45 protein-coding genes, 2 pseudogenes and 1 riboswitch (2 of these 48 running past the window's edge) are annotated in these 57,671 nt (G+C 74.1%); of the genes and pseudogenes, 19 read left to right on the top strand and 28 right to left on the bottom strand.

The window, feature by feature from the left end; all coding sequences use genetic code 11:
- From J2S44_RS40280 to J2S44_RS40255, 6 genes are all read left to right on the top strand, one after another.
- Positions 1-906 carry the 3' portion of a cytochrome P450 gene (locus J2S44_RS40280; protein WP_310428477.1) on the top strand. It extends 438 nt beyond the left edge of the window, so only the last 906 of its 1,344 coding nucleotides appear in the window; its start codon lies off the left edge, out of view; the stop codon is at positions 904-906.
- Positions 903-2,174: a cation:proton antiporter gene (locus tag J2S44_RS40275; RefSeq protein ID WP_310428475.1), complete on the top strand. Its 1,272-nt coding sequence runs from the start codon at positions 903-905 to the stop codon at positions 2,172-2,174. Before J2S44_RS40280 ends, J2S44_RS40275 begins: the two co-directional genes overlap by 4 nt.
- 49 nt (positions 2,175-2,223) lie before the next feature.
- Complete coding sequence (locus J2S44_RS40270) at positions 2,224-2,883, top strand: response regulator transcription factor (protein ID WP_310428473.1); 660 nt, start codon at positions 2,224-2,226, stop codon at positions 2,881-2,883.
- The gene (locus J2S44_RS40265) at positions 2,880-4,103 is read left to right on the top strand and encodes a sensor histidine kinase (RefSeq protein WP_310428472.1); all 1,224 of its coding nucleotides are present in this window, start codon (positions 2,880-2,882) and stop codon (positions 4,101-4,103) included. Before J2S44_RS40270 ends, J2S44_RS40265 begins: the two co-directional genes overlap by 4 nt.
- Before the next feature lie 402 nt (positions 4,104-4,505).
- Positions 4,506-5,870 (top strand): FAD-dependent monooxygenase, encoded by a 1,365-nt coding sequence (locus J2S44_RS40260; RefSeq protein ID WP_310428470.1) that lies wholly within the window; start codon positions 4,506-4,508, stop codon positions 5,868-5,870.
- 58 nt (positions 5,871-5,928) lie between these two features.
- On the top strand, positions 5,929-7,299 hold the full coding sequence (locus tag J2S44_RS40255; protein WP_310428468.1) for a family 43 glycosylhydrolase: 1,371 nt from the start codon (positions 5,929-5,931) through the stop codon (positions 7,297-7,299).
- Here the strand turns inward: J2S44_RS40255 and J2S44_RS40250 are convergent.
- From J2S44_RS40250 to J2S44_RS40225, 6 genes are all read right to left on the bottom strand, one after another.
- Positions 7,266-8,834 (bottom strand): glycosyltransferase 87 family protein, encoded by a 1,569-nt coding sequence (locus J2S44_RS40250; protein WP_310428466.1) that lies wholly within the window; start codon positions 8,832-8,834, stop codon positions 7,266-7,268. The two genes, J2S44_RS40255 and J2S44_RS40250, sit on opposite strands and share 34 nt — an antisense overlap.
- Positions 8,835-9,606: 772 nt before the next feature.
- Positions 9,607-10,860: an MFS transporter gene (locus J2S44_RS40245; protein WP_310428464.1), complete on the bottom strand. Its 1,254-nt coding sequence runs from the start codon at positions 10,858-10,860 to the stop codon at positions 9,607-9,609.
- A gap of 1 nt (position 10,861) precedes the next feature.
- Positions 10,862-11,170, bottom strand: coding sequence for a CATRA system-associated protein (locus J2S44_RS40240; protein ID WP_310428462.1), 309 nt, complete (start codon positions 11,168-11,170; stop codon positions 10,862-10,864).
- 166 nt (positions 11,171-11,336) lie between these two features.
- The gene (locus J2S44_RS40235) at positions 11,337-11,768 is read right to left on the bottom strand and encodes a hypothetical protein (protein WP_310428460.1); all 432 of its coding nucleotides are present in this window, start codon (positions 11,766-11,768) and stop codon (positions 11,337-11,339) included.
- Positions 11,765-12,343 carry a DUF4865 family protein gene (locus tag J2S44_RS40230; RefSeq protein ID WP_310430130.1) on the bottom strand — a complete coding sequence of 193 codons (579 nt, stop codon included), beginning with the start codon at positions 12,341-12,343 and terminating at the stop codon, positions 11,765-11,767. Before J2S44_RS40230 ends, J2S44_RS40235 begins: the two co-directional genes overlap by 4 nt.
- Before the next feature lie 5 nt (positions 12,344-12,348).
- On the bottom strand, positions 12,349-12,927 hold the full coding sequence (locus J2S44_RS40225) for a TetR/AcrR family transcriptional regulator (protein WP_310428457.1): 579 nt from the start codon (positions 12,925-12,927) through the stop codon (positions 12,349-12,351).
- A 116-nt stretch (positions 12,928-13,043) separates the two neighbouring features.
- On the opposite strand from J2S44_RS40225, the pseudogene J2S44_RS40220 reads away from it, so the two are divergent.
- Positions 13,044-14,324, top strand: a pseudogene (locus tag J2S44_RS40220) (ThuA domain-containing protein); the annotation flags it as partial.
- Here the strand turns inward: J2S44_RS40220 and J2S44_RS43090 are convergent.
- Positions 14,305-14,523 (bottom strand): amidohydrolase family protein, encoded by a 219-nt coding sequence (locus J2S44_RS43090; protein ID WP_374728053.1) that lies wholly within the window; start codon positions 14,521-14,523, stop codon positions 14,305-14,307. The pseudogene J2S44_RS40220 and the gene J2S44_RS43090 overlap by 20 nt on opposite strands.
- Before the next feature lie 155 nt (positions 14,524-14,678).
- A pseudogene (locus J2S44_RS43085) lies at positions 14,679-15,266 on the bottom strand (amidohydrolase family protein); the annotation flags it as partial.
- Between the two features lie 232 nt (positions 15,267-15,498).
- Here J2S44_RS43085 and J2S44_RS40210 point away from each other — a divergent pair.
- Positions 15,499-15,933, top strand: coding sequence for a MarR family winged helix-turn-helix transcriptional regulator (locus J2S44_RS40210; protein WP_310428454.1), 435 nt, complete (start codon positions 15,499-15,501; stop codon positions 15,931-15,933).
- A 56-nt stretch (positions 15,934-15,989) separates the two neighbouring features.
- Here J2S44_RS40210 and J2S44_RS40205 read toward each other — a convergent pair whose 3' ends face one another.
- Together J2S44_RS40205 and J2S44_RS40200 are read right to left on the bottom strand one after the other, a co-directional pair.
- The gene (locus J2S44_RS40205; RefSeq protein WP_310428452.1) at positions 15,990-16,868 is read right to left on the bottom strand and encodes a hypothetical protein; all 879 of its coding nucleotides are present in this window, start codon (positions 16,866-16,868) and stop codon (positions 15,990-15,992) included.
- 52 nt (positions 16,869-16,920) lie between these two features.
- Positions 16,921-17,772 (bottom strand): AraC family transcriptional regulator, encoded by an 852-nt coding sequence (locus tag J2S44_RS40200; protein ID WP_310430128.1) that lies wholly within the window; start codon positions 17,770-17,772, stop codon positions 16,921-16,923.
- 89 nt (positions 17,773-17,861) lie between these two features.
- On the opposite strand from J2S44_RS40200, the gene J2S44_RS40195 reads away from it, so the two are divergent.
- On the top strand, positions 17,862-18,773 hold the full coding sequence (locus J2S44_RS40195) for an NAD(P)/FAD-dependent oxidoreductase (protein ID WP_310428450.1): 912 nt from the start codon (positions 17,862-17,864) through the stop codon (positions 18,771-18,773).
- A 13-nt stretch (positions 18,774-18,786) separates the two neighbouring features.
- Here the strand turns inward: J2S44_RS40195 and J2S44_RS40190 are convergent, their stop codons facing one another.
- From J2S44_RS40190 to J2S44_RS40160, 7 genes are all read right to left on the bottom strand, one after another.
- Entirely contained in the window at positions 18,787-21,705 is a 2,919-nt protein-coding gene (locus tag J2S44_RS40190; RefSeq protein WP_310428448.1) for an NACHT domain-containing protein, read from the bottom strand.
- A 13-nt stretch (positions 21,706-21,718) separates the two neighbouring features.
- On the bottom strand, positions 21,719-23,965 hold the full coding sequence (locus J2S44_RS40185) for an endo alpha-1,4 polygalactosaminidase (RefSeq protein WP_310428446.1): 2,247 nt from the start codon (positions 23,963-23,965) through the stop codon (positions 21,719-21,721).
- A complete protein-coding gene (locus tag J2S44_RS40180) occupies positions 23,962-26,097 on the bottom strand; it encodes a transglutaminaseTgpA domain-containing protein (protein WP_310428444.1) in 2,136 nt (711 codons plus the stop codon). Before J2S44_RS40180 ends, J2S44_RS40185 begins: the two co-directional genes overlap by 4 nt.
- Positions 26,094-27,239, bottom strand: a complete 1,146-nt coding sequence (locus tag J2S44_RS40175) for a DUF58 domain-containing protein (protein ID WP_310428442.1) — start codon at positions 27,237-27,239, stop codon at positions 26,094-26,096. The genes J2S44_RS40180 and J2S44_RS40175 overlap by 4 nt, the downstream gene beginning before the upstream one ends.
- A gap of 3 nt (positions 27,240-27,242) precedes the next feature.
- Positions 27,243-28,223: an AAA family ATPase gene (locus J2S44_RS40170; RefSeq protein ID WP_310428440.1), complete on the bottom strand. Its 981-nt coding sequence runs from the start codon at positions 28,221-28,223 to the stop codon at positions 27,243-27,245.
- Between the two features lie 149 nt (positions 28,224-28,372).
- Positions 28,373-29,956: a pectate lyase family protein gene (locus tag J2S44_RS40165; protein WP_310428438.1), complete on the bottom strand. Its 1,584-nt coding sequence runs from the start codon at positions 29,954-29,956 to the stop codon at positions 28,373-28,375.
- 224 nt (positions 29,957-30,180) lie between these two features.
- The gene (locus J2S44_RS40160; protein ID WP_310428436.1) at positions 30,181-30,438 is read right to left on the bottom strand and encodes a hypothetical protein; all 258 of its coding nucleotides are present in this window, start codon (positions 30,436-30,438) and stop codon (positions 30,181-30,183) included.
- A 96-nt stretch (positions 30,439-30,534) separates the two neighbouring features.
- On the opposite strand from J2S44_RS40160, the gene J2S44_RS40155 reads away from it, so the two are divergent.
- The 6 genes from J2S44_RS40155 (at position 30,535) to J2S44_RS40130 (ending at position 37,894) form a co-directional block, all read left to right on the top strand.
- Positions 30,535-32,160, top strand: coding sequence for a P-loop NTPase family protein (locus tag J2S44_RS40155; protein ID WP_310428434.1), 1,626 nt, complete (start codon positions 30,535-30,537; stop codon positions 32,158-32,160).
- Positions 32,161-32,976: 816 nt separating this feature from the next.
- The gene (locus tag J2S44_RS40150; protein ID WP_310428432.1) at positions 32,977-34,236 is read left to right on the top strand and encodes a GTP-binding protein; all 1,260 of its coding nucleotides are present in this window, start codon (positions 32,977-32,979) and stop codon (positions 34,234-34,236) included.
- Between the two features lie 25 nt (positions 34,237-34,261).
- The gene (locus J2S44_RS40145) at positions 34,262-34,516 is read left to right on the top strand and encodes a type B 50S ribosomal protein L31 (protein ID WP_310428430.1); all 255 of its coding nucleotides are present in this window, start codon (positions 34,262-34,264) and stop codon (positions 34,514-34,516) included.
- A 183-nt stretch (positions 34,517-34,699) separates the two neighbouring features.
- Positions 34,700-34,883: riboswitch (cobalamin riboswitch) on the top strand.
- 88 nt (positions 34,884-34,971) lie between these two features.
- Positions 34,972-35,973 (top strand): FecCD family ABC transporter permease, encoded by a 1,002-nt coding sequence (locus J2S44_RS40140; protein WP_310430126.1) that lies wholly within the window; start codon positions 34,972-34,974, stop codon positions 35,971-35,973.
- Entirely contained in the window at positions 35,970-36,800 is an 831-nt protein-coding gene (locus tag J2S44_RS40135; RefSeq protein ID WP_310428428.1) for an ABC transporter ATP-binding protein, read from the top strand. The genes J2S44_RS40140 and J2S44_RS40135 overlap by 4 nt, the downstream gene beginning before the upstream one ends.
- The gene (locus J2S44_RS40130; RefSeq protein ID WP_310428426.1) at positions 36,797-37,894 is read left to right on the top strand and encodes an ABC transporter substrate-binding protein; all 1,098 of its coding nucleotides are present in this window, start codon (positions 36,797-36,799) and stop codon (positions 37,892-37,894) included. Before J2S44_RS40135 ends, J2S44_RS40130 begins: the two co-directional genes overlap by 4 nt.
- 105 nt (positions 37,895-37,999) lie before the next feature.
- Here the strand turns inward: J2S44_RS40130 and J2S44_RS40125 are convergent, their stop codons facing one another.
- Together J2S44_RS40125 and J2S44_RS40120 are read right to left on the bottom strand one after the other, a co-directional pair.
- Positions 38,000-38,647: a response regulator gene (locus tag J2S44_RS40125; protein ID WP_310430124.1), complete on the bottom strand. Its 648-nt coding sequence runs from the start codon at positions 38,645-38,647 to the stop codon at positions 38,000-38,002.
- Positions 38,647-39,837, bottom strand: coding sequence for a sensor histidine kinase (locus J2S44_RS40120; protein WP_310428424.1), 1,191 nt, complete (start codon positions 39,835-39,837; stop codon positions 38,647-38,649). The genes J2S44_RS40125 and J2S44_RS40120 overlap by 1 nt, the downstream gene beginning before the upstream one ends.
- On the opposite strand from J2S44_RS40120, the gene J2S44_RS40115 reads away from it, so the two are divergent.
- On the top strand, positions 39,830-41,446 hold the full coding sequence (locus J2S44_RS40115; RefSeq protein WP_310428422.1) for a serine hydrolase domain-containing protein: 1,617 nt from the start codon (positions 39,830-39,832) through the stop codon (positions 41,444-41,446). The two genes, J2S44_RS40120 and J2S44_RS40115, sit on opposite strands and share 8 nt — an antisense overlap.
- 184 nt (positions 41,447-41,630) lie before the next feature.
- On the opposite strand, the gene J2S44_RS40110 is transcribed toward J2S44_RS40115, so the two are convergent.
- Positions 41,631-43,139: an MFS transporter gene (locus tag J2S44_RS40110; RefSeq protein WP_310428420.1), complete on the bottom strand. Its 1,509-nt coding sequence runs from the start codon at positions 43,137-43,139 to the stop codon at positions 41,631-41,633.
- Positions 43,140-43,264: 125 nt separating this feature from the next.
- On the opposite strand from J2S44_RS40110, the gene J2S44_RS40105 reads away from it, so the two are divergent.
- Positions 43,265-43,912 (top strand): TetR/AcrR family transcriptional regulator, encoded by a 648-nt coding sequence (locus J2S44_RS40105; RefSeq protein ID WP_310428418.1) that lies wholly within the window; start codon positions 43,265-43,267, stop codon positions 43,910-43,912.
- Positions 43,913-44,001: 89 nt separating this feature from the next.
- On the opposite strand, the gene J2S44_RS40100 is transcribed toward J2S44_RS40105, so the two are convergent.
- Together J2S44_RS40100 and J2S44_RS40095 are read right to left on the bottom strand one after the other, a co-directional pair.
- On the bottom strand, positions 44,002-45,369 hold the full coding sequence (locus J2S44_RS40100) for a glycoside hydrolase family 43 protein (RefSeq protein WP_310428416.1): 1,368 nt from the start codon (positions 45,367-45,369) through the stop codon (positions 44,002-44,004).
- Positions 45,366-47,000, bottom strand: coding sequence for a glycoside hydrolase family 27 protein (locus J2S44_RS40095; protein WP_310428414.1), 1,635 nt, complete (start codon positions 46,998-47,000; stop codon positions 45,366-45,368). Before J2S44_RS40095 ends, J2S44_RS40100 begins: the two co-directional genes overlap by 4 nt.
- 600 nt (positions 47,001-47,600) lie before the next feature.
- Between J2S44_RS40095 and xynC the strand changes: the two genes are divergently transcribed.
- Together xynC and J2S44_RS40085 are read left to right on the top strand one after the other, a co-directional pair.
- Positions 47,601-49,283, top strand: a complete 1,683-nt coding sequence (xynC, locus tag J2S44_RS40090; protein ID WP_310428412.1) for a glucuronoarabinoxylan endo-1,4-beta-xylanase XynC — start codon at positions 47,601-47,603, stop codon at positions 49,281-49,283.
- Positions 49,284-49,627: 344 nt separating this feature from the next.
- A complete protein-coding gene (locus J2S44_RS40085; RefSeq protein WP_374728052.1) occupies positions 49,628-51,655 on the top strand; it encodes an RICIN domain-containing protein in 2,028 nt (675 codons plus the stop codon).
- 59 nt (positions 51,656-51,714) lie between these two features.
- Here the strand turns inward: J2S44_RS40085 and J2S44_RS40080 are convergent, their stop codons facing one another.
- The 6 genes from J2S44_RS40080 to J2S44_RS40055 form a co-directional block, all read right to left on the bottom strand.
- Complete coding sequence (locus J2S44_RS40080; RefSeq protein ID WP_310428410.1) at positions 51,715-52,371, bottom strand: hypothetical protein; 657 nt, start codon at positions 52,369-52,371, stop codon at positions 51,715-51,717.
- A gap of 116 nt (positions 52,372-52,487) precedes the next feature.
- Positions 52,488-52,826, bottom strand: a complete 339-nt coding sequence (locus J2S44_RS40075) for a CU044_2847 family protein (RefSeq protein ID WP_310428408.1) — start codon at positions 52,824-52,826, stop codon at positions 52,488-52,490.
- A 9-nt stretch (positions 52,827-52,835) separates the two neighbouring features.
- A complete protein-coding gene (locus J2S44_RS40070; protein ID WP_310428406.1) occupies positions 52,836-54,206 on the bottom strand; it encodes an ABC transporter substrate-binding protein in 1,371 nt (456 codons plus the stop codon).
- Positions 54,203-55,321, bottom strand: coding sequence for a GlnX family signal transduction membrane protein (locus J2S44_RS40065; protein ID WP_310428404.1), 1,119 nt, complete (start codon positions 55,319-55,321; stop codon positions 54,203-54,205). Before J2S44_RS40065 ends, J2S44_RS40070 begins: the two co-directional genes overlap by 4 nt.
- Positions 55,318-56,754 carry a vWA domain-containing protein gene (locus J2S44_RS40060; protein WP_310428402.1) on the bottom strand — a complete coding sequence of 479 codons (1,437 nt, stop codon included), beginning with the start codon at positions 56,752-56,754 and terminating at the stop codon, positions 55,318-55,320. The genes J2S44_RS40065 and J2S44_RS40060 overlap by 4 nt, the downstream gene beginning before the upstream one ends.
- 15 nt (positions 56,755-56,769) lie before the next feature.
- Positions 56,770-57,671, bottom strand: the final stretch of a protein-coding gene (locus tag J2S44_RS40055) for a serine/threonine-protein kinase (RefSeq protein WP_310428400.1). The gene runs 1,357 nt beyond the window's last position; the window shows 902 of its 2,259 coding nt (coding positions 1,358-2,259); its start codon lies off the right edge, out of view — the gene reads right to left on this strand; it ends in the stop codon at positions 56,770-56,772.

Here is a 57,671-nt window from a genome sequence, read left to right as displayed (position 1 = left end):
GCGATGATGCCGGTCTGGGCCGAGGTCTACCACGAGCTGGTCTTCGGCGAGGACTGCCCGCCGGACGTGCGCGCCATGATCGTGGCGAACGCGGACGACGTGGTCACGGCGCTGAAGTGCTGCGGGCTGCGGCACCTGGACCGGCGGGACCGGCTCACCCGGTACCTACGCGGCCGGGTCGAGGACGGGACCGCGCCGGTCACGCTGCCGCCGCCGTTCACCGCGCAGGAGACCGCGTGGTACCTGCAGGGCGCGTTCTTCAACACCGCGGTCGTGCAGATGTCCGAGGCCGCCGCGCACGTGCTGCTCGCGATCGCCCGGCACCCCGGCGTGCTCGGCACCCGGGACGACGACGAGCTGGACCGGATCATCGACGAGACGCTGCGGGTGCACCCGCTCTTCGGCGTGGCGCACCGGATCACGTCCGCGCCGATCGAGGTCACCCCGGACGTCACGCTCCCGGCCGGTTCCGTGCTGCTGTTCAACTATCTCGCCTACCAGCGCACCGGCCCGGCCGCGGACGACGCGTTCGACCCGGACCGGTGGCGCGCGCTGCGGCGGCGGGACGCGCACTTCATCCCGTTCGGCGTGGTCGCGAACCGGGCCTGCCCGGCCCGCGGCTCCGCGCCGGTGATGCTGCGCGCCGCGGTCCGCGAGGTGCTGCGCCGGCACACGCTCGCCTCGTCCGTCGCGCACACCCGGTCGCTGCCGTCGCGCGGCCCGTGCTTCCTGACCCCGTCCGGCGCCCGCCCGCCGGGCCGGACCCGGCTGGCCGCGATGCGGTTCCGCGACCGGTGGGCGGACGTCGGCCGGAGTCTCACCCAGCTGGTGCTGGGCACCGTGATGGTGGTCGACGCGCGGCGGCAGCGGTTGTGCACCACCCACTTCGAAAGGGGAGGCCTGTGAGTCCCGTCGACCTGGCGCCGCGGTTCTTCGTCGCGGTCGCCGTCATCCTGCTCTTCTGCCGGGGAGTCTCGTGGCTGCTCGGCCGGGCCGGTCAGCCGGCCGTGGTCAGCGAGATGCTGGCCGGGGTGCTGCTCGGCCCGTCGCTGCTCGGCCTGTTCCTGCCGGACGTGCAGGCCGCGCTGTTCCCGCCCGACCTCTACCCGGTGCTGTACGTGATCGGGCAGGTCGGCCTGGTCATCTTCATGTTCCAGGCCGGGTACGCGTTCCGCTCGCACCGCATCCACGGGCTGGCCGGCACCGCGGGCGCGGTCTCCGCCGCCGGGGTGGCCGTGCCGCTCGCGCTCGGCGTGCTGTTGGTGCTGCTCACCGGCGACCGCGTCGCGGTGCTCGAGGACGGCGTCCCGATCGGCGTGTCCGCCGCGTTCGTGGGCGTGGCGCTGGCCATCACCGCGTTCCCGATGATGGCGCGGATCATCACGGAGAAGGGGCACGCCGGCACCCGGCACGGCGCGGTCTCGCTGGCCGCCGGCGCGATCGACGACGGGGTCGCCTGGCTGCTGCTCGCCTGCGTGCTCGCGGTCGCGTCCGGTGCCGTGCTGCCCGCGCTGGTCACGATCGGCGGCGCCGCGTTCTTCGGCGTCCTGATCCGGTACGGCGCCCGCCCGGCCGCCCGGCTGCTGATGACCGGCGACCGGATCGGCGACTCCGGGCGGCTGCTCGGCACGGTCGCGCTGCTGTTCCTGATCGCCTGGTACACGGACGAGATCGGCCTCTACGCGGTGTTCGGCGCGTTCTCGGTCGGCGCCGTCATGCCGCGCACCGAGCGGACCGAGAGCGTGGTGAACACGCTCAACCCGATCTGCCAGATCGTGTTCCTGCCGCTGTTCTTCACGTTCTCCGGGCTGCGCACCGAGTTCGCGCTGCTGTCCGACCCGGTCGTGCTGCTGTTCGCGCTGGCCTGCGTGGCGGTCGCGGTGGCCGGCAAGTTCGGCGGCTGCTGGGCCGCGGCCCGGCTGCGCGGCGAGCCGCAGCCGGTCGCGCTGCGCGTCGGCACGCTGATGAACGCGCGCGGCCTGATGCAGCTGATCGCGCTGAACGTGGGACTGGAGGCCGGGATCGTCGGCCCGGCGCTGTTCACCGCGCTGGTGCTGGTCGCGCTGGTGACCACGCTGATGACGACGCCGCTGCTGTCCTGGATCGAGCGGCGCGAGGCGGGACGGGCGATCCCGGTTTCGCCGGCACCCGTTGTTGGTTCCCTCCGAAGCTAGAGACATTTACCACTGTCATTGCCTGATTGAATTGTGCCATTCTCTTCGCATGCCGCACCGCCTGTTGCTGGTCGAGGATGACGCCGATCTCTCCGGCACCCTGACCGAGGCGCTGGCCGGCGAGGGATACCTCGTCGACCACGCCTCGGACGGGCATCGCGGCCTGCATCTCGGGCTCAGCCGGCCGTACGACGTGATGGTCATCGACCGCTGCCTGCCCGCGATCGACGGGCTGGACCTGCTCGTCCGGCTGCGGTCCCGGGCCGTGCCGGCCAGAGCCCTGATGCTCACGGCGCTCGGCGCGGTCGACGACCGGATCGCCGGGCTCGACTCCGGCGCCGACGACTACCTGCCGAAGCCGTTCGACCTGGACGAGCTGAGTGCCCGGCTGCGCGCGCTGTGCCGGCGCGCCGCGGACGCCACGGAGGCGCTGCGGATCGGCGGCGGCCTGCTCGACCTGGCGCTGCGCGACGCGGTGCTGCCCAGCGGCGACCGGGTGCCGCTGTCCGCGCGCGAGTTCGAACTGCTGCGCATCCTGGCGGCCCGGCCGTCCACCGTGCACTCCCGCGCGGAGCTGCGCCGCCGGGTCTTCGACGAGGCGCCCGCGCCGTCCATCGTGGACACGTACGTCTACTACCTGCGCCGCAAGCTCGGCCGGGCCGCGATCCGCACCGTGCACGGGCTCGGCTACCGGCTCGGTGAGCTGTGAGCGTCCCGGTCCGGCGGGACGGCTGGACCGTTGCCGAACGCCGGGCCGTCAGCCGGGCCCGCCGGCAGATCGGGCTGCTCGCCGGGCTCGTCGTCGCCGGCCTGGTCGCGCTGGTCGGCGGCGTCTCCTACGCGCTGCTCGTGCAGGGGCAGCACGTGCAGATCCGCCGCGAGCTGCACTGGAACGCGCAACACGGCGTGCCGAGCGGGCCACCCGGCTGCACCTGGCTGATCCTGCTCTCCGGCGGCGCGCTGGACACCGGCGCCGTACCGCCCCCGCCGGGGTTCCCGCTCCGCGACGCGCTCGACGCGGTCGCCGGGTCCGGCCGTGCGCAGGAGGTCACGGTCGCCCGCAACGGCACGGTCTACGTGGTGCTCACCGAACGCCGCGGCGCGGACACGGTCCAGGCCGTGTTCGACACCCGGTACCAGCTCGCGGACCGCCGCCTGCTGCTCCGCGCGCTCGGCGTCGCCGAGTCGATCGGCCTGGTCACCGCGGTGCTCACCGGCCTGTTCGTCGGCGGCCGGTCGGTGGCGCCGCTGGCCGACGCGCTCAGCCGGCAGCGCCGGTTCGTCGCGGACGCCAGCCACGAGCTGCGCACGCCGATCGCCCGGGTGCACACCCGCGCCCAGCTGATGGCCCGCCGGCCCGCGCTGCCGCCGGAGCACCGCACCGACCTGGACCGGTTGATCGGCAACACCCGGCTGCTCGGCGAGATCGTCGACGACCTGCTGCTGTCCGCCCGGCTCGGCGCGGACGACCGGCTGGCGACCGCGTCCCGGATCGACCTGGCCGCGCTCGCCCGCGACGCGGTCTCGCAGGACGCGGAACGCGCGGCCGCCCGCGGGATCACGCTGGTCGCGGACGGCGTGGCGGCGCCGCTGGCCGTGCCGGGCATCCCGTCCGCGCTGCGCCGGGTGGTGAGCGAACTGGTCGGCAACGCGCTAGCGCACACCCCGCCCGGGGGTACGGTCCTGGTGCGCGCCACCACGTCCGGCGGCACCGCGGTGCTGGAGGTGGCGGACACCGGGCAGGGCCTCGCACCGGCGGACACCGAGCGGCTCTTCCACCGCTTCCACCGCGGCACGTCCACCCGCCCCGGGTTCGGGATCGGGCTCGCGCTGGTCCGCGAGGTCGTCGAGAAGCACGGCGGCACGGTCCGGGCCGCCGGCCGACCGGGCGAGGGCGCCACGTTCACCGTCCGCCTGCCGCTCGCCTGACGCCACCCACCCGCACACCGTCACCGTCCGCCCACCCGCACACCGTCACCGTCCGCCCACCCGCGCACATCGGCGCCGCGGCCACGGCCCGCCGGGTTCGGGTGTCGAAGTCGGCCACGGCGGGACCGGCAGGGAGGAGCGCCAGCGACGACCGGTGCCCGCGGGAGCACTCGGAACGCGCCCACGCCGGAAGCGGGACGATCCGCTTCTCGGTCCTCGTCGGACGCGGGCCGGAGCGCATGTCGCTGGACGCGACGGTGCCGCGGACGATAGCGTGCGGACGATCGTGTCGCCGGCCGAGGAGGTGAGAACCCCGTGCGGAATCTGTCGATGTGGGGCCTCGCCGGGCGACTGACGTAGGTGTCGCCGGGAGCGCCCCCCGCCTCCCGAAAGGCACCACCCTTGTTTGACGTGATCATCGCAGGCTGCGGTCCGACCGGCGCCGTGCTCGCCGCCGAGCTGCGGCTGCACGACGTGCGCGTGCTCGTGCTGGAGCGGGACACCGAGCCCGCGTCCGCGGCCCGGATCGTCGGCCTGCACATCCGCACCCTCGAACTGATGGCGATGCGCGGGCTGCTGGACCGGCTCGTCGCCCACGGCCGGAAGCGCCCGGCCCGCGGCTTCTTCGCCGCCGTCGACGCGCCCGAACCGGACGGCCTGGACTCCCCGTACGCGTTCCTGCTCGGCATCCCGCAACCCGTCGTCGTCCGGCTGCTCGAGGAGCACGCGGTCGCGCTGGGGGCGCGGGTCCGGCACGGGTGCGCGGTGACCGGCCTGGCGCAGGACGACGCCGGGGTGACCGTGGAACTGGCCGGCGGGGAACGGCTGCGCACGCGTTACCTGGTCGGCTGCGACGGTGCCCGGAGCACGGTACGCAAGCTGCTCGGCGTCGGCTTCCCAGGCGAACCCGCGCGCCACCACACGCTGATGGGCGAGATGGAGCTGGGGGTGCCGCCGTCGGACGTCCCCGCCGGGCTGGACGTCCGGCCGGCCGGCGGCAACACCTGCCGCGTCGTCGTCGCGGCCGCCGGCGTCCCGGCGGACCCGCCCACGATCGAGGACGTCCGGGCCGGGCTGCGCGCGGTCGCCGGCACCGACCTCGGCGTGCACTCGCCGCGCTGGCTGTCCCGCTTCGGCGACGCCACCCGGCTGGCCGACCGGTACCGGGCCGGGCGGGTGCTGCTGGCCGGCGACGCGGCGCACATCCACCCGCCGATCGGCGGCCAGGGCCTCAACCTCGGCGTCCAGGACGCGGTCAACCTCGGCTGGAAACTGGCCGGGCAGGTCCGCGGCTGGGCACCCGCCACGCTGCTCGACACCTACCAGGCCGAACGCCGCCCGGTCGCCGCCGCGGTGCTGGACAACACCCGCGCCCAGACGGAACTGGACGCCGACGGGCCGGTCCGCCGGCTGCTCACCGAACTGATCGCACTGCCGTCGGTGAACCGCCACCTGATGGAGAAGATCACCGCGATCGGCGTCCGGTACGACCTCGGCCCCGGCCCGGACCTGCTCGGCCGCCGCATGCCGGACGTCGACGTGCGCGACGGCCGCCTCTACGACCACCTGCGCCGCGGCCGTGGCCTGCTGCTGGACCGCACCGGCGGCCTCGACACGGGCGGCCGGCCGGACCGGGTCGACCTGCTGACCGACCGCACCGCCGCGCTGGACGTGCCCGCCGTGCTGCTCCGCCCGGACGGCCACGTCGCCTGGATCGGCGACGACCAACGCGACCTGAACGACCATCTGGCCCGCTGGTTCTCTTGACAGAACGCCGGTATCGATCGAAGTTGAAACCCCACCGACCGACCCCTGTGGAGTGACTATGCGTGCTGATGCACCACGGCGACGCGCGATCGCGGCCGCCACCGCCCTGCTCATGACCGTGGGCCTGCTCACGGCCACGGCCGCCCCGGCGGTCGCGGTCGCGTCCGGGCCGGTCATCGACCAGAACTTCGCCGACCCGGACGTGATGAAGGTCGGCCGGACCTACTACGCCTACGCCACCAACAGCGACGGCCGGAACATCAAGTGGGCCACCTCCACCGACCTGGTGACCTGGACCGTGCAGGGCACCGACGCGCTCCCCACGCTCGGCGCCTGGGCGGACCCGGACTGGTCGTTCCCACCCGGCGGCTCCGGCGACCACGGCGTCTGGGCGCCGGAGGTGTTCGCCACCGGCCCGCGCAGCTTCGTCATGTGGTACACGGCGCACGACCGCGCCTCCGGCAAGCAGTGCATCGGTGCGGCCACCGCGACCGCGCCCGGCGGCCCGTTCGTCCCCCGGGACACCGCACTGGTCTGCACGCCGGAGATCGGCGGCGCGATCGACGCGTCGTCGTACACCGAGAACGGGCGCCGCTACATCCTGTGGAAGAACGACGGCAACTGCTGCGCGCAGGACACCTGGCTGCGCCTGCAGCAGGTCAGCGCGGACGGGCTGCGCCGCACCGGCACCGAGACCCAGCTGATCAAACAGAACAAGCCGTTCGAGGGTACGTTGGTGGAGGCGCCGACGCTGTGGAAGCGCGGCGGGACGTACGTGTTGTTCTACTCCGCGAACTTCTTCGGCAACGGCAGCTACGTGAGCAGCTACGCCACCTCGACGAGCCTGCGCGGGCCGTACACCAAGGCGGCCACGCCGCTGATGACCACGGACGCGTTCGCCGGGTCGGTGCGCGGACCGGGCGGCCAGGACGTGGTGACCGGCCCGGACGGCCGGGACCGGATCGTCTTCCACGGCTGGAACGCGGACTTCACCTACCGGGCCATGTACTCGCAGCGGCTCGACTGGCAGGGCAGCCGGCCGATCGTCGAGGGCGCCAAGATCAGGTACGAGGCCGAGGACGCGGACTTCGCGCGCGCCAACGCCCGGTACGCGGCAGGCGGCGCCAGCAACGGCGCGGTGGTCGGCGGCATCGACTTCGCGGACAGCCGGGTCACGTTCACCGTGCACGTGCCGCGGGCCGGCACGTACCGGCTGTACACCCGCTTCGCGAACGGTTCCGACGCCGGGGCGGCGAGTCACACGCTGACCGTCAACGGCGCGGCGGCCGGAACCGTGGACTACCCGGTCACCGGGTGGGACAACTGGCAGGTGACGGAGCGGGACGTGACGCTGCGGGCCGGCGACAACACCGTCTCGTACGGCAAGGGCGCGAACTACGCCGAGGTCGACGCGATCGACGTCGCCTGACCCGGCCGGGGCTCGCCGTGCTCCCGCGGTGAGCCCCGGCCGCTGTTGCTGTCTCGCTCCGCGTTTCGGTCCGCGTCTCGCTCCGCGTCTCGGTCTGCGTTTCGGTCCGCGTCTCGGTCTCCGTCTCGGAGGACGTTGCGCAGGCCGAGCATCAGCAGTGGGTAGACGAAGTAGCCGAACCGGGTCGACGGGGCGAGCGTGAAGATCAGGGACCAGATCACGGTCATCCGCAGGACGGCCGCGGGAAGGTCACGTGGGGGTCGGCGCCACAGGTGGGCGCAGACCCCGACCAGCGCCGCCGCCAACAGGCCGATCATCAGCAGCTTGCCGCCGGAGCCGTCCGTCGCCACCACCTGCCCGGGCATCGGGCTGGCCGCGGTGGTCTGCTGCGACGTCAGCCGCAGCGGGAACATGATCATGTTGTGCACCAGGTCGCGCACGCCGGCCAGCATCGCGGGAGCGGTGACGGCGGCCGCGCCGAGCGCCGCGAGCACGCCCGAGACGGCGAACCAGCGGACCGGGCGCCGGCCGCCCCGGGCCAACAGCATCGGCAGCAGCACGAGCAGGGCGGGCAGGGCGGTCGCCTTCATCGCGCACGCCACCCCCAGCGCCGCACCCGCGAGCACCACGCCCACCGGCCCGGCCCGCAGACCATCCACGTCACCGGCCCGCGAGCCGCTCATGCCGCCGAGGTGCGAGGCGTCCATCCCGGCCGCCCGGTCGGCGTGCGAAGCGCCGGGGTGCGGAGCACGGGCGTGCGAGCCGCCGGCCTGCGGAGCACGGGCGTGCGAAGCGCCGGCGTGCGGAGCACGGGCGTGCGAAGCGCCGGCGTGTGAGACGCCGGTCAGCAGCGCGACGCCGAGCACGAGCAGGCCGAGGACCGGCAGGTCGGTGCTGCCCAGGACGACCGGCAGCGCCAGCACGGGTGACGCGAACGCGGCCGCCAGCGTCCACATCGGGCGGACGGCCCGGACCAGGCGCAGCGCCGCGTAGCCGAGCAGGGCCGCGCTGAGCACGAACCAGGTGCGCGGGTTGCCCGCCCAGCCGTCCAGGCCCAGCGCGTGCGGCAGCCCGAAGACCGCGAGTGGCGGGCCGTACGGGTTCAGCGACTCCGGCCCGGTCAGCTCGGCCACCGGCAGGTACGGGCTGCCGGACTCGACCAGCAGCCGGCCGGCCCGCTTGACGACGGTCAGCGGGCCCATCCCGACGGTCGACTTGCCCCGGCCGCCGGTCACCATCCACACCAGCGGCGCCACGACCGCGCCGAGCAGCGCGGTCAGCGTGGCCGTGGACCGGGCCGCGGGGTGCCGCCACAGCAGCGTGACCAGCGTGGCCAGCACGTATCCGCCGGCGGCCCAGCGGCCCCAGGACGCCTGCACCTCCTGGCCGGCGAACGCGCCGACGCCACCGGCGAACCCGGCGGAGATCGCGTATCCGGCCGTCCGCCACGCGACCGGGCGGGCCCGCCGGAAACGGTCGAGCGCGCGCACCGGGCTCGGCATCGCCGTCGGGCGGACCGCCGCCGTCCGGGTCACGACCGGCACCGCCCGCCGGCCGGCGACAGCGCCGCACACCGCCGGCCGGACGACCGCCGCACGCGTGTTGACCGGCTCCGCGAAGACATCACGCGGCGATCATCGCGGCGCGGGCCGGTCCCGCACATCTATCCGCAGCCATATCCGCGCGCCGACCACCCTACGACTTTCGGCGGAGGCGACACCGCCCACAGTGGTCCGGCCGCGATCCCGCGCGGCTCCGAACGACCCGTGCGTGAGGCCACCGCCGTGCTGAGTCACCGGCTCCCCGAGACGCCGGCAACGGCACCACACCCGGCAGCCGGTCGCCCCCACCACCGCGACCTGCTGCCGCGACAGCCCTGCCCCGGTCACCCGCCGCGCCCCGGCATTTCATGGGCCGCCACGACGGGCGACACCGGCGCCGAACCGCGCCACCACCGCTACCGGCGTCCGGCGGGCATGCCCGCAGGGACGGCGACAGGACCGTGCACGGCGTCAGGCGCCCCACCACCGCTGTCCGCGTCCCGCGCAAGATGCCTGCGGAGACGGCGACCGGACGACGCACGACGCCACGCGCCCCCCGCCGGCCGCTGTCCGCGTCCGGCGGAAGTGCCGTGCGAACGGCAACCGGACGGCGCACGGCATCACGCCTCCCCCACCGCTATCGGCGTCCGGCGGGAATGCCCGCAGGAACGGCGACAGAGCCGCGCACGGCGTTCAGGCGCCCCCGCAACCGCCGTCGGCGGCCTGCGGCGCCGTTCGGGTGGGTGGTGCCGGTGGCGGGGCGGGGTCAGGCCGTTTCGACGACCGTGACCGGCATCTCGCGGGTTGCCCGCAATGGGGGCGACAGCAGCGCGGGGAGGAACGCGGCGGTCATTCCGGCCGCGCCGATCCACAGCACCGCGGGTGCGCCGAGCAGGCCGCCGAGTGCGCCGCCGAGCAGGCCCGCGACCGGCATGCTGCCCCACTGGACGAAGCGGACGGTGGCGTTCATCCGGCCGAGCAGCCGCTCCGGCGTGGTTGCCTGCTGCAGGCCCGTCTGGGCGATCAGCCGGACCACGCCGCCCGCCGAGACCAGCGCCAGCCCGGCCACCGCGATCCACAGTGGCCAGCCGGGCCGGGCCGCCGGCATCAGCGCGGCCGCCGGTGCCGTGCACAGCGGCGCGAGCCAGACGACCGGGCCCGGCCCGTACCGGACGATCAGCGGCCGGGCCAGCAGCGCGCCCGCGAGCCCGCCGCCCGCCATCACGGACAGCACCGGGCCGATGCCGCCCGGCCCCAGGCCCGCGTGCCGGGCCAGGAACACCAGCAGCATCGTCTGGTACGTGACCAGGAACAGGCTGAAGACGCCGTCGGTCAGCAGCATCGGGCGCAGCAGCGGATGGCGGAGGACGAACCGCAGCCCGTCCGCGACCTCCCGGAGCAGGTGCCGGCCGGCCGCCGGTGCCGGCACCGGCTCGGGGCGGCGGATCCGGAGCAGGCCGAGCGCGGACAGCAGCAGCCCGGCGGCGCTCACGATCAGCGTCAGCGGCGCGCCCAGCCAGGCGACCAGCGGGCCGGCCAGGCCGGGTCCGCCGACGCTGACCGCCGACCGTACCGCCGCGATCAGGGCATTGCCCTGCACCAGCCGGTCGCGGCCGGTGACGCTCGGCAGGTGGCTGGCGTAGCCGACGTCGAACAGCACGGTCAGCAGGCCGTGGCCGAGCGCCACCGCGAACAGCACCCAGATCGTCAGCAGGCCCGCCCACCAGGCCAGCGGCACGGCCAGCAGCAGCGCGGCGCGGAGCACGTCCGCGCCGATCATGACCGGCCGCCTCCGCCGCCGGTCCAGCCAGGCACCGGCCGGCAGCCCGATCAGCAGCGACCCGGCCGTGGTCATGGCCGTGAGCGCGCCGACCCGGAACTCGTCCGCGTCCAGCCAGACGATCGCCACCAGCGGCAGCACCAGGAACACGAACCGGTCGGCGAGCTGCCCGGCCACGGTCGCCGCGAAGAACCGGCGGAAGTCCGGTTCGCGGAGCGGACCGGAGCCGCGGCCGGTCATCTCAGCGGGCCTGGGCCGGTCTCAGCGTGTGCTTCAGGGTCCGCTTGCTGTGCGCGATCCGCTCCGGCTGCGGGCGTCCCCGGGCCGGGCCGGCGCCCCGCCGGCCGCCGACGATCTCCAGGTCCCGCACGGTCCACTCGAACGCCTCGACGTCACCGATCAGCGCGGACACGCGGGCCCGCTCGATGATCTCCTCGACCCGCGCCCACGTGTCGTCACCGGCCGTCCACCCGTCGGTGCCGTCGAGCGCGTCGACGAACCGGCCGACGAGTTCCGCCGGGAGAGCACCTGGGCCGAACGCTTCGGACATGCGGCGATCCTAGCCGCACCGGTGCCTCGTGTGTCCCCCGGCGCGAGGCGCCTCTTCGGACGAGCGCGATCGCGTCCGCGGTGACCTCGTAGTCGAGCAGCCGGGTCGCTCCCGCCGCTGGGCCGGCGGCCGGTTCGCGGCCGGTTCGGCGGGCGGCGGCCGCAGATCACCGGGGAGGTGCTGCCGCAGCGGCCGGACCGGTGAGCGTCGCCCGGAACGACGGCCAGGCGTCGCGCAGGTAGAGCGCGAACGGGATCCACCAGATCAGGTCGTTAGTGATGATCATGATGACCGTGGTGGGTGGCCAGACCCCGGTCACGATCAGCCACGCCAGTCCGGCCGGGCCGAGGAGCTTGCCGGTCAGGCCGACCGCGGCGATCGGCCAGCCCGCCTCCGGACGGCGCGCGACCTCGAGGTAGAGCAGGCCGTAGAGACCGAGCACCATGCCGAGGCAGGCGAAGATCTGCGGCGCGTTGGACAGCGGCAGCCCGGTGACCCGGAAGAACCACTGTGGATCCAGCACCGCGTAGCAGCCCCAGCCGATGTTGTACGCCCCCGCGGCCGCGAACACGGCCCGGTGCGTCCGTCGACGTCTCACCGCGGCCTCCCCACCGCGAGCTCGGGCTCGTGCGGCGCGCAGACGTACGGTGCCTGGTAGAGCTCGCCCCCGCGCGGGTCCGGCCGGCCGGCGTGCAGCGCGAACGTCATCGTCTCCCAGGTGCGCGGGTCGACGGCCCAGGCGATCGAGTGCAGGCCGTCCTCGCCGAGCCGGTCCCGCACGGCCGCGCCGACCTCGGCCGCGGTGCCGGCCGGGTCGGCGTCCACCGGGATCGGCGCGACCTGCCGTACCGCGTGGGTGATCGGCTCGTGGAACGCCGCCCCGCGGTGGTAGCCGCCGCCGATCCAGGTCTGCACGACCGGCCGGCCGAACGAGGCGACGACCCCGGCGAACCCGCCGCCCGCCCACAGGAACCGGGCGGCCGCGGCGCTGTCGGTCCACAGGTAGAACGGCGCGTACTGGTGCACCGGCGAGCCGTCGACGCCGCTCTCGCGCATCAGGAACGCCTTGAGGCCGAGTCCCGGTGTACCGTCGAAGCGCGGTCCGCCGGCCGCGATCCGGCGGCGGATGATGTCCATGTCGTAGTCGGCGGGCAACGACATCCGGTACTGCATGGCGATCACGCGTGCTCCTCCTCGGTGCGCAGTGCGGTCAGCAACGCGACCGCGCCCGCGATCGCGTCGTCGAACGGTTCGGCCGACTGTGCGGCCTTGGCCAGGACGTATCCGCCCTGGACGACGGCGACGACGGTCGCGGCGACCTGCCGGGGCGCGAAACCGGTGGTGAGCTCGCCGCTGGCCTGGCCCTCGGCGAGCAGGTCGGCCACCCGCTCGCGGTACCAGCCGAGCGTCTCCTCGACCGGGGCGCGCAACCGCGGGTCGGCCAGGACGTCCGGATCCTCGGACATCCGGCCGATCCGGCAGCCCCGGAGCGCCGGCCGGCGCCGCGTCAGGTAGGCGACCAGCCGGTCCAGCACGCCGGTGCCGTCCGCGAACACGGTCTCACCGGACGCGCGCATCTCGTCGGCGTTGCGCCGCAGCGCGGCCGCGGCCAGGTCGGCCTTGCCGCGGAAGTGGTGGTACATGCTGCCCTGCCCGACGCCGGCGCGGGCCAGGATGTCCCGCGGGCTGGTGCCCACGTATCCGCGGTCCCACAGCAGCTCCCGGGTCGCCTCGATCAGTCGGTCCCGCGCGTCCATGCGGCCGATCTTACGTACATACCAGTAGTTACAGAAGTCTCGAGATTGACCGCTTCCGGATCGGGCATGCTGGGACCGGACAACCCGCACATCGACGACGACAAGTGGGTGTTGCCATGATCGGTCGAATCCTCGCGGCCGCGCTGCTGCTGCCGGCACCGGCGCCGCTCCCCGACGACCCCTACGACGTACTGGTCTTCTCCAGGACGGCCGGGTTCCGGCACGACTCCATCCCGGCCGGCGTGCAGGCGATCCGCGACCTGGGCGAGGGCGGCGGGTTCACGGTGACCGCGACCGAGGACCCGGGCGTGTTCACCGCTGCGGAGCTCGACCGCTACGAGGCCGTGGTCTTCTTGAGCACCACCGGTGACGTGCTGGACGCCGGCCAGCAGACCGCGTTCGAGCAGTACGTCCGCGGCGGGCACGGCTACGTGGGCGTGCACGCGGCCGCGGACACCGAGTACGACTGGCCGTTCTACGGCGAGCTGGTCGGCGCGTACTTCGCGTCGCACCCGGCGGTCCAGCCCGCCGTGGTCCGCACCGAGGACCGCGCGCATCCCGCCACCGCGCACCTGCCGCAGGCCTGGACCCGCACCGACGAGTGGTACGACTACCGCACCAACCCGCGGGCCACGGCGCACGTGCTGTCCACACTGGACGAGTCCACGTACACCGGCGGCACGATGGGCGCGGACCACCCGATCGCCTGGTGCAAGACGCTCGACGGCGGCCGGTCGTTCTACACCGGCGGCGGCCACACCCCGGAGTCGTTCGCCGACCCGGCCTTCCGGCAGCACCTGCTCGGCGGCATCCGGTACGCGGCCGGCGCGGCGCGTGCCGACTGCCGGCCGGAGACCGGCTACACCGCGCTCTACGACGGTGCGGTCGCCGGCTGGTCGCAGGCCGGGCCGGGCTCGTTCACGAACACGGACGGCACGCTCACCTCGACCGGCGGCATGGGCCTGCTCTGGTACTCGGCGCGGCGGTTCACCCACTACTCGCTGAAGCTGGACTGGCGGATGTCCGGCGACGACAACAGCGGCGTGTTCATCGGGTTCCCGCCGTCGGACGATCCGTGGTCGGCCGTCGACAACGGCTACGAGATCCAGATCGACGCGACCGACGCCGCGGACCGGACCACCGGTTCCGTCTACACGTTCCGCGCCGCCGACCGGGCCGCCCGCGACGCCGCGCTGAACCCGCCCGGCGAGTGGAACACGTTCGAGCTGCTGGTCGAGGGCGATCGCCTGCGGATCCTGCTCAACGGCACGGAGATCAACGACTTCACCGACACCGACCCGGTACGGTCGCTGGCCGGCCACGTCGGCATCCAGAACCACGGCGACGGCGACACCGTGTCGTTCCGCCACATCCGGATCAGGGAGCTTCCGCCGCCGGCGGCCGGGTGCCGCTGATCCCGCCGTCCCGGACCACCCGGGAGCCGGCGATCCAGACGTGCCGGATGCGGGCCGTGGCGTGGATGTCGGTCGTCGGGTCGCCGTCGACGAGCACCAGGTCGGCGCGCCGCCCAGGACCGACCACGCCACGGTCGGCGAGGCCGAAGACCGCGGCCGGCGCGGCGGTGGCCGCGTGCAGTGCCTGGGCGGGGGTGAGGCCGGCCTCGGTGAGCAGGCCAGTTCCTCGTGCATCGAGGCGCCGAACCGCGGTGAGTACGGCGCGGTGGTGTCGCCGTTGGCGTCCGTGCCGGCCAGGATCGTCGCGCCCCGCCCGTGCATCAGCCGCACGGACGCCAGCGCGTGCGCGAACTCCATCCGGGGTGCGATCCGCAGCGCGCCGAGCAGGCGCAGCACGGGCGTGCGGCCGACGGTCGCGGCGATGCCGCGCATCATGCCGAGCGTGGGCGAGACGATCCGGGCGCCGTCCACGACGCCCTGGACCGGCACGTGTGTGATCACGTCCGCGCCGGCGGCCACGGCCGTGGCGTAGGTCGCCGGCGTGACCGCGTGCGCGATCGTCAGCAGGCCCCGGGCGCGGGCCGCGGCCACCAGCGCGGTCACCGTCCCCGGCGACAGCGCGGTGGTGCCAGGCCGGCGCCGGTCCTCCACGGCGATCTTGATGTAGTCGGCGCCGTCCGTCACCCGGGCCGCCACCCAGGCGTCCGCCTCCCCCGCGCCGGCGACCGCGGCACGCGCGGGGTAGCCCATCCGCCGGATCGCGCCCGAGCCCGGGGCGACCGCCGGATGCACCGCGCTGAACAGGTCGGCCGTCCCGGTCAGGTGCCGCAGCGGCAGCGTGTCGGCCGGGCGCGGCGTGCCCATGTCCAGCGCGGTGGTCACGCCCCAGCAGGCCAGTTCGGCGAGCTGGTCGCGGTGCTCCACGTGCACGTGGGTGTCGATCAGGCCGGGCAGCAGCACGCCGCCGCGGCCGTCGACCCGCTCGGCCGTGCCGCCCGGCTCCGGCGACGCGGTGATCAGCCCGCCGCCGAGGTGCACGGTGCGTGGCGCGGTCAGCCCGGTGCCGTCGAAGACACGTACGTTCACGATCTCGGTTTTTGGACCAGTCACTTGTCTATCGTAGGAAGTGGACCAGTGACTTGTCTATTCTCGGGTTGTGCCGACCCCGCTCCCGCTGCTGCTCGCCATGGCGTTCCGCCTGTTCACCGACCGGCTGCACGCCCGCCTCGCCGAGGAGGGCCACCCGGACGTCCGCCCCGCCCACGGCTACGCGCTCGGCCACCTGGTGCACACCGGCGGCGTCACCGCGGTCGACCTCGCCGCCCACCTCGGCGTCACCAAGCAGGGCGCCGCCCACCTCATCACCGAGCTCGAGACCTGGGGGTACGCGGAACGCACCCGGCACCCCACGGACGGCCGGGCGCAGCTCGTCGTCGCCACCGCCCGCGGCCACGACCTGGTCACCCGCGTCGCCGAGATCTGGTCCACCGAGGAACGGCACGTGCCGGACCTCGACACGGTCCGCGCCGCCCTCACCACCTACCTCGACGCCCACGCGAACGGCCGCACCCCCGTCCGGCCGGTCTGGTGACCTCGGCGGGTCCCCGGCCGCTCGCACTCACGACCCGGCCGGGGACCCGCGATGGATCAGGACTTCCCGGTCAGGTCGGCGCAGGCGTGCTCGTCGGGTAGGAGCGGGCGCAGGTGGACGGTCCACTTCTTGCCGGCGGAGGTCCACGGCGTGATGGCGGTGGCGTTCGCGGCGGCGGCGAGCACGTCGGCCGCGGCCTGGCCGGTCGCGGTCACGCAGCCGAGGTCGAGACCGTCGCCGAGGGAGGTACCGGGCAGCTCCGGCCCGGGCCAGGCGACCTCCGGCTGGCCCGGGACGGTGTCGTCGGGCCGCCACGGCGCGGCGACCGCGGCGATCTCGGTGGGCCGGTACGGGACGGCGTCACCGATCCGGTCCGCGCCGAGCGTGGCGGGCAGGTCCTGCAGCGCGGTGACCAGCTCGGTGAGCAGGCGGCGGTCGCGCACCTGATCGGCGGTCAGGCCCGCGTCGGCACCGGCCGCCTCGGACAGCGCGTACGCCTCGGTGACCTGCAGGCCCTCCTCGGTCAGCAGCGTGAAACGGGTGGTCGGCACGTCCGTGACGCCGGGGCGGCCCAGGTCGGCGCCGTTCTGCACACCGGCCGAGCGGGCCCGCTCGACGAGCTGCGTGACGTCCTCGGGCGTGATCTGCTGCAGCAGCACGTTCGGCAGCGCCTTGGCCGGGTACTGCATCGTGACCGGCCCCTCGGTGATGACCCGGCCGTCCGCGTACACGCTGATCATCGGCAGCCGGGTGGCGACCGTCTCCGGCGCGACGAAACCGCCGGTGTGGTCGACGCGCAGCACCAGCGCGCCGGGCAGCACCGCGGAGGGCGCGGCGGCCGCGGGTTCCGCGGCGTCGTCCGCGTTCGCACAGGCGGCGGTGAACAGGAGCGCGGCGGTCAGCAGCAGCGCGGCGGGACGGATGAGTGTCGGCATGCCGGTAGGACGGTGCGGGCCCGGCGCCGGTTCCCCCGCCGAAGATCTTCCGTCAGCCGGCGCGGCGGAACGCGCCCGGTGCCATGCCGTACTCCCGGCGGAACGCGCCGGCCAGCGCGGACTCGGTGGCGTACCCGGAGCGGCGGGCGATCGTGGCGAGCGGCGCGTCGGTCTCGCGGAGCAGCCGGGCCGCGTACCGCAGCCGGTGACCGCGCAGGTAGGCCGCGGGTGGGTGGCCGACCGCGGCCGTGAAGCGACGGGTGAACGTGGCCCGGGACATGCCCGCCGACCGGCTCAGGTCGCGGACCGTCCAGCGGTTCTCCGGGTCCGCGTCGATCGCGCGGACGGCCGCGGTGACCGCCGGATCCGGCGTCACCGGCCACGCCGTCGTCGCCAGCCACCGGCGCAGCGCGTCCGCGATCATCAGGTCCAGCAGCGCGTACCGCGCCGCGTCGACGATCGGCCCGGCGGCGTGCCGCGCGTCGAGCAACGCCACGACCGGGTCCGGCGGGCCGGCCGACCGCACCACGATCGGGTCCGGCAGCGCGGACAGGAACGGGTGCACGTGCTGGTGCGGCCGCAACCGGTAGGCGCCGCAGAGGAACTCGGCGTCGGCCGGCCCGGACGCCGGCTCGGCCGTGCCGAGCGCGACCGGCACCAGCCCGCGCAGCGGCCGGGCCGTGGCGGCGAGCCCGTGGTCGGCGCCGGAGGTGACGAGCACGACGTCGCCCGGCGCGAGCGCGACCGCCGGCCGGTCCGCGGACAGCAACCAGGCCGTGCCGTGCAGCAGCACGTGGAAGCCGGCGCCGGTCAGCCCGGCGTAGCTCAGGCCCCACTCCCCCGACTGCCGGAACCGGCGGACGGTGCCGCGGCCCACCCGCAGCGTGGCGATCGCCTGGCTCATCGCGTCCACCGGCGTCATGCTACCTACGCGCATGTCCGTGCGACGCCGCCGCATCGCGCCGGCGCACCGGACGCGGTTGGCTGACCGGCATGAACGACTGCATCGTCATCGGCGCGGGCGCGGCCGGGCTCAGCGCCGGCCTGACCCTCGCCCGCGCCCGGCGTACCACCCTGGTCATCGACGCCGGGCGGCAGAGCAACCTGGCCGCCGCCGGCATCGGCGGTCTGCTCGGGCACGACCGGCGCCGGCCCGCCGCGTACTACGCCGCCGCCCGCGCGGAGCTGGCCGCGTACCCGTCGGTCGAGGTGCGCGGCGGCGACGTCACCGGAGCGGAACGACACGGCGACGGTACGTTCGAGGTGTCGCTCGGCGACGGACGCCGCGAGCGGGCGCGCGCGCTCGTGCTCGCGCCCGGCATGGACTACCGCTACCCGGCGCTGCCGGGCCTGGCCGAACGGTGGGGCGGCGACGTCTTCCACTGCCCGTTCTGCCACGGCTGGGAGACACGCGACCGGCCCACGGCCGTGCTGGCGTCCGGGCCGGTCGGCGTGCACGGCGCCCTGAACCTGCGCGCCTACACCGACGACATCACGCTGCTGACCGACGGCGCCGAGCTGTCCGGCGCCGACCGGGACCGGCTGACCGACGGCCGGGTCCGGTGGGACGAGCGCCCGGTCGCCGCGCTCACCGGCGACGGCCCCCGGCTGAGCGCGGTCACCTTCGCCGGCGGTGGCGAGCTCGCCGTGACCGCGCTGCTGGTCAAGTCCTTCCTGTACCAGCGATCGACGCTGGCCCGGGACCTCGGCGCCACGGTCACCATGTCGAACGAGCACCTGGGCGTGGAGGCGATCACCGTCGACGCGATGTGCCGGACCGGCGTGCCCGGCCTGTTCGCCGCCGGCGACGCGGCCACCACCGTGCCGCCGTCGATGGCCGCCGCGGTCGCGTCCGGCTACCTGGCCGGTGCCGGCGCCGCCGTGCACCTGACGGCCGGGTACTGACCCCGGTCCACGCTCAGGCGCGGGCCAGCAGGATCGTCTCCAGCCGGGTGTGGTCGTCCGCGCGCTCCTGCAGCAGCGTGAGGCCGGCGGCGAGCTGCCGGAAGCGGTCGCCGGCCGCCGGGAGACCGCGGTGCTCCGCCTCGGCCGCGAGCACGAGCGCCGGCAGCCGGAGCGCCGCCCAGCTGGTCCCGGCCACGGCGAACCGCCGGTCCAGCACCGGGGTCACGGCCTCGGCGAACCGCCGGGAGACCGGCGTCGGCAGCCGCGCGCACGCGTCCCGCGCGGTGGCCGACAGCGCGTCCAGGTCGATGACGAACCGGGCGGTCCCGGTGAGGCCGGCCCGCTCCAGCAGCGAGCGCGCGAAGTGGCCGGCCGCGCCCGCGCGGTCGCCGGGCGGGAACGCCGCCTCCACCAGCGGGCGCCACGGGTCCGGGCGGTCCGCGTCGGCCGGCGCGTCGAGGCCGAGCGCGTGCCCGAGGGCGCGATCGTGGTCGTGCGCGGTCGCACCCGTACCGGCGCGGCGCAGGGCCGCGGCCAGGTCGAGTGCGAGGTTCGCGTCCAGGACGTGGACGTGCGGCAGGACCGGGTGCAGCGCGCGTTCCAGGTCCCGGACGTGGCCGGCGAGCAGGCCGCCGGCGGGTGCGAGGACCCGGAGGAGTTCCCGGGCGAGCGGAAGCGTCTCGGCGGTGGCCTGCGAGCGGGTCAGCGCGATCGCGGCGCCCCGGATCCGGAACCAGCGCAGCTGCGCCAGGACGTCCGTGTCCCGGGCGTCCGCCGCCACGGCGCGGCGCAGGTCGGCGCCGGTGACGGTGTGCACGTGAGGCCGGTCGTCGCGGTGCCAGACCGCGGGCGGCCGGTCCGGCTCCCGCATCGTCCACACGGCCCGCTGCGCGACCACGGACGCGGTCCGGCCGGACACGTAACGCGCCTCCTCCTCGGTGGGGAGCCGGTAGACGGCGGGTCCGGCGTGCAGCGAGTTGAGCCACGCGGTGAAGGCCCGGGCGTCGCCGGACCAGGCGCCGGTGACCATCTCGGCCCGGGCGGGCGGCGCCGTCAGCGGGCCTTCCAGCGGCGGGTTGCCGGTGTCCCGCAGGAACAGCGTGTACAGGTGGGAGGTGATCGGCTGCGGGCAGACATGGCTGCCGGCCGGGGTGGCGATCCACTGGGACAGCATCTCGGCGGCCAGCACGCCGGCGATCAGGCGCCGGTGGGCCGGGTCCGCGTCCGGGCGGAAGGCCAGCATGAGGGTGTCGTCGAGCCGCCGCCGCAGGTCGGGCGCGAGCGGGCGGCCGGCCGCGGCCGCGAAGGCGAGCGCGAGCGCGGTGAGGCTGCCGGCCCGCAGGCAGGCGCGGACGATCGGGTCCGCGTCGACGCCGGGCAGCGCCAGATACAGCAGCGTGGTCTCGCGCCACCAGGCGTCGTCGACGTTCCGGACGAGCGTGCGCGAGTGGTTGCCGGTGACGATGTGCCGGGCGGCCAGGTACTCGCCGAACGTGTGGTGGGCGAACGCGTAGACGTGGTGTTCGCGCTCGACGAGCAGCCCGTTGTTGGCGACGTCGGTGAGGAAGTCCTCGCCGGTGACGTCCCCGGGCAGCCGGGCCAGCTGGGTCCGCAGCACGGCCAGGAGCCCCTCGCGGGGCAGGTCCCGCACCCGGCGACACATCATCGTGTACGCCAGGCAGGCCAGCAGCGTCTCCTTGTCGGCACCCGGGATGTCCACCGTGGGCTGGAGCTTCTTCGCCTCCTGCCGGCGGTAGAGCATCACCTGGCAGATCTCGCCGTAGAGTTCGGCCCGGCTGCCCGGCAGCGCGCCCCGGTAGCGGTGCACGTTGGCGATCATGGTCAGCAGCAGCGGGTTGACCGTGAGGTCGTAGAGCGCCGGCGCGACCGCGAGGCGTTCCAGCAGGTCCGCCGCGTTCTGCTCGGCGCCCAGCGTGACGTGCGGTCCGGTGCTGCCGGTGGCGCGGCGTTCGGTGGCCAGGTACCAGTTGCGCAGGAACCGGGTGACCTGGCCGTCGTTGAACGGCCGCACCCACAGCACGTCCGCGCCGCTGATCCGGGCCGTCTCGTAGCCCAGCGGCCGGGAGGTCACCACGTAGTCGTTGCGCGGGTAGACGCTCATCTGCCGCTCGATCCAGGCGCCGACCGCGGTGCGGTCCTCGGCGCGGGCGATCTCGTCCAGGCCGTCGAGCAGGACCAGGCAGTCGCCGTCCCGGAGTCGCCGGGCCCACCAGCCCGGCGGCTCCGCGACCTCGGTGTCCGGCATCGCGGTACGCAGCAGAGCGGGCAGCGTCAGCGCCGGGTCCGCGACGATCGCCGGGGCGTGGTCGCGCAGCGCCAGCATCACCGGCGTGCCCCGGCGCCGGCCGCGCCGCTCGGTGACCGCCCGGTAGGCCATCCGCCGCAGGACCGTGGTCTTGCCCGAGCCCGGGCCGCCGAGCACGGCCAGCACGGCGGGCCGCTCCCGGTCGACGAAGTCGGAGAGCGCGCGCCGGGGCGGCAGCTGCGCCGGCTCCTCGGCGAGCGCGCCGGTGGGGACCTCGCCGGGTGCGCGCGGCGTGAGTGCCACGTCGACGTACACCTCGCCCAGTTCCGGGGAGAACGGGCCGATCGTCGCCAGGCCCTTGGAGTCGAGTTGCCGCAGCGACGCCCGCACGTACGCCCGGTACCGGCGGCGGTACCGGGCCGGCTGCCGGCTCAGCGCGACGTCGAAGGCGTCACCGAGCTGGTCGAGGCGCCGGTCGAGCGGCTTGCCGGCCGCCCGGATCAACAGCGCCACGACCACGAGCATCAGCTCGTACGCGACGACGAGCGCCACCGCGGCGGCCGGGTGGTGGGCGATGAGGTGTTTCAGCCCGGTCGCGACGGCCGCGGGGACGCCGACCGCGGCGAGCACGCCGGCCAGCGCCCGGCCCGGCGGCGGTAGTCCCATCCGTACCCCCCGATCAACAGGTTTCGTGGACATAGGTCCGGCTTCCCGGGACGCTCATGTCGATGTCGCGAAGGACGACGGAGAACCTGCCGCCCGAGACCCGGCAGGCGGCGGTCAGGCCGGCCGGCTGGTACTCGACGTCGATCAGATCGTCGCCGTAGACGGCCTGGTAGGTCGCGCAGTCGCCGTACCGGCCGCACTCCTCGACGATCGCGAAGTCGAGGCCGGCCCGCCGTCCCCGGTCGCCGAGGCCGGCGGCGTTCGTCTGCGCGGCCGCCAGCCCGGCCTCATGGGCCCGCCCGGCGAGAAGCTCGAGGTAGGCGACGACCGAGTCGGCGCTCAGCCGGCCACCGGACCGCTCGTACGAGTCGATGTTGTCGATCTCGACCGCGTCGAATCCGGCCCGGGCGCACTCCGTGATCCACGAGCCCACGATGTCGGCCAGGGCCCGGCGCTTCTCCTCCGTGGAGACGTCCAGCATGATCATGCCCCACGGCCGGTCGACCAGATGCCGGCCGCCGGGCCGTTCCCGGAGCAGCAGATCGTCATGGTTGCTCTGCCACCAGTCGGTCTCCAGCGGCCGGGTCTGGAAGGCGTCGAGGTAGCAGATGTTGAACAGCCCGGGAACGGGCGCGTCCGCGCGGTCCCGGCTGACCATCCGCACCCCGGGCTGCGGTTGGTAGGCGCCCGCGATCTGGTAGTCGAACCTCGCCCCGCGCTCCATGCCCGGGATCCGGGTGCCACCGGGGGCCGTGGCGCCGCCGGCCGACGTCGGCCCGGTCGTGCCCGCCGGCCGCCCGGGCGGCGCGGTGGCCGTCGCGGTCCCGGCCGGCGCCCGCGGTGACCCGCTCGGCGGCCCCGATCCGGGCCGGGCCGGCCCGCTGCCGGCGGTCGGGCCGGACGGCGCCACCCGCGGCCCGGGTGACGACGGGCCCGGTGACGACGGACCCGACGCGGGTGACGACGGACCCGGCGCGAGTGACGACGGGACCGACACGGGTAACGGCGGGACCGGCGCGGACCGGGCCGGCCCCGGGAAGCGGGCCGGTGCGTGGGACGGTGCCGGGCCGGGCGGGCGGGACGGCGCCGGGCCGGGCGTGGCCGGTGCCACGGAGGGCGGGATCGGCACCGCGGTGGGCGGGACGGTGACGCGGGGATCGGGCCGCCTCGCGGTCCGGTACTTGCCGACGGCGATCACCCGGCCGTCGGGCCGGATCACGCCCGCCCGCCCGCTCGCCGGGTCGTTGAAGAACACCATCCCGTCCCGCGCGATCAGCGTGAGCCGGTCCGCCCCGCCGAGCACCCCGGTCCGGGCGAGAACGGTGGTCCTGGCGTCCGGATCGACGACGAGGACGTCGCCGCTGGCGTAGTCGGGCACGAACAGCCGCCCGGCGGCCTCCACCGGCGCGCCCTGCGACCGGCCGGCGCCGGCCAGCGTGATGGGCGCCCGGCAACCGGACCGGTCCAGGTCGCAGACGCTGAGCCGGCCGTCGGCGACCAGATGCAGACGGCGGCGGACGGGTGAGCCACCGATCGCCGGGCGCACGCCGCCGGCACCCGCCCCGGCGAGCGGCCGCCGCTGCACCCGGCCGCTCTCCGGATCGAGGAGCGCCACCGTGCCCGTGGTTGCGCCGGCCACCGCGAGGCGGTCGCCGGCCGGCACCAGCACCCCCTCGGGCGGGCCCACCGCCCGGTGTTCCGTCGTCCGGCCGGCGGCGGTGACCACGGACACCGTCCCGGTGGCGGCGTCGCTCAGCCACAGCCGCCCGGCCCGGTCCAGGGTGACGCCGCCCGTCGTGCCGGCCGCGAGCGTCCAGGGCGCGCGCCGGGTCGCCAGGTTCCTCGGTTCCAGCAGGGCGATCCGCCGCGAGGCCGTGTCGATCGCGTAGACGACCGCCGGGGTGGCGTGGACCTGCAATCCGGCTCGGGCACCGGGGATCGGGGTGATCGCGGGCCCGGCCGTCATGGTCGCGCCGTCGACGTGCCGGACCGTACCGGTGACGGCGTCCACCACGTACGCGTCGGTGCCCTGCTGGGCCACGGCGGTCACCCGGACCCGCACCTGCCCGGCCACCTCCGCGGTCGAGCCGTCCAGCAGAGTCAGCGCGCCGACGGCCGACGAGGCCAGCCACGCGGCACCGGACGACAGCCGGGGAGCCCGGATCGGATAGCCGTGGCCGGATCCGGCCAGCGCGGCCCAGACCACGCACACGGTGCCGGCCACGGTCCAGGCCACGGCGCGCCCCCTCGTGGTGATCATCTGTCGTCCGCCCGGTGCCACAGCGACGCCGGGTGCAGCCAGGCCCTGGCCGTTCGCAGTAATCCCCGGTCACGCCGCAGCGCCGCCCGCAGTGCCCGGTCGGCACGCCACGCCGCGTCGGCCGACTCCGGTGCCGGCGACCGGTGGCCGTAGCAGGCCGCGGCGACCAGCGGGGCGAGCGTGGCGACCGGTGCGGCCGCCGCACCGAACCGGTCGCGGGCCGCCGCGGCCGTCTCGCACGGGGTCCAGGAGCGGTGGACCGGCAGGCCGGCCTCGCGGAGCCGGCCGGTGCTCTGCTTCCAGGCACCGACGATCCGGTGTGCCGGCGAGCCGCGGCGGCGGGCGCGGCCACGACGCCACTTCTCCGTCACGACCGCGGCCGGCAACGCGACCAGCAGGGCGGACAGCAGCGCCAGCAGCGGCGGCAGCCAGTCCGTCACGGCCAGGTGCCGGGTTGCGGGCTGCGGCGGGCGGGCCGCGTCGACCCGGTCACCGGGTCCGGACGGCGCGGTGCGGGCGCCGTCCGGGAGCGCGCGGGCCTCCGGCGGCGGCGCGGGATTCCGGCGGTTCCGCTCGTCGGCCGGGTCGAACGTCATCCAGCCGTACCCGGCGATGTCCACCTCGGCCCACGCCCACGCGTCGGAGGTCCGGACGGTGTGGACGGCGTCCGGGCCCGCGCCGGGCCGCAGCAGGTAGCCGGTCACCACCCGGGCCGGGAAGCCCAGCGAGCGGGCCAGCACGGCGAACGCCGCGGCGTACTGCTCGGCGTCGCCCATGGTCCGCTCCGGTCCGTCCGTGAACAGCCGGCCGAGCCGGTCGAGGGAGTGCCCGGGCGGCGCCGTCGGCGTGTACGGCATGGATCGCAGGCCGCGTTCCAGCGCCTCGAGCCGCGCGAACGGGGTGGACGCACCGGCGGTGAACCGTTCCGCGGCCCGGGTCAGCACGGCCGGCACCTCCGGCGGTGGTCTGCGCAGGCGTGCCGCGGCCGCGGGGTCGGGACCGGCGGACCGGGCCGCGTCGTCCCGGGAGCGGACGTCCGCGTCGAGGTCGTAGCGCAGCCCCGCGCGGTCCTCCGCCGCGGCCGCCAGTACCCCGGATCCGGCGCAGAACCCGATCCGGCCCGCCGTGACCCGGCGCGGCCATCCGACGGCCGGCAGGTGCGGCCCGTCCAGGCCCGTGACGCTCACCTCGAGGCGGACCCTGGTCGGCGACGCGATGCCGGGGTCCACGGTCAGCATGGGCCCGGCGGTCAGGAAACGGTCGCCGGAGCGCCACAGGCTCCCGTCGTAGTCGTCGAGCGCCGCGGTCCGGACCCGGTCGAGGCCCGCCCCCGAGACCCGGACGGTGAACACCGCACGAGCCGGTTTCTCCGCCCGCTGGCTGCGGACCGTCGCGAGCGGGGTCACCACGTCCTCGACGGTCAGGTGCGCGCGGACGAACGCCCGCGGGTCGAACCGGCCCCGCTCCCCGATCGGTGCCAGGTACGCGGCGGTGACTCCGGCCGCGACGGCCGTCGCCACCACCGGCAGTCCCCAGCGCGCCCGGTCGACGAGGTGCGCGCGGGCCGCGCCGCCGCCCAGCCGCACGGCGCGGACCAGCAGCAGGACCGTCAACGGCACCAGCACCGCCACGGACACCGGGAACGCGCTCACCGGTTGCCCCGCGGTCAGCAGGAGCGCGGCGAGCAGCGGCAGCAGCGGGAAGGGCAGCGGCCCGAGCACGGCGCGGGTGCGCAACGCCACGGTCGCCGAGCCGAACCCGGCCGCGTACACCAGCAGCGCGGGGAGCATCAGCAGTTCACCGTCGACGCCGGCGGGCAGCCCGGTGGTGAGCATCCGCATCCAGCCGTACGCCACGCCGGTTCCGATCGCCGTCACGTCCCGGCCCCGCTGGATCACCACGGCGGCGACCGCGACGAACCCGGCGACCGCGCACAGGACGGTGACCGACGTCCCGCACCGCCGCGCCGCGGTGAGGACGGCGACCAGGATGCCGGCACCGGTCGCGGCCAGCAGCGGGACCAGGTAGTGGCCGGTGCCGAAGAAGTCCCGGTAGGCCGGCACGGTCGCCGCCACCGCGGCGGCGGCGAGCACCACCTCGGCGCCGCGCAGCACGACCGCCGTCCTCGTCACCGCGCCACCGGCCCGTTCCAGGCGGCGACGAACTCCGCCGGGTCGCGCGCGGACAGCACCGTCACCCCGGGGAGCCGGGCGGGTTCCCCCGCGGTCCGGGTGAACTGCACCAGGTGCACCGTGCCGGCCCGGGACCGGACCCGGGAGATCGTGCCGAGCAGCGCGGGACCGGGCCGGCCGGTGAGCACGCCGAGTGCGGCGGTGCCCTGCGCGGGTACGACCGACAGCAGCGCGGCCAGGCCGGGGTCGGCGGCGTCCCGGCGCACGGCGGCGAGCAGGTCCAGCATCGCCGTGCGCGCGTGGCCGTCGGCCGAGGCCGTCATCGTCTCGCCGGCCGTGGTGTGCAGCCGCAGCGCGAAGCCGGCCCGGAGCACGGCCGCGGACACCGAGGCCGCGGCGCGCACCGCGTTCTCGAAGCACTCCTCGTCCGGGTACGCCGCGGCGCTGGTGTCGAGCACCACCGTCATCCGGCACTCGTCCGGGACCGTGTGGTGCCGGACCATCAGCCGCCCGGTGCGGGCGCTCGACCGCCAGTGCACCAGCCGCCGGTCGTCGCCGTGGACGTATTCGCGCAGGCTGTGGAACGCGATGCCGCCCTGCGGCGCCGCGCTCGAGGTCGCGCCGTCCTCCTCCGGGCGGCGGCCGGCCGGCAACGGCCGCACCGGGTCGACGACCGGGTGCACGTAGAGCGTGGACGTGGCCGCACGGGCACCGCGGACCGCCATCAGCCGCAGCGGATCGGTGTGCTCGACGGTCAGCGGGCCGACCGGATAGATCCCGCGGCGCCGGGCCGGCAGCGGGTAGCCGGTCCGGTGCGTCCCGTGCGCGGCCAGGCTCGGCACCGGTACCCGGGTCACGCCGCCGGCCACCGCGTCGATCGCGACGACCGGTGGGCAGCGCCGGGCCGTCTCGTTCGTGACGGTCAGCAGCGCGGCGGCCGTCTCGCCGGCCGTCACCCGCAGCGGCTGGATCGTCCGTTCGATCGTCAGCCGGGGCCGGACCAGCATCCACGCGCCGGCCGTCAGCAGCGCGGCGAGCGCGGTGAAGCCGAAGACCGCCAGCTCCGAATAGCCGAGCCGGAACGCGGCCACGAGCAGGACGACGGCCGCGCCGGCCACCGACCAGCCGTTGCGGGTCGGCACGGCTCAGCGGCCCGCGACGGCGTGCGGCACGGGCACCGAGGCCAGCAGGTCCGCGACCACGGAGCCGGCGGTCACGCCCTGGATGGCCGCGACCGGTGCGAGCACCAGCCGGTGGCAGAGCACCGCGGGGGCCACCGCCTTCACGTCGTCGGGCAGCACGTACTCGCGGCCCTCCGAGACCGCCCGTGCCTGCGCCACCATCGCCAGCGCGTTGCCGGCGCGCGGGCTCGCACCCAGGCGTACCGTGTCCGGGCGGGTGCGGGTCCCGCCGACGATCGCGACGATGTAGCCGCGCAGCGCCTCGGAGACGTGCACGGCGCGGGTCACCTCGATCATCCGCATCAGGTCCTCGATGCCGGTGACCGGTTCGAGCTGTGCGGGGAGCCGGCGGCCGATGGCGTCGCCGATCACCCGCACCTCCTGTTCCGGAGCCGGATAACCGAGGCGCACCTGCATCATGAACCGGTCCAGCTGCGCCTCGGGCAGCGCGTACGTGCCCTGGTGGTCGGCCGGGTTCTGGGTCGCGATCACGAAGTGCGGCGCGTCCAGCCCGTACGTCCGCCCGTCCACGGTCACCTGGCGCTCGCCCATCGCCTCCAGCAGCGCGGACTGGGTCTTCGGCGACGCCCGGTTGATCTCGTCGGCGAGCACGACGTTCGCGAAGACCGGCCCGCGGTGGAACACGAATCCCCGGCTGGCGTCGTCGAAGATGTTGACGCCGACGACGTCCGACGGCAGCAGGTCGGGCGTGAACTGGATCCGGTTCATCCGGGCGCCGATCGAGTGCGCAATCGCCTTGGCCAGCGTCGTCTTGGCAACGCCGGGCACCCCCTCGATCAGGAGGTGCCCCTCGGCCAGCAGGCAGACCACCGCGTCCCGGACCACCGGGGTGCACCCGTGCACGACACGCTCGACGTTGGCGACGAGGTCACGCACCCGGTCCTGGACCCAGGCGACGTCCGTCGTACCGGCCGGAGCCACCATCACATGTCCGCGTTCTGCCTGTTTAGCCTCATATCGGGCGAGTCTGGCATTCCCCCGGCGGATCGGGGCGGGACGCGCGGCAGGTGGGTCCACCGCGGCGGGCGAATCCCCCTATCGGGTGGCCGCCCTCCGCAGTGGACCGGGGCCGGTCAGGACGCGTACGTCTCCAGTTCGGACACGGACGGCGTGCCGGTCGCGCCGGTGACGGCGAACGTGAGCTTCTTGACCGCGGTGGCCGGGAACGTGATCGTGCCGGCGCCGGTGCCCGACCTCAGGACCGCACCGGTGTCACCGTTGATCAGCTGCCAGGCGCCGATCGTGCCGATGGTGCCCGGCCGGACCACGACGCGGGAGACGGTGGTCGCGACGCCCCACTTGACCGAGACGCTGCCGGTGGCGCCGTTCGGGGACCACTGGGTGGCGGTGTTGCCGTCGCGGACGTTGCCGTAGCTGCTGCCGCTCGCCTTGCTGGAACCGTCCGCGCCGGCGCCGAGGCTGAGGTTGGTGCCGCCCGGCGCGGGCGCCGAGGTCGCCGGAGCAGCGGAGGTGCCGGACGGGACCGGGGCCGCGGACGTGACGGACGGAACCGGGACCGGGGCCGAGGTGACCGGCGCGGTGGTGGCACAACCGCCGGTGGACACCTTCAGGCCCTTGTTCGCGCCCGCCGTCCGGCTGACGATCGACGGCACGCAGTCCGCGCCGTCCAGCGTGTACGTGTACGGCACGCTCACCGTCGTGGTCGACGTCATCGCGGGCCCGGCCGGCCGGTTCTCCGCGCTCGTCGCCGACCAGGTCACGTTGTCCAGCACGTTGCCGCGGGCCTGCCAGTACCCGGTCGCGGACGTGTAGAACGTACCCAGGACGTCCTTGGAGTTCTTGAAGTGGTTGTTCTCCACCAGCGCCTTGGCACCGGCCCGGCTGTTGATGCCGGACTCGTTGAGGCTGACGTAGCTGTTGTTGTAGATGTGCGCCACGCCGCCGCGCAGCAGCGGCACCCGGGAGTCGATGTTCGAGTACAGGTTGTGGTGGAACGTGATGAAGCTGTTGCCGGTGTCGGTCTCGCTGGAGCCGATCAGGCCGCCGCGGCCGGAGTTGCTCAGCGTGCTGTACGACAGCGTGACGAACTGGGTGTCGTCCTTCATGTCGAACAGGCCGTCGTAGCCCTCCGACTCGCCGCCGGACGCCTCCAGCGTCAGGTGATCGGCCCAGACGTTCCGGACGCTGCTCTCCATGCTGATCGCGTCGCCGCCGTTGGACAGCGGCGAGCCGGACTTCTTGACGTTCCGCACGGTCAGGTTCTGCAGGATGATGTTGCTGGAGTCCCGGATGTGGATGCCCAGCTGGTCGAAGGTCGCACCGGCGCCGACCCCGACGATCGTGACGTTGCTGATCTCCTTCAGCTCGATCCGGTCGGCCGCCGTGTTGCAGCTACCACCGGACACCTTGGTGGTGTTGCCGTGGTTGATCGTCCCCTCGACCTCGATCACGATCGGGGTGTCGCCGGCGGCCCGGCCGCACAGCGCCGCGTGGATCTGGGTGCCGGTGGTGGCCCGGACGGTGGTGCCGCCCGCGCCGCCGGTCGTGCCGCCGTTCTGCGCGGCGTAGCCGGTGGCGGCGCCGGTCGCGGCGGACGCGTCGGGCGACGGCAGACCGGTCAGGACCGCGGCCGCGATGCCCGCCACCCCGGTCGTGACCAGCACCGCGTGGAGCCGCAGGGCGTTTCGGCGTTTCATGGGAAGCCTCGTTCTCGTTCGGATGCGAAGTCGTGGGCGCGACTTCTCGAGCCGGCACCGTGCGGCGCCGACCCGACCCTAGGAAGGAGTGGATCACCCGGCAAGGCGCTTCACCCATTCCTAAAGATCCGCAAAACCTCCCCACGGGTACGGACGCGACTCCCCCGGGCCGCTCGGTGCCCGACGCGTCCGGCCGTCACACCCCGGCGGCGGGCCGGCGCGGCTCAGTCCGGGTGCACGCACTCGTACCAGACCGTGGCGGTGTATCCGCCCGGCCAGACGACGCTGTCCGTCTCGACGCACTCGGCGGCGTCGTACCCGGCCCAGCCGGCCTGCCTGAGCGCGTCCGCCTGCGCGTACACGTAGGCGAGCCCGAAACTGCTGGATCCTTCGCCGACGAACGTCCGCGGTTCGCCGGCCGGAACACCGGCGAACCCGAGCACGGCGGCGGTCGCGGCGACGGCGAGAGTCTGGAAAGCCATGGCCACCACCGTAGAACACATCGACGATGATCGCTCGCCGCGGGAGGCGCGGCCGCCGGATCCGCGCGCACGGGCCGCTCACGTATGGTGATCTTCGTGGGACGGAGATGGCCGGACACCGGAACCTGGATCGTTGTCCCCACGTCCGCGACCGCGGACTGGGCACTGGCCGCCGCGGTGCTGGCCGCGGCCGCCTCGGCGCGGGTCGCGGTGATCGCGGTGGGCGTCACCGGCCCACCGCCGGAACCGCTGCTGGCGCACGTCGCCGGCTGGGGTGAGCTGCACGACGGCGCGACCGAACCGCTGCGGCTGGCGGACGCGCTGCGCGTGGTGGACGCGTTCTCCGGCACGCACGACCTGGTGCTGGTCGTCGGCACGGCCGGGCTGACCGCACCGGCCGGGCGGGTCGGCTGGACGACGGCCGACCTGGCCGCGGCGCTCGGCGCACCGGCCGTGGTGGTCGTCGGCGACGACCCACGCGGCGTGAACTACACGACCGTCGAGGCGCTGGAGTCCCGCGGCCTGGCGTCGGCGCTGGTCACCATCGGTTCGGCGCCGGAGCGGCTGCCGGCCGAACCGGTCGGGCGGATCCCGGCCGGCTGGCGGCCGCTGGACACGGAGACCGCCCGCGGCTTCCTGGCCGCACACCTGCACGCCGGCGCGGGCACGCTGCGGTCCACCGCCGCGGACACCGCGGCCACCACGGACGCCACGGACGCCACGGACGCCACGGACGCCACGGACGCCACGGACGCCACGCCGCCGCGGGCCACGCCGCCGGGTGCCGCGCCGGCGCCGTGGCCGGAGCGTGGACAGTGGATGGTCGTGCCGGTTCCCGCCGCGGTGGACTGGGTACCGGCGGTCACCGCGCTCGCGGCCGCGTCCACCGCCCGGGTCGCGGTCGTCGCGATCGGCGCCGCCGGCGCTCCCCCGCCGGGTCCGGCCGCGCACCTGGCCACCTGGGTCACCCTGCGCGAGGGCGGTCGGCGACCGCTGCGCCGGACGGACGCGGTCCGGGTGGCCGACGCACTCGCCCGTACCCACGGGGTCGTGTTCGTCATCGGGGCGGCCGCACCGGCCGGCTGGAGCCTCACCGACCTCGCCGCCGCACTCGGCGCGCCGGTCGTGCTGGTCACCGGCACCGATAGCCCGCCCGCCACCAGTGGACCCTCCGCCGCCAGTGAAGCGGTCGGCGCCGATGGACCGGCCGCCACCAGCGAACCGGCCGCCACCAGCGAACGGCTCACCGTCGGTGAACGGCTCGCCGCCGTGCGCGGCGCCGTCGAGGAGCGCAGGCTGGCCTCGGCCGTCGTCGCCGTGGGCGATGTCGCGCTCGCCGCGCCGCCCGCCGGCCGGGTCCCGGCCGGCCTCGGCGCGCTGACCGCCGAGGCCGCGCGTGAGCTGCTGCATCCGACGCTGCACGCCTCCCGCGCGGCCGTCCCACCACCGGCGCCGATCCGGCGGCTCGGCCCGGCCGTGCCTCGGACCGTCCGGACCGCCGCGCCGCGGCGGACCCGGGCCACCGGTGGGCGGATCGCGCTGATGCTGGTCTCCGTCTTCGTCATCATGTCGCTGAGCGTCGTCGGCCTGGCCTTCTGCAACCGGACCGGCGTGCCGGACACCGGCGCCGCCTTCGACGGCCCACCTGGCGACAGCCGCCCGTCCCCCGCAGGCAACCGGTGCCCCTCGCCCACCACCCGGCCACCCGGCACGGCCTGCTGAGCCACGTCCGACACGACCAGCTGAGCCACGTCCGACACGGCCGGGCGAACCGCATTCGACCCAGCCTGGCAAGCCGCATTCGATGCGGCCCGGCGAGCCGCATCCGACGCAGCCTGGTGAGCCGCAGCCGACACGACCCGGCAAGCCACATCTGACACAGCCTGGGAAGCCGCATTTGATACGGCCCGGCGAGCCGCATCCGACGCAGCCTGGTGAGCCGCGGTTGGCAGGGCCTGGTGAACCGCGTTCGACACGGTCCGGTGAGCCGTGTTCGCCGACTCGCGGTGGGGCAGCGCGCTCACGGCGATGCACGCCGTTCCGGCCCGCGCCTGGACCCGAGGGCGCTGGCCGCGCTCACCGGCGCGTCCCGCACGGTGTTCGCCGCGCGCTTCCGCACCCGCGCCGGTGAGACGTCGATCGCCCACCTCACCCGATGGCCGATCGCCCATGGCCGATCGCCGATCGTGCTCGCGGCCGAGCGGCTCCGCACCCGGCGACGACATGCTGACCCGCGTCGCCGGCTCGTTCGGATACGAGTCGCGGCCAGCTTCGACAGGGGTTCGCGCACGTGCCGGGCATGCCGTCCTGGCAGTATGCCGCATCCGTCCCGGTCTGCGCGTTCAGCCCGCGTGAGGCCCGGTGCCGGCCGGGCCGGTGGCCGGATCGTCGACGCGAATACGCCGGCCCAGGTCGCGGACGGTGACGGCCCCACCGCGCCGTTCCCGCGTCGGCGGTGGCGCGTCGGTGGACCGCGCGGCGGCTGTACAAATGAAAACGGGAACCGTTATCGTCTAGGCTCTGTGAAAGGAGCCGACGATGGCCGTCCCGAAGCGCCGTACCGCGCACGCCGACACCCGGCACCGCCACGCCCGGGCCACGCTCACCGTGGTCTGCGGCTTCCGGCCGGACGCCACGCTCGCGGTCGCGCGCGCGGTGCCGGCCGGGGCGGCGGGCGCGCTGCTGGTCAGCCACGACCTGTCCGGGATCCGGGACGGGGTCCTGCGCCGCCGGGTGACCACCGCGACCGCGGTCCTGGAGGACGAGCCGGTCACGCTGGTGCACGGCTGCGTGTTCTGCACCCTGCGGGAGGAACTGTTGCCGCTGCTGGAGCGGCTCGCCCGTACCCACGACGGTCGTGATCTGGTCCTGGTGCTGCCCGAGGCGATCGAGCCGCGGATGTTCGCCGAGGCCTACGCCCACCACCACGCCGCGCACCGGCACCTGCGGATCGGCGCCTACGTCACCGTCGCCGACGCCGCGCACCTGCTCGACGACCTCGACGGCACCGACGACCTCACCGACCGCGGCCTGCACGCCGCCGACGACGACCGGCGGTCCGTCGCCGAGGTGGTCTGCCATCAGCTCGAGTACGCGGACACGGTCGTCCTGCACGGGGAGGCGCCCGGCGGCGGGCTCGAGACGGCCCGGCTGCAGATCCTGCTGCACCGGCTGGTGCCCTGGGCGACACACCTGCACGTACCCGCCGGCCCGGCCACGTTCCCGTCAACGTCAACGTCAACGTCAACGGCGCGGCATGAGCCCGGCATCCCGGACCCGCTGATCCGCAGCCTGGAGGGATACCCGGTCGGCGTGGACGAGCCGATGCCGGACTGCGGCGTGGTGTCGCTGCTGTTCCGGGCGCGCCGGCCGTTCCATCCCGCGCGCCTGCACGCGCTGCTGGAAACCGTGACCCGCGAGACGGTACGGGCCCGCGGCGTCTGCTGGATCGCCAGTCAGCCGGACACGGTGCTGGCCTGGGAGTCGGCCGGCTGCGCGGTGTCGCTCCACGCGCTCGGCCACTGGCTCGACGCGCTGCCCCCGGCCCACCTGGCGCACGCCGGCGACCGGCGCCGGCTCGCCGCCGACCTGGACTGGGACCCGTACTACGGCGACCGGCACACCCGGCTGGCCTTCGTCGGGATCGACACCGACGCCGCCGACCTGCACCGCGACCTGACCGCCTGCCTGCTCACCGACCCGGAACTGGCCGAGGGCGCGGACGGCTGGCGCGGCTGGGACGACCCGTTCGCCGGCTGCTTCCCGCTGCCGGCGCTCACCCCCGCCTCGCTCACGTAGGCGTACCCACGAAAGGAACCACCGCATGAAGTCCGGAATCCACCCGTCCTACCACTACGTCGTCTACCGCGACCGCAGCGCCGGCTTCTCCTTCCTCACCCGGTCGACCGCCACCAGCGACCGCACCGTCGAATGGGAGGACGGCAACACCTACCCGGTGCTCGACGTCGAGATCTCCGCCGCCAGCCACCCGTTCTGGACCGGCCGCCAGCGCCTGCTCGACACCGCGGGCCGGGTGGAGAAGTTCCGCGCCAAGTACGGGCTGACGACACCCCGGTGACACAGTCCCGGCGACGTGCGTCGCGGCTGAACAGCCGTCGCGGCTGAACAGCCGTCGCGGGTGAACAGCCGTCGCGGCTGAACAGCCGTCGCGGGTGAACAGCCGTCGCGGCTGAACAGCCGTCGCGGGTGACGGGCGTCGCGGTCCGCCGGTCGCCGGAACCGGCCGGCGGACCGCGTGTGCTAGTGTCCGGCGCGAGTCGACCGCATCCCGACGGATGCCAGGGAACTCCGGTGCGAATCCGGGACTGGCGCGCAGCGGTAAGGGCGACGGCGGCACGACAACGCCACTGGGGAGCTTCTTCCTGGGAAGGCCGTGCCGCCGGCTGACCCCGAGTCCGAAGACCTGTCGGCTCACCGCTGTCGATTGGACTCTCGCGATCAGGGTCTCCAGACCCGAGAGGCCCCCTCGCTGTGGACCTGAGACCACCCCGCCGGCTGCCGTTCTGGCCGCTCATGATCGTGCTGGTCGTCGCTACGGTGCTCAGCGTGATCGGCTCGCTCGGTTTCGGCTCCGAACGCATCCCGCCGGCCGACGTGGTCGCGGCCGTCACCGACCGGCTCACCGGTGCCGCCCCCGGCCGCTGGGACGTCATCGTCTGGGAACTGCGGCTGCCCCGGGCGCTCATGGCGGTGGTCGTGGGCGCGGGCCTGGCCGTCGCCGGTGCCGGGATGCAGACCCTGGTCCGCAACTCGCTGGCCGACCCGTACCTGCTCGGCATCAGCTCCGGCGCCTCGGTCGGCGCGACGGCCGCCATCACCACCGGCGCGCTCGCCGGCTTCGGCATCTACGCCGTCTCGGCCGGCGCGCTGCTGGGCGCGGTCGGTTCCGCGGTGCTGATCTGGCTGATCGCCACGGCGCAGGGTGGCCTGACCCCGTTGCGGCTGGTGCTGTCCGGCGTGGTGCTCTCCTCCGGGTTGTCGGCGATCGCGTCGCTGCTGGTCTTCCTCAGCGACGACGCGCGTGCGGCGAACTCGGTGATGTTCTGGATGCTGGGCAGCGTCGGCGGCGCCACCTGGGAGAAGTTGTGGATCCCCGCGCTGCTCGTCGTCGTGCTCGCGGCCGGGATGCTGGCGATCCACCGCTGGCTGGACGCGCTCGCCGCCGGGCCGGAGACCGCTGCGGCACTCGGGGTCGGCGTGGCCGGCCTGCGCACGACGCTGTTCGTCGGCCTGTCCGTGCTGGTCGGCGTGCTGGTGGCGGTGAGCGGAGGCGTCGGATTCGTCGGGCTGATCGTGCCGCACGCGGCCCGGCTGGTCGTCGGCGCCCGGCACCGCGTCGTCCTCCCGGTCGCGGCGGTGACGGGCGCGGTGTTCCTGGTGTGGGTGGACGTGCTCGCCCGGGTGGCGGTGCGGCCGCAGGAGATCCCGCTGGGCGTGGTGACCGGTGTGCTCGGCGCCCCGCTGTTCCTGCTCCTGATGGGCCGCTCCCAGTACCGGTTCGGTGGCGACCGGTGACCGCGCTGCGCCTGGCCGGCGTCGCCGCCCGCCTGGGCGGCCGCACCGTGCTGCGCGACGTCGACCTCGAGGTCCCGGACGGTACGCGGCTGGGGATCATCGGCGTGAACGGCGCCGGCAAGACGACGCTGCTGCGGGTGCTGGCCGGCGTGCTGACCCCCAGCGCCGGAACCGCGCTGATCGCCGACGGACCGGACCGGCTCGTCGACCTGCGCCGGTTGCCGGCCCGGGAACGCGCCCGCCGGCTGGCCTTCGTGCCGCAGGAGGACGTGATGACCGCGGAGCTGCGGGTCGGCGAGATGGTCGCGCTCGGCCGAGTCCCGCAGACCCGGCCGTGGGCGCGCGGTGGCCGCGCCGAGCACGAGCTCGTGCGGGCCGCGCTCGACGCGGTCGGGCTGGCCGACCGGATCGACTCCGCCTGCGACCAACTGTCCGGTGGCGAACGGCGCCGGGCCGTACTGGCCCGGGGCCTGGTGCAGCAGTGCCCGGTGATGCTGCTCGACGAGCCGACCAACCACCTCGACGTCGCCTGGCAGCTCGACCTGCTGGGCGTTCTCGCCGCCCGGGCCCGGACGCTGGTGGCCACGGTGCACGACCTCGACCTGGCGCTGCGTTTCTTCGACCGGCTGGCCGTCGTCGGCTGGCCGGCCGGCGCGGACCGGACGGCGGAACCCGCGAGCGTCGTCGCCGTCGGCCCGCCCGGCGAGGTGCTCAGCGCCGCGCACGTGGAGTCGCACTTCGGTGTCGGCTCCGTGCAGGTGCCGCATCCCGCGCGTGCACAGCTGCACCTGCTCATCCACCCTCGAGAGGACGCCTCACCGATATGAGTCCCGTTTCGTCCGGCCGCACCCGCACCGCGATCGCGGCCGGCGCCGCCCTCGTGCTGAGCCTGTCCGCGTGCGGCTCCGGCTCCTCCGCCGGCGCCGCCGGTGCCGGTGGTACCGGCGGTGGTGCGATCACCGTGCAGAACTGCGGGCAGGACGTGAGCGTGGACGGTCCGGTGAACCGGCTCTACGCCTACGACGGCGGCATCATCTCGATCGCGCTGGCCGCCGGTGCGCGTGACCAGCTGATCGCGGTCACCGGGCTGGACCGCGACCGGGACGTGCTCACCCTGGCCTATCCCGACGCGCGGGTGAACGAGCTGACCGTGGTCGGTGACCAGTACCCCACGCTGGAGAACGTCCTGGCCGCCGACCCGGAGATGATGTTCGCCGGGTACGGCTACGGGTTCAGCGAGTCGCGCAACCTGATGCCGGAGGATCTGACGGCGCACGGCATCAAGACGTACCTGCTCAGCGAGACCTGTAAGCAGGACGACGGCGCGCGCGGCACGATGGACGCGTGGACCGCGCTCACCACCGACCTGCGCAACATCGGTGAGCTGACCGGTCACCGGCCGACCGCGGACGCCGTCGTCGCCGACATCGAGCAGCGTCGCGCGGCGCTGGCGGCCGCGCCCCGGAACGGCGAGGCACCGACCGCGTTCCTCTTCGACTCGGGCACCGACGCGATCTTCACCTCCGGCTCGTACGGCGGCCCGCAGGCCGTCTTCGACGCGGCGGGCGTCACGAACGCGACCGCCGACGTCTCGGACACCTGGACGGAGGTCGGCTGGGAGCGGCTCGCCGCGGCCGACCCGGACATCATCTTCTTCGTCGACTACTCCGGTCAGACCTACCAGCAGAAGGTGGACGTGCTGAAGGCCAACCCGGCGTCGCGGAACCTGACGGCCGTCAAGGAGGAACGGTTCGTCAACCTGCCGTACGCGCTGTGGGTCTCCGGCCCGCTGAACATCGACTCGGCGGAATGGGTGCGCAAGGCGGTCGAGCACTTCGGTCTCGCACCGGCCTCGTCGATCACGCCGACCCTGGACATCAACCAGCTCAGCGACCTGCCCGGCAACGCCTGGCTCGACTGAGCCGGCGGCGGCGCGTGAACGGTGCGGCGGCATCGTCCGGTCCTTCCTGTGCGGGTGTTGGTGCCGGCCCGGTGCAGTCCGGACCGGTGTAGGCCGGGCCCGGTGTCAGCCGGTGGTGAGGCCGGACTCGTAGCCGGCGATCACCAGCTGGGCGCGGTCGCGGGCCTGCAACTTGGTGAGCAGGCTGCCGATGTGGGTCTTGAGGGTGCCTCGGCTGATGTGCATGGTCGCCTCGATCTCGCTGTTGGACAGGCCCCGGGTGATCAGGGCGAGGACGTCCCGCTCGCGTGGGGTGATGCCGTCCAGGGACCGGCGCGCGGCCGTCCGGTGCAGCGACGCGGCGATCAGGCGGCGGGTCACGCTGGGCGCGAGCAGCGCCTCACCGGCGGCGACCGTGTGAATCGCGTCGATCAGGCGTGGTGGCGTGACGTCCTTCAGCACGAACCCGCTCGCACCCGCCCGCAGCGCCCGGTAGACGTGGTCGTCCAGGTCGAACGTGGTCAGCACCAGCACCTGCGGTGCCGGGTCGGTGGCGGTGATTCGCTCGGTCGCGGCGATGCCGTCCATGTCGGGCATCCGCACGTCCATCAGCACCACGTCCGGCCGGTGGCTGACGGCGTGCGCGACGGCCTCCCGGCCGGTGGCGGCCTCGGCGACCACCATCAGTCCCGGCGTCGCGTCGAGCAGCTCCCGGATCGTCTCGCGGAACACCGGCTCGTCGTCGGCCAGCAGGACGCGCAGCTCTCGGCCCATCATGCCGGAACCGCCGGGATCGGCAGCCGGGCCCGGACCGCGAACCCGCCACCCGGCTCCGCGGCGGCGGACAGACGCCCGCCGTGCTGCGCGGCCCGTTCCCGCATGCCGCGAAGGCCGTGACCGGGTGTGGGAGACGCCGAACCGCCGGAGCCGTCGTCCACCACCGTCAGCGAGACCTCGCCGGGCGACACCGCCACGGTGACCCGGCAGTGGGTGGCGTCGGCGTGGCGGCGCACGTTGGTCAGCGCCTCCCGGACGATGTCGTGCACGGAGGTTCGCAGCTCCCGCGGCAACGGTGCCAGGTCGGGCGCGTCGAGCGTGACGTCCAGGCCGGCCACCCGGGCGTCTCCGACGAGCCGCTCGAGACCGTCGCCGGTGGTGTCCCGGAGGCCGTCGAGCACGACGCGCACGTCATCGAGCGCCGCCCGGCTGATCCGCTCGATGGTCTGCAGCGCGGCCTGCCGGTCCGTCTCCAGATGGTTCGCGACCGCGGCCCTCATCGCGATCACGCTGAGGTTGTGCCCCACCACGTCGTGCACGTCCCGCGCGATGCGTAACCGCTCCTCCGCGACCGCCCGGGCCGTCTGCAGCGCCGCGATCTCGGCGGTCTGCGCGCGGTGGTTCCGGACGATCCATGCGAGCGCCCACCCGCCCGCGAGCACCACCGTCCCGTAACCGGCCACGGTCCACGGCGCGGTGCTGAACGACTCCGTGCGCTCGTCGACCCCGGCCGTGGGAAGCCCGGTGACGAGCGCGTCGAACAGCCCGGAGCCCAGAAAACCGGTGAGGGCGGCGCCGAGCGCCCAGCGCCCGGCTCGCGCCGACGAGAGCGCGACGGGATAGGCCGCGAACGCCAGCGCGTAGATCGAGACCTCCGCGCCGGCCCCGGTGAGCACCGTGGCGACCGTCGCCACGAGGACCATGCCGAGAACCGGCCGGGGCCACCGGCGGCGGACCGCCAGTGGCAGGCCGAGGAGCACGGCGATCAGCCACACCCACCAGCCGGACACCGGCCTCATGAGCACGACCGCGCTCGTCACCGCCAGTGCGACCGTCAGGTCGGCCACCGTCAGGACGAGCCGCCACAACGTCATGTGCCCACCGTAGTGACGGTGCGCCGCGCCCGCCTCGGACCACGGTCCGATGCGGACCGGGCCGCCGGCGTCGAAGACTCGTGCCGTGCTCACCCATGTCATCGCCGCCCTGGCCCTCGCCATCGCCGTGCCCGCTCTTCCCGCGACGCGCGCCGGCGCCGTCGGCGTCGGCGTCGGCGCCACGGCCGCCGTCGACGGCAGTGCGATCGACGCCGCCGTCCGGGCCTACCGCGACGCGACCCGCATCCCGGGCATCGCCGTGGCCGTCGTCCGCGGGCGGACCGTGCTGCACGCCGCCGGATACGGGCGCACCGCGGCCGGTGCTCCCGTCACCGACCGGACCGTGCTGCCGATCGCCTCGCTCAGCAAGTCCGTCACCGCGCTCGCGGTGATGCAGCTCGTGGAGTCCGGCCGCATCCGGCTCGACGCGCCCGTGCACGACCAGCTTCCGGAGTTCACCATGGCCGACGAGCGGGCCGCCACGATCACCGTGCGGCAGCTGCTCGACCACACCTCCGGCATGTCCGACACGACCTACCGGCCGGTCAGCGGCCACTCCCCGACGACGCCACGAGAGCTGGTCGCGTCGATGCGCGGCGCCCGGCTCGCCGCCGACCCCGGCTCCCGCTTCGAGTACCACAATCCGAACTATCAGGTCGCCGCCCGCCTGGTCGAGGTGGCCGGCGGGCAGGACTTCCAGGCATATCTGCATGAGCACGTGTTCGCGCCGCTCGGCATGACCGACAGCCGCACCGTCGACACCGCGCGCGATCTGCCGTCCGGCGACGGCCCCGGCCACCGCATGCTCGCCGGGATCGCACTCGCCGTGCCCGAGCCACCCGCGTTCGGCAACGGCTCCGGTGGCGTGCTCAGCACCGCCCGGGACATGGCCGCCTGGCTGATCGCGCAGAACGGTCAGGGCCGTGGCCCCGACGGCACCGCGGTCGTCTCCGCCGCCACGATCGCGGCCATGCACCGTCCCGCCGCGCACCGGTCGTACGCGCTGGGCTGGACCACCGGCACCACCGACTCCGGCACCGCCGTCGTCGACCACACCGGTGGGCTGATCACCATCACCGCCTACCAGGCGCTGCTGCCCCACCTCGGCTACGGCATCGTCGTGGTGTCCAACGCCGGCAGTCAGTACGGTGACGCACCGGATCTCGGCGCCCGCCTCATCGACCTGATCGAGGGCCGGCAGCAGCGTCCACTCCCGACACCGGTCCCGCTCATCTGCGCCGACCTCGCCACGTTCCTGCTCACCGCCGGCACCGTCACCCTCGCGATCCGCGGCATCCGCCGATCCCCCGCCTGGGCCCGCAGCCACCGGTTGCGCCGTCCGGCCACCGTCCTGCGGCTCCTGCCATACCTGATTCCCGCCCTGGCACTCGCCGTGCCGCACCGGGTCGTCAGCTGGCTCTACCGGGGCAGCGACATCTCCTGGGTGCAGGCCGGCTACCTCTACCCCGCCGGCACGCTGCTGCTCCTCACCACCGCGGTCGCCTGCCTCGCGGTCCTCGGCACGCGCCTGCTCCACGCGACCGCCCGCACCCGCGCCGGCACCGGCCGCGGCCGCGGCAGCGGCAGCGGCGCAGGCAGCGGCAGCAGCGCAGGCAGCGGCGCAGGCAGCAGCGCAGGCAGCAGCAGCAGCGTGGACGGTATCGATCAGAACGGTCCCGACCGCGCTGCCCCCGGGCGATGACGATCAACCGCTGCAGGGCGCGGGTGCCACGCGATGTCTTCTTCCCAGCCGTCTGCTCCGCCGCACGGGCCGACCGGGCGCCACCCGCTTCCCTCCGGCCCTGTGGTCTCCTCCGTCGCACGGGTCGGCCGGGTGCCATCCGCCGTCTCGGGGGCGGGTGGCACCTCGTTGGCGCCGACCGGCGTCATCGCCGGTCGGTGCCGGCCGCGACTTGAGGCGGCGTTGCGGTCAGGGGCTCGTCGGGTGGCTCCGGTGCCCCGGGCAGCAGGGTTGAGCCGGCGAGAATGACGGCGATGCAGGCGACGACCCACCAGTAGACGCCGTGGAAGCCGCGCATCGGGTCGGTGTCACCGGAGAGGTCGACGATGAGCGCGACCACGGCGATGCCGATCGAGGCGCCGAGCTGGTTGAGCATGTAGAGCACGGAGCTGCCCTGCGGGACCTGGTGCGGCGGCAGCGTGCGGTACAGCGAGCCCATGGTCGGCGCGCCGACGAAGCCGAGGCCGGCGCCGGCCACGAACGCCCACAGGGCCGGCCAGGCGCCGTGCGTCTCCGCGCCGACCTGGGTGAGTGCCAGCGCGCCGGCCAGTGCCACGACCGCGCCACCGGTGGCCAGGCGGCGGGCGCCGAGCCGGTCGCTGAGCCGGCCGGCGACCGGCATGGCGAGAACCGAGCCGAGGCCCATCGGTGCGACGACCAGACCGGCGGCCAGCGCGCCGCCGTCCTGGGGGTGGGTCTGCTGGTGGTAGAGCGGGAGCACGAACAACAGCGAGAACGACGCCACGCCGACCAGGCCCTGCACCGTGACACTGGCGGAGAAGCTGCGACTGGCGAAGAGCCGGACGTCGATCAGCGGCGGCACGGCGGTCGCTCGCAGCGCGTGCGCGGCGTAGACGCCGAGTGCGAGCCCGCCGAGCACCAGCGGGACGAGCGCCTGCCAGGCGCCGAGCCGGCCGGTGGCGGCGACCTGATGAAGCGCGAGCACGACCGCTGCCACGCCCGGGCCGACGAGGGCGAGACCGACCAGATCAAGGCGGCTGCGCGACCCACCCGGATCCGCAACACCGGCCGGATCCGCGGTGGCAGCCGGGGACACGGTGTGGATTCGGTTCGTGGCGTCGGCCGGGATCACGCGCAGCGCGAGCAGCAGTGCGAGGGCGCCGATCGGGATGTTGACCAGGAACATCCATCGCCAGCCGAAGCCGTCCAGGACGGCGCCGCCGAGGACCGGGCCGAGTACCGGGCCGAGCGGCAGCACCGCGCCCATCAGGCCCATCACGCGGCCGGCCCGGTGTGGGCCGGCGGCGCGGGCGAGCAGGGTGAGCACCAGCGGGTCGAGGATGCCGGCGCCGATGCCCTGGAGCACCCGGAAGCCGAGCAGGCTCGGCACGTTCCACGCCAGACCGGACGCGAGCGAGCCGAGCATGAACAGCAGCAGGCCGGCCAGCCAGAGCCGCTTCGCGCCGAACCGGTCCACCGCCCACCCGGTGACCGGGATGGTGACGGTCAGGGCCAGCAGGTAGCCGGTCGAGGCCCAGCCGATGGTGCTCACCGAGGTGCCGAACTCGCCGGTCAGGGTTTCGACGGCCACCGCGACCATCGTGCCGTCGAGGATGCCCATGATGCCGCCGAGCAGCACCACGGCGATCAGTCTCAGCAGCGCGGGATCGAGCCTGTCGTCTGCGTACGTCACAGCTGAACTCCGAGATCAGTTATTTGAACCGCCGGGTTCAACCTAGCGACGGTTGCACACCGTGCGCAACCACCGTCGTACATCCGTGTGAACCGGCGGGTTCACAATTGGGCTAGGATTCCGCAATGACCGAGGTGGCAGGGCGCGACGACCGACGCCGTGGCGCGCAGCGCGGGCGCATCGACAAGCGGGCGGCGATCCTGGACGCGGCCTTCACGGTTTTCGCGCGCGAGGGTTACGCGCAGGCGTGCGTCAACCAGATCGCGGCCGAGGCGGGCGTGGCCAAACCGACGGTGTACAACCACCTCACCGACAAGGCCAACCTGTTCCGGCACGCGATCCGGGCCGCCCACGACGGCCTGCTGCGGGAGAACCTCGCCACCGTCGCCCGCCTCGCCGACCCCGGCACGGACCTGCGGCAGACGCTGCTCGCCGTCGGCCGCGACCTGGCCCGCACCGGGGCGGACGAGCGCACCTGGGCCCTGCGCCGCCTCCTGCATGCCGAGGCCGCCCGGTTTCCCGAGCTGCTCGACGACGCGGTCGACCAGGACGTCCGGCGGCTCACCGAGGCACTCGCGGACCGCTTCGCCCGGCTGGCGCTCGGCGGCCGGCTGCACCTGACCGACCCCACCGTGGCCGCCGAACAGTTCCTGGCACTCGTCGACGGGCCCTTGGAGAGCCGATCCCGGTACGGCACCCGGCCGGTCACCGCGGCCGACCAGGAGCAGATAGCGAACGCGGCGGTGCAGACCTTCATCGCCGCGTTCGGCTGACACCACCGGCCGCATACCATCCCGTCGGTACGGCACGCCCGCCCCGCCCCCGGTGGCGACGGGGCGGGGCGGGACAGAGCGGGCCGGGCTCAGCCGGCGCGGGCGAACTGCCACCAGTCGACGTTGAACAGGTAGCCGCTGCCGCCGGTGAATCTCAGGTACAGGTCCTGGGTGCCGGTGAGGCCGCCCACCGGGCAGGAGACCGTGGTCCAGGTCTGCCAGCCGCCGGTGCCGGATACGCCGCAGGTGCCGGCGAGCGTCCCGGTGGGGCTGCCGACTCGCAGCTCCATGCGTCCTCCGGCGGCGGCGGAGGCGACCCGCGTGGTGAAGGTGGCCGCGCCGCTGCCGAAGGCGACGCCCTTCACCTTGATGTAGTCGCCGTTCTCGACGAAGCCGACGTTCATGCCGCCCCCGGACGCGCGTTCGGTCTCGACGCCGGAGCTCCAGGCGATGGTCTCGGCCTCCTGGCGCGTGTACGGGTCGAGCGTGCCGTTCTGCGGCGCGCCGGCCGTGGTCATGGTGATCTGCGGGATGCTGCCGTCCGCGTTGTAGGTGAACTTCTCGACGGCGACGGAGCGGGTGAAGCCACCCCCGCCGGGCAGCGCGCCGTTGTGGTAGAAGAAGTACGATCCGCCGTTGTAGTCGATGATGCCGGCGTGGTTGGTGAAGCTGCTGCCCTGCGTCGGCATGATCGTGCCGCGGTAGGTCCACGGCCCGGTCGGGCTCGGCGCCGTGGAGTAGGCGATGAACTCGGAGCAGCACTTCGCGGCGAAGACGTTGTAGTAGAGCCCGTTGCGCTTGTAGACCCAGGGTCCTTCCTCGTAGAGCGTGGGCCGGTTGGCGTCGCCGGTGCGGGTGCCGAACCCGGCCGTGGTGAGCGGGATCTGGTTCACCCCGCCGGTGTAGCTGATCATGTCGGTGTTCAGCCGTACGTACCACAGGTTCGGGTTGCCCCAGTAGAGGTAGGCCTGGCCGTCGGTGTCGATGAACACGGACGGGTCGATCTCGCCGTTCTCCACCAGCGGGCGCCCGAGCGCGTCGGTGAACGGGCCGGTGGGGCTGGTGGAGACGCCGACGCCGATCGCCATCCGCCCGCTGGCCCGGGCGGTGACCGGCACGTACCAGTAGAACTTGCCGTTGCGCTCGACGACCTGCCCGGCCCAGGCGTCGGCCTTGGCCCAGCTGAACGTGGCGACGCTCATCGGCGAGCCGTGGTCGGTCCAGTTGACCATGTCGGTGGAGGAGTAGGCCCGCCACTCCTTCATGGTGAACCAGGTGGAGCCGTCCTCGTCGTGGCCGGTGTAGAGGTAGACGCGGCCGTTGTGCACCAGCGGTGCCGGGTCGGCGGTGTAGACGGTCTGCACGATCGGGTTGTCCGCGCGGGCCGGTCCGGCGGGGACCACGATCAGCGCGAGCGCGCACAGCAGCGCGGTGAACAGGCTCTTCGGTGTTCTCATCGCCGGCTCCAGAGCTGGTTGGCCGCGCCGGTGCAGGTCCACAGCAGCACCGGGGTGCCGTTGGCGGTCTGGTTGTTGTTGACGTCCAGGCAGAGCCCGGACTGGTTGCCGCGGATCGTGCCGTTGGACTGGAACGTCCACTGCTGGTTGGCGCCGCCGTTGCAGTCCCAGAGCTGCACCTTGGCTCCGGCGGCCGCGCCGACCGGCGCGTCCAGGCACTTGCCGAGCGCCTGGAGGGTCTGCCCGGTCACGGTCCAGTTCTGGTTCGCGGCGCCGTTGCAGTCCCAGATGACCGGCTGGGTGCCGTTGGCGGTGTTGCTGTTCGGCACGTCCAGGCAGCGGCCGGAGGCGGTGCCGACCAGGCCGGACGAGGCCGGCGGCTGGGGTTCGCCGGTGGTGCCGCCGCTGACCCGGTAGACGACGGTGCCGTGCGCGGGCACGCTCGCGCTGATCGTGCCGCCGGTGGTCGTGGTCGCACCGGTCCACGCGTCGACCAGCGAGTAGGACGACGCGCCGGTCTTGCCGATCGCCGCGGTCGTCGTGGTGATCGTCCGGGTGGCGTTGCCGGAGTTGAACAGCGCGACCGCCACGTCGCCGTCGGCCAGGCGCTTGGCGAGCACCCGGTGGCCGGCGTCGCCGGTGACCTGCACGCCCTGCCGGCCGAGGGTGTCCTGGTTGATCGCGATCAGCCGGGGGTTCTTCAGGATGGTCAGGGTGGCGGCGGACATCGACCGCAGGTCGTTGCCGGCGATCAGCGGCGCGGCCATGATCGCCCACATGGCGAAGTGGGAGCGCTGCTCGGTGTCGGTCAGCGTGCCGCGGCCGACCTCCATCATGTCCGGGTCGTTGAAGCCGCCCGGTTCGGCGTAGCGGGCCAGCGGCACGGTGACGTCGATGATGTTCTTGACGCCCATCGGGTAGCCGTTGGTCTGGCCGGTGTCCCAGGCGAGCGTGATGTCCTCGGTGGTGCGCCAGATGTTCGCCACGTCGCCCCAGTCGCGCTGCGGGCCGGTCTTCTCGTGGATGCTGTTCGGGTTGATGCTGTAGAGGATCGGCCGGCCGGTCGCGGCCAGCGCGTCGCGCATCTTCGCGAACGTGGCGACCTGCTCGTTGATGGTGCCGGTGGGCGAGCACCAGTCGTACTTGAGGTAGTCGACGCCCCAGGCGGCGAACTGCCGGGCGTCCTGTGCCTCGTGGCCCAGGCTGCCGGTCGCGCCCGGGTAGGAGTCGAAGTACTGCGCGCAGGTCTGGTCCAGCGGCGCCTGGTAGATGCCGAACTTGAGGTCGCGGGCGTGCAGGTAGTCGCCGAGCGCCTTCATCCCGCTCGGGAAGCGGGACGGCTCGGCCTGGAGGTTGCCGTTGGCGTCCCGGTTGGGCGACATCCAGCAGTCGTCGACCACCACGTACCGGTAGCCGAGGTCGCGCATGCCGGAGCTGACGATGCTGTCCGCCGTCTGCCGGATCAGCTGCTCGTTGATGTTGCAGAAGAACGTGTTCCAGCTGTTCCAGCCCATCGGCGGCGTCCGGCCGACCCCGTTGTCCAGGGCGTGGGCCGGCTCGGCGGCGACGGCGAACGCGGCGCCCGACAGCATCACGACCCACGCGGCGAACAAGGCTTTCCACCGTCTCATGATTCTCGACCTCTCCAGACCGGGCACGGATGAGAGCGCTAACATACTCATTCGACAGGTTGCCAGAATGTTTCAACACATTCAAGGAGGAAAATCTCTTCGCGGTACGCCCAGTAGGGGTATTACCTGCTCAGCAGCGCACAGTGGCGATCATCAGGAGCCATTTCAGCTCCCGCTGCAGCGACACCTTCCGTCACTCCGACTCCCCATCGACCGCGCACATAACAGTTTTCGTCATCGACTTTCTCGTCATTCGGAGACGGCCGGCCCCACAGTCGGCGGGTCGATGCCGACTGACGCATCGCCAGTGCGGCCGGCCCCCGTCGCCTCCGGGACGCGGGCCGCCGTGCCGTTCGCCGGCGCCACCCGGCCGGCACGCGGAGACGGCAGCACCGAACAGGCGGAGAGAATGCGGCGACTCCACCGGGCGACCGTTTTCCGGCGTCCCGGAAATCCTGCGGGGAAACGGCCGTTGCTATAGCGGCCGCGCTCTGCGACAGTGTCCTTTCAATAGATGGGCATCGATTCCTTGGCATCGCCACCACGAGCCCGGCCCGTCTCCGTGCTGTCCCGGAAAGTCACCAGCCCAGAGGACGAGACATGACGCGAGATGCGAACGAGCCGGCGCACGGCGGGCAGCAGCGACTGAGCCGGAGAACCGTGCTGACGACGATGGGGGCCGTGCCGGTCCTGACCGTCGCGGCGTCGATCGCGGGCGCCGGCGAGGCGGCGGCCGCGACGGCGAACATCAATCCGGCGGCGCCGCGGCAGACGATCCGCGGCTTCGGCGCGATGGCCCACGCGGCCTGGATCGGCGACCTGACCGCGGCACAGCGGGACACCGCCTTCGGCGCCGGCGAGGGCCGGCTGGGCTTCTCCCTGCTGCGGATCCCGGTCGGGGAGAACCGGGCGGACTGGAGCCGCGACCTGGCGACGGCCAAGCGCGCGGTGGAGCTCGGCGCGACCGTCTTCGCGTCGCCGTGGAACCCGCCGGCGTCCATGGTCGAGACGTTCAACCGCAACGGCCAGACCAACGCGAGGCGGCTCCGGTACAGCTCGTACGGCGCCTACGCCACCCACCTCAACGACTTCGCCACATATATGCGCGACAACGGCGTGAACCTGTACGCCATCTCGGTGCAGAACGAGCCCGACTACGCGGCCGAGTGGACCTGGTGGACCGCCGCCGAGCTGGTCCGCTTCCTGCGGGAGAACGCCGGCGCGATCGGCACCCGGGTCATCGCACCCGAGTCCTTCCAGTACATCAAGTCGCTGTCCGACCCGATCCTCAACGACGCGGCGGCGCTCGCCAACACGGACATCATCGGCGCGCACCTGTACGGCACGTCGTACGCGAACTTCCCGTACCCACTCTTCACCCAGAAGGGCGCGGGCAAGGAGCTGTGGATGACCGAGGTCTACTACCCGAACAGCAACGCCAACTCGGGCGATGCCTGGCCCGAGGCACTGGACGTGGGCGAGCACATGCACCGCGCGATGGTCGACGCGGGGTTCCAGGCCTACGTCTGGTGGTACCTGCGGCGCAGCTACGGCCCCATGCGCGAGGACGGCCGGATCAGCAAGCGCGGTGCGATGATGGCGCACTTCGCCCGGTTCGTCCGCCCCGGCTACACCCGGGTCGACGCGACGGCGAACCCGGCGTCGAACGTCTACGTCTCGGCGTACCGCGGCGGGAACACCGTCGTGATCGTCGCCGTCAACAAGAACACCTCGCCGGTGAGCCAGCAGTTCACCCTGGCCAACACCGCCGCGTCCGGCTCGGTGGCGAACTGGCTGACCGACGCGAGCCGGACCGTCGCGCCCCAGACGGCGCTCGCCATGGCCAACGGCTCCCTCACCGCCACGCTCCCGGCCCGCAGCGTGACGACCTTCGTGACCAGCATCAGCGGTGGCACCACGACACCCACCCCCACCCTCACCGCCACCCCCACCGGCAGCGTGGGTACGGGTCCGCGCGTCACCTACACGATGAGCACCTGGAACAACGGTTTCACCGCCGCCATCAGCATCACCAACACCGGCACCTCGACGATCAACGGCTGGACGCTGGGCTTCACGCTGCCCACGGGCCAGTCCATCACCTCGGGGTGGAACGCCAGCTACTCGCCGGCCAGCGGCCAGGTGAGCGCCGTCAACGCCGGCCACAACGCCACGCTCGCCCCCGGCGCCACGGTGGACATCGGCTTCCAGGCCACCCACACCGGCAACACCGCCGAGCCGGCCGCGTTCACGCTCAACGGCATCGCCTGCACGGTGGCCTGACCGCGACCGCGCACCGGATTCTCATCGGTTGAATGAGCACGGCAGAATCGGCATCCGAAAGGTGTTACGCACAGCCGTTGTCGTCGGTCGCACCATTCGGACGGACCGGGGTTACGGGCCGCTCCGGCGCGCGGAACCGTACCCCTTGAGGATGCCGAAACACTCTGGCAACATAGCCAAACATAAATACGTAGCGCGGTGACCCCTCCGGCAGACATTCGCATGTAGCACATGCCGCCCGGAGATGTGAGCGCTCACATGAACATCATTCTTCATCCGAGGAGCGGCATGTGACTGGCATCGAACCCGTGGTCCACCGACCACTGCGGCGCGCGGCGTCCGCGCTGATCACCGCATTCACCCTACTCATCGCCGCGGCCGGCATCGCCGTCGTCTCGGCCCCGGCGGCGCACGCCGCCACGATCGACACCAACGCCTGGTACGTGCTGGTCAACCGCAACAGCGGCAAGGCGCTCGACGTCTACAACCTGTCCACGGCGGACGGCGCGCGGATCACCCAGTGGGCCCGCAACGACGGCAACCAGCAGCAGTGGCAGTTCGCCGACTCCGGCGGCGGCTACTACCGGATCAAGTCCCGGCTGTCCGGCAAGGTGCTCGACGTCTACAACCTGTCCACCGCGGACGGCGCCTCGATCGTGCAGTGGTCGGACGGCAACGGCCTCAACCAGCAGTTCAGCGTGGCGGACTCCAGCGACGGGCACGTGCGGCTGATCAACCGCAACAGCGGCAAGGCGCTCGAGGTGCAGAACTCCTCCACGGCGGACGGCGGCAACATCGTCCAGTACACCGACTACAACGGCGCCAACCAGCAGTGGCAGCTGGTCCCGGTCGGCGGCGGCTCCACCCCTCCGGCGGGTGGCACGTTCACCAACCCGGTCGTCTGGCAGGACTTCGCGGACGGCGACATCATCCGGGTCGGCGACGCCTACTACTACTCCGCCTCCACGATGCACTACTCCCCGGGCGCGCCCGTGCTGCGCTCCTACGACCTGGTCAACTGGGAGTACGCGGGACACTCGGTGCCCCGCCTCGACTTCGACTCCGGCGCCTACGACCTGTCCGGTGGCCGCGCCTACGTCAAGGGCATCTGGGCGTCGGCGTTCAACTACCGGCCGGCCAACAGCACCTACTACTGGCTGGGGTGCACCGAGTTCAACCGCACCTACGTCTACACCTCCGCGTCGGCCGGCAGCGGCTGGTCGAAGAAGGCCCGGATCAACAAGTGCTACTACGACGCCGGCCTGCTGTTCGACAACGACACCCCGTACGTCGCGTACGGCAACGGCACGATCAGCGTCGCGCAGCTCAACTCCGACCTGACCGCGGAGGTCCGGTCGCAGACGGTCTACCAGACGCCGTCGAACATCGGCACGCTCGAGGGTGCGCGGATGTACAAGCGCGGCAACTACTACTACATCTGGCTCACCCGGCCGGCCAACGGCCAGTACGTGCTGCGCTCCACCAGCCCGTGGGGGCCGTACGAGCAGCGGCAGGTGCTGCTCGACCTGCCAGGGCCGATCGCCGGCGGCGGCGTACCGCATCAGGGTGGGCTCGTGCAGACGCAGAACGGCGACTGGTGGTACATGGCGTTCACCGACGCCTACCCCGGCGGCCGCATGCCGACGCTCGCGCCGATCACCTGGAACGGCGACTGGCCGGTGCTGACCACCGTCAACGGCCGCTGGGGCGCCACCTACCCGAGACCGGCCATCGCCACGACCCGGACCGTGGCGCCGATGACCGGCACGGACACCTTCACCACCGGCCCGCTCGGCCCGCAGTACGAATGGAACCACAACCCGGACACCGGCCGGTACAGCGTCGGCAACGGGCTTCGCCTGCAGACCGCGACCGTCACGAACGACCTCTACAACGCCCGGAACACGCTCACCCGGCGCATCCAGGGACCGTCGTCCACCGCCACGATCGAGCTGGACTACGGCGGCATGGCCAACGGTGACCGTGCCGGGCTGGCCATGCTGCGCGACTCCTCCGCCTGGATCGGCGTCCGCAAGGACAACGGCGCCACCCGGGTCTCGATGACCAGCGGCCTGACCATGTCCACCAACGGCTGGACCACCACCGGCACCGGCACCGAACAGGCCGGCGCCACGATCACCGGCGGGCGGATCTGGCTGCGGGTCACGGCCGACATCCGGCCCGGCGCGGGCCGCACGGCCACGTTCTCGTACAGCACGAACGGCACCACCTTCACCACGCTCGGGCCCGCGTTCACGCTCAACAACAACTGGCAGTTCTTCATGGGCTACCGGTTCGGCGTGTTCAACTACGCCACCAGCGCGCTCGGCGGCGCGGTCACCGTCAACCGGTTCCAGGTCAGCGCCCCGTAGCCGGCCGAGGACGGCCGGGCACCCGCGTGCGGCGGGTGCCCGGCCGTCGCGGTGGACGCTCACTTCAGGCAGACGGTGCCGCGCAGGTTCCCGGCGGAGTGGCCGTTGAGGAAGCCGCCGACGAACCCGCGCGCCCGGCAGAACTCGTACCCGGCGACGGCGGCGTGCGCCCACCCGGCGCGCCGGACGTCGCCGACCGGTGCGCCGGTGTCGAGCAGCTGGCCGGTGGTGGCGTCGAACCACTGCGCGTCCGCCGCGCTCAGGCAGATCGCCCCGCGGACGTTGGCTCGCTGGTGCCCGTTGAGGAAACCGCCGACGAACCCGCGCGCCCGGCAGAACTGGTTCGCGGCGACGGCGGCGTGGGACCAGGGCACGCCGTTGACGTCCGCCACCGGCGTGCCGGCGTCGAGCAGCTGGCCGGTGGTGACGTCGAACCACTGTGACGTACCGCCGCCGACGCACGTGATGCCCTTGACGTTGGCGCGCTGGTGCCCGTTGAGGCGCCCGCCGAGGTAGCCGCGCGCACCGCACCACTCGTGGGCGGCACGGCCGGCGTGCGCCCAGCCCACGGCCCGGACGTCGGACACCGGCCAGCCGGTGTCCAGCAGTTCACCGTTCGTGGCGTCGTGCCACGTGGTCGCCGCGGCGGCCGGCGTCGCGAGCGTGACGGTCAGGATGGCGGCGGCGAGAACGCCGGCGGCCGACGCGAGTTTCATGATCCCCCGTTCCGGCCGTCCATGCCGCGGGCGGGCCGGAGGACCGTGAGTTCAGGATCGCTCTCCCGCGGGGGCCTGTCCCGGTATTGCCGAATTGTCACGCCGACGACGCACCGTCACGGCCCCGGGTCGGGTGTGGGAGCCGTGGCGCCCCACTTCAGCTGGACGGTCAGGTGGCCCTCGACCGTGGTCTTGGCGATGACGGCGCCGGCCTCCGCGTTCAGCCGCACGCCGAAGGTGATGGTGACCTCGTCGGGGTTCAGCCGGCCGTCGCGGAACACCTCGAGCGCGTTCGCGGCCGCGTCGCGCACCTCGGCCAGCGCGTCCTCGAAGCGGTGCCCGACGTCGGTGATCGCGCCGGCCCCGCGGCCCGCGGGGCGTACCCCCGGCTCGGTCTCGGAGGCCTCCACCACCACGTGGCCGTCGGCGGTGGAGAAACGCAGCAGCTGGGTCATCCGGTCCTCTCAGTCGGTGCAGGTGAGGCGCAGCCGGTCGGCGGCTACGGCGTCGGTGGCGGACAGCGTGTCGAGTTCGCGCAGCAGCGGGCCGGAGTCCCGGTCCGGGTCCGCGACCTGCTCCAGGACCGCCTGGTGGAACGCGCTGGACAGCGCCGCGGGCATGGCGTCGGACGCGTCGAGGCAGAGCCGGCCGCCGTCGCGCAGTTCGGTGGCGACGGCGCGGCCGACCATGTCGTACCGGTCGTGCGCGGGGTCGACGTCCGGTCCGAAGATCGCGCCGTTGCTCTCCGCGACCCACGTGTCGCGCGCCTCCGACCCGTGCAGGTGGCGCAGCAGCGCCGCGGCCGCGGGGTGGTCGGTGAGCAGCGCGGCGAAGTCGGCACTGACCTCGCTGGCGTCCTCGGTGGGGCCGGCCCCGGCCGCCGGCGTCGGGAAGAACGCGTAGTCGGCTCCGGGTTCGGCGGTGCCGTCGCCGACCGGGAACCGGTCGTAGGTGCCGGCGATGAACGATCCCTGATGGAACAGCCCGCACTCACCGCGCATCAGCGCGTCGCCGGCGTCACCGAAGCTGGTGAGCAGCGCCTGGCGGGGCTGGGCGGCCGCCACCGGCCGGCTGCGCAGCAGGTCGGCCCAGGCGTTCCAGGCCGCGGCCACCTCACCGGTCGCCCACGGCAGTTCGCCGGACACCCAGCGCTGGTACGCGTCCGGCCCGGCCCGGTGCAGCAGCAGGTCCTCCACCCAGTCGGTGCCGGGCCAGCCGGGGGCGGACGGCGCGCTCATCCCGAGGCAGAGCGGCGCCCGCCCGGTCCCGGCCAGCGTGCCGGTGAGCGCGAGCAGGTCGGGCCAGGTCCGCGGGACGTCCTGCCCGGCGAGGTCGGCCGGCCGGTACCAGAACGCGCTCTTCAGGTCGGTCTTGAGCATCACCGCGTACGCCTCGGTGCCGCCGTCCGTGGGACGGTGCCAGAGCGCCAGGTTGTCGATCGCCAGCCCACCGGACGGCAGCGTGGGCGCGGTCGTGCCGTCGGGGGTGCCGAGCGGTTCGGAGATGCCCTCACGCGCGTAGTAGGCCAGGTCGCCCACGTTCGGCATGATGACGATGTCCGGCGGCGTGCCGTTCTGCACGGCCGAGCGCAGTGCCTGCCCGATCGCCCGGGTGCCCTCGTAGTTGATGGTGACGTCGTGGTCCTCCTCGTACCGGTCCAGGACGCGCCGGAACGGGTCCCGTTCGTCGTCCTGCCCCGGCGGGCCGTTGTCCAGCCACGGCCCGAGCACCACGATGGCGCGGTCGGTCTCCCGCGGCGCGGCACAGCCGGCCGGCACGGCCGACACACCGACGAGCAGTGCCGCGAGGGTACGGGTGAGCGGATGTCTTCTCATCGTGGCCGATACCTGTATTCCTCGATCCGGTGGCGCATCCCCGACATGATCAGCAAAATCGTGAGCGCGCCGAGCAACAGGATGAGCGCGATGCTGCCGGTCCGCTCCGCCTCGTGCGTGGCCGTCTCCACCCGGCTCGCGGCGGCGGTGAGCGACTCGGCGTCCGGCGCGTCCGCCGCCACCGCCGCCGGGCAGCCGCTCACCTGCGGCTCACCGGCCGCGAGCGCGGTGCTGAACTCCGTGATCGCGGTGCAGCCGGCGCCCTGCGTCGCGTCGTCGGTGGTGTGCCGGCCGGCGACCAGCGTGGCGAGCTCCCGGTGCGCGTCGTCGATGTCGCCGCCGGCCGGCAGCGACAGGCCGGCGGACACTCCGATCGCGACGGTCAGCGCGGTGGCCAGCAGCAGCGGCAGGCTCAGCGTCCGCCGGAACCGGTGGGAGATCAGCACCTGGGTGTACGCCAGCAGCCCGAGCAGCAGCCCGACCGCCAGCACCCAGAACGCGTGCACGGCCACCCACCGCGGGTCCACGCCGCCGGCCGGTTCGCCGGGCCGCATCGGGTCGTCCGCCAGGCGCTCGACCGTGGTCAGGCCCTGCATCCGTTCCCATTCCGCGACCGCGAGCTCGTCGAGCTGGATCAGGATCTCGTCGTGCAGCAGGTTGCCGGCGTACTGCAGGTACGCGACCGCGAGCGGGCTGCGCGCGTCCGCGTGCACGTACGCGTGCGCCTGTTCGATCATTCCCATGTAGGTGACGACGAGGCCCTGCACGAGCTGCACCGCCTCGCCGCCCGAGCTGGTCTCGGCCACGTCGCCGAGCTGCCGGCTGGCGACCGCGATCTCGTTCTGGTACGTCACGCCGGGCCCGGTGATCGCGGCCGCGCCGCTGGCGAAGCTCTGCAGCGCGGCCGTGTGCGCCGCGACCAGCGAGGTGCGGGCGGCCGCCACGCCACGGACCGCCGCACCGGTGCCGTCCCGCATCGCGGCGGCGTCGGTGTGCGCCACGGTCAGCGCGGTGACCGCGGCGACGACCGCGAGCACGGTCACCGCCACCAGGGTCCACAGCAGCCGGGTCAGCCGCCGGAACACCCGGGAGCGCACCGGCACGGGGGCGGTCACGCGGCCACGCCCGGCAGCGGGGTGCCGCAGTCGGCGCAGAACCTGTCCTCCGGCGTGGGCCGGTAGCCGCACGACGGGCAGGTGCGGTCCCCGTCCACGCGGGCCGCCGGTGCCGGGCGCGGCTCGCCGGGCGCCGGGAACTGCACGGACAGGTGCGGCACGGACGCGGGCCGGACCTGGAAGACCTCCAGTGCCAGCAGGTCGTACGCGCGCGGAGGCCGCAGCAGCGCGACCCGGCCGTCGGGCGTGGGCGCGACGATCCGGGCGAGCCGCCGGACCGCCTCGTCGTTGCCGCCGAGCCGCGCGAGCTTGTCGGCCTCGGCCCACGCGGCTTCCGCCTCCTCGTACCGGCCGGCCTGGCACAGCTCGACCAGGTTCTGGATCGCCCGGCCGGTCTCCGCCTGGATCTGGTAGAACCCCAGGCTGGGGTTCACCTCGGAGGAGAGCGCCGGGTCCTCGGTGCGGTGCACGACGATCGGCTCCGGGCTGCCCTGGCGCACGCCGTCCGCCCCGGTGACCACCTCGACCGTGCCGACCCGGAAGTCCTCGCCGAGTTCCCCGGCGTCGCCGATGGTCAGCCGCACCGAGTACTCCCGGATCTCCGCGACGCCCCACGCGCCGAGCGCGGCCTCGACCGTGCGCGCGTCCACCCGGCGCAGGTGCTCGGTGAGGTCCGCGCTGACCGGGAAGACCTGCTTGAGTTCGGCGAGCGAGACACCGGCGGCGGTCCGGATCCGCAGCCGCGCCTGCGGCACCCGCTTGCTGCCGGTGCCGCCGGCCAGCGCGGTGAAGTCCTCGACGAGTTCCCGCTCACCGCGGATCGCCTCGGCGGTGCCGCCCAGCACGGACGCGATCCGGATCAGCTCGGCCGGGCTCCAGTCCACGCCGATCCCGCGCGCGTCGCAGGTGAACGTGCCCTGGCAGGTCGCCAGCACCGCGTCCAGCGCGGCGCGGCTCTCGTGCTCGTTGCGCCCGTCGGTGAGCAGGATCGCGTGCCGGACCGCGGCGTGGTGCGGTGCCAGCAGCGTCCGCGCCGCCGCGAGCCAGGTGCCCATCGCGGTCCCGCCGCCCGGGATGATGTGCCGGATCGCGGCCTTGGCCTCCGCCCGCGTGGCCGCGTCGGCGATCGCGGTGCCACCGCGCGGATAGATCGACCGGGCCTCGTCGTTGCCAGCCACCACCGCGAAACGCATGCCGTCCCGGAGCGCGTCGACCGCGGCGGCGGCCGCGTGCCGGGCCGCGCTCATCTTGGCCGGCGGCTGCTCCATCGAGCCGGAGGAGTCGACCAGGATCACCTCGGCCGCCTCCGGCAGGTCCCCGGTGCCGGCGGCGGCGTGCGACTCGACCGCCAGGACCGCGTACAGGTCGCCGGCCTCGAGCGGGACGAACGTGTTCTGCCCGATGGAGAGCGAGAACAGGGACGGATCACTCACGTGCGGGTCCTCTCATCAGTGCCGCCAGCCGGTGAGCAGCGTGCGGGACCGGACGCGGTTGGCCAGGTCGACGAGCGCGTCCGACTGGTCCGGCCCGCCGGCCTGCCGGGCGAGGTCGCGCAGCGATCGCTCGAGCAGCAGGCGCAGCCCGTCCCGGGTGCAGGGCGAGCCGAGCACGGCCGGTTCCGCCTCGGCCGCGGTGACGCCGATGTCGAGCGCGACCTGCCGGACCAGCGCGGTGAGCCGCTGCCGGGCCTTGCCGTCCGGCTCGCCGTCGTCGAGACGCAGCCGGTCCGGGCGGGTCAGCGTGGCGGCGCGCAGCACGTCGCCGGGTTGCGCGGCCCGGCCCGCGACCGGTTCGACCAGCGCGCGGACCGCCGCGATCCGGGCGGCGTCGCGGTGCAGGGAGATCGCCGGGACCTCGTCCAGGACCGCCACGGCGCCGTCGCGGTCCTGCCGGGCCAGGCGGAGCCGGGCGAGCCCGAACGCGGCGCTGACCATCGACCGGTCCCGCCGCCACACCGCGGTGTAGAGGCGCTCGGCCCGGTCGACCTGCTGCAGCCACTCGGCACAGAGCGCCATCGCGAGCTTCGGCTCCGCCTCGCCGGGCAGCATGTCGCACACGTCGGTGAACTCGCCCAGCGCGGTCTTGACCTGCCGCCCGGCGAGCGCGGCCAGGCCGCGGTACCAGCCGAGCCGCCAGCGGTGGCCGGGCTCGGGCAGCAGGATCGCGGCGCGGTCCAGGCACGCGCGGGCCGCGTCCGGGGCGCCCAGCTCGAGGTGGGCGCGCGCGCCACGCAACAGCAGCTCGACGGAGTCGCCGGCGGGCAGGCCGAGCAGTTCCCGGGGAGCCGGGTCGTCGCCGGTCAGGTAGGGCGCGGCCGGGTCGGCGGGGTCCACCCGCGGCAACGGCAGCC

Origin of the sequence: Catenuloplanes niger (assembly GCF_031458255.1) — a bacterium.
Taxonomy (GTDB): Bacteria; Actinomycetota; Actinomycetes; order Mycobacteriales; family Micromonosporaceae; genus Catenuloplanes; species Catenuloplanes niger.
The sequence above is the reverse complement of the archived record's forward strand: the minus strand, read 5'-3'. Positions and strand labels throughout refer to the sequence as shown.

Coding starts and splice junctions, on each gene's coding strand:
- J2S44_RS40185 (WP_310428446.1), bottom strand. CDS start 23,965: ATGATCACCACGAGGGGGCGCGCCGTGGCCTGGACCGTGGCCGGCACC.
- J2S44_RS40075 (WP_310428408.1), bottom strand. CDS start 52,826: ATGACCCAGCTGCTGCGTTTCTCCACCGCCGACGGCCACGTGGTGGTG.
- J2S44_RS40270 (WP_310428473.1), top strand. CDS start 2,224: ATGCCGCACCGCCTGTTGCTGGTCGAGGATGACGCCGATCTCTCCGGC.
- J2S44_RS40230 (WP_310430130.1), bottom strand. CDS start 12,343: ATGCAGTACCGGATGTCGTTGCCCGCCGACTACGACATGGACATCATC.
- J2S44_RS40130 (WP_310428426.1), top strand. CDS start 36,797: ATGAGTCCCGTTTCGTCCGGCCGCACCCGCACCGCGATCGCGGCCGGC.
- J2S44_RS40195 (WP_310428450.1), top strand. CDS start 17,862: ATGAACGACTGCATCGTCATCGGCGCGGGCGCGGCCGGGCTCAGCGCC.
- J2S44_RS40200 (WP_310430128.1), bottom strand. CDS start 17,772: ATGAGCCAGGCGATCGCCACGCTGCGGGTGGGCCGCGGCACCGTCCGC.
- J2S44_RS40105 (WP_310428418.1), top strand. CDS start 43,265: ATGACCGAGGTGGCAGGGCGCGACGACCGACGCCGTGGCGCGCAGCGC.
- J2S44_RS40160 (WP_310428436.1), bottom strand. CDS start 30,438: ATGGCTTTCCAGACTCTCGCCGTCGCCGCGACCGCCGCCGTGCTCGGG.
- J2S44_RS40125 (WP_310430124.1), bottom strand. CDS start 38,647: ATGGGCCGAGAGCTGCGCGTCCTGCTGGCCGACGACGAGCCGGTGTTC.
- J2S44_RS40205 (WP_310428452.1), bottom strand. CDS start 16,868: ATGCCGACACTCATCCGTCCCGCCGCGCTGCTGCTGACCGCCGCGCTC.
- J2S44_RS40150 (WP_310428432.1), top strand. CDS start 32,977: ATGGCCGTCCCGAAGCGCCGTACCGCGCACGCCGACACCCGGCACCGC.
- J2S44_RS40190 (WP_310428448.1), bottom strand. CDS start 21,705: ATGGGACTACCGCCGCCGGGCCGGGCGCTGGCCGGCGTGCTCGCCGCG.
- xynC (WP_310428412.1), top strand. CDS start 47,601: ATGACGCGAGATGCGAACGAGCCGGCGCACGGCGGGCAGCAGCGACTG.
- J2S44_RS40245 (WP_310428464.1), bottom strand. CDS start 10,860: ATGACCGGCCGCGGCTCCGGTCCGCTCCGCGAACCGGACTTCCGCCGG.
- J2S44_RS40240 (WP_310428462.1), bottom strand. CDS start 11,170: ATGTCCGAAGCGTTCGGCCCAGGTGCTCTCCCGGCGGAACTCGTCGGC.
- J2S44_RS40140 (WP_310430126.1), top strand. CDS start 34,972: ATGATCGTGCTGGTCGTCGCTACGGTGCTCAGCGTGATCGGCTCGCTC.
- J2S44_RS40255 (WP_310428468.1), top strand. CDS start 5,929: ATGCGTGCTGATGCACCACGGCGACGCGCGATCGCGGCCGCCACCGCC.
- J2S44_RS40145 (WP_310428430.1), top strand. CDS start 34,262: ATGAAGTCCGGAATCCACCCGTCCTACCACTACGTCGTCTACCGCGAC.
- J2S44_RS40070 (WP_310428406.1), bottom strand. CDS start 54,206: ATGAGAAGACATCCGCTCACCCGTACCCTCGCGGCACTGCTCGTCGGT.
- J2S44_RS40095 (WP_310428414.1), bottom strand. CDS start 47,000: ATGAGACGGTGGAAAGCCTTGTTCGCCGCGTGGGTCGTGATGCTGTCG.
- J2S44_RS40080 (WP_310428410.1), bottom strand. CDS start 52,371: ATGAAACTCGCGTCGGCCGCCGGCGTTCTCGCCGCCGCCATCCTGACC.
- J2S44_RS40225 (WP_310428457.1), bottom strand. CDS start 12,927: ATGGACGCGCGGGACCGACTGATCGAGGCGACCCGGGAGCTGCTGTGG.
- J2S44_RS40170 (WP_310428440.1), bottom strand. CDS start 28,223: ATGGTGGCTCCGGCCGGTACGACGGACGTCGCCTGGGTCCAGGACCGG.
- J2S44_RS40165 (WP_310428438.1), bottom strand. CDS start 29,956: ATGAAACGCCGAAACGCCCTGCGGCTCCACGCGGTGCTGGTCACGACC.
- J2S44_RS40100 (WP_310428416.1), bottom strand. CDS start 45,369: ATGAGAACACCGAAGAGCCTGTTCACCGCGCTGCTGTGCGCGCTCGCG.